The organism is Cryobacterium sp. Hz9, assembly GCF_004402825.1.
Taxonomy (GTDB): domain Bacteria; phylum Actinomycetota; class Actinomycetes; order Actinomycetales; family Microbacteriaceae; genus Cryobacterium; species Cryobacterium gelidum.
Genome location: NZ_SOFC01000011.1, coordinates 228,640 through 286,310, shown reverse-complemented (window position 1 = coordinate 286,310; position 57,671 = coordinate 228,640). Strand labels below are relative to the sequence as shown.

Here is a 57,671-nt window from a genome sequence, read left to right as displayed (position 1 = left end):
AGGGCCGCGGCGGGCCAGCCGGGCTGCGGGGTGCGGTCATCGCCGGCCGCGAGGTGGCCCTGCCACGAGTCGGGGTAGCTTTTGTCGCGGTAGGCGGCGACGGACGGCGCGACGCCGGTATATCGAAACCCCGACTTCCACGCTGCTCGGGCTGACGCGACGTTTCCGAGCAGGCACTCCCAGTGCAGATCGTCGATAATCCCCTGTGCGAATGCCCAATCGGCGACGAGCCGTTGCGCTTCGGGAATGAGCCCGCGGCCACGGTGCGGGGCACCCAGCCAGAATCCGATTGACCCCACCCGGTGAACGGATGCGTCCACCGCGACGGATTCGCCCGTCAGGCGCAGCCCAATCACGCCCAGAAGTCCTGGCCCGGCAGGGTCCCGCAGTGCCCAGGTGTATTCCCGATCCGACAGCCAACCGTCGGGAACATACTCGAGGATGAACCCCGCGGCGTGCGCACGTTCGTAGGGCCACGGAACGGTCAAATAGCGTTCGAAGATCGGGTCCTGGCAGTAGTCGAAGACGCGGTCGGTGTCGCTGGCCGCTAGCTCGTCCAGCAGTACCAGCGGTGAGGAGAGCGAGAACGGCTGCATTAGCGAGGGGGTAGAAAGCCGACGCGGTCGTAGACGGTGGCCAGGGTCTCACTAGCGACATCAGAGGCCCGGGCCGCGTTGGACGCGAGAACCCGGTCGAGCTCGGCCGGGTCACCCAGCAGCTCGGCCACGCGCTGGCGGATCGGATCGAACGTACCCAGAACCACCTCGACGAGCCCCTTTTTCAGGTCGCCATACCCGCGGCCAGCGTATTCGTTCTCGATCGACTCGATCGACTCGCCGGCGAGCACGGAGTAGATCGTGAGCAGGTTGGCCACACCCGGCTTGTTCTCGCGGTCGAAGATTACGCCGCCGTCGGCATCCGTCACGGCCCGCATGATCTTCTTCCTGGTGACGCCGGGCTCATCGAGCAGCCAGATGATACCGGCATGCGACTCGGCCGACTTCGACATTTTCGACGTGGGATTCTGCAGGTCGTAGATCTTCGCGGTCTCCTTCACGATCGCCACCTCGGGAATAGTGAAGGTGTCGCCGAACCGTGAGTTGAAGCGCAGGGCGAGGTCGCGGGTGAGTTCCACGTGCTGGCGCTGATCTTCCCCGACCGGCACCACCGTGGTTTGGTACAGCAGGATGTCCGCCGCCATCAGCGTCGGGTAGGCGAACAGACCAACGGATGTCGCGTCGGCGCCGTGCCGCACGGACTTGTCCTTGAACTGCGTCATGCGGCTCGCCTCACCGAACCCGGTGATGGTGTTGAGCACCCAGGCCAGCTGCGCGTGCGCGGCGACGTGCGACTGCACGTACAGCGTCGAGGCCGACGGGTCGATGCCGGCGGCGATGTACTGCGCCGCCGTGCCGCGCGTGTTCTCGCGTAGCTTGGCGGGCTCCTGGGCGACGGTGATGGCGTGCAGGTCGACGATGGAGAAGAACGCGTCGTGCGTCTGCTGCAGCGACTTCCAGTTCAGGAGCGCGCCGATGTAATTGCCGATCTGCAGGGACTCGGCGGAGGGCTGCATGCCCGAATAGAGACGGGGTTTGGTCACGAGCGTGCGTCCTTCGAGAGGTCATAGTCGACGACGACGGGGGAGTGGTCGCTCCAGCGCTGGTCGTATGCTGCGGCCCGGTCGACCGCATAGTTCAGAACGGATGCCGCCAGCTGCGGGCTGGCGAGCTGGTAGTCGAGGCGCCACCCGGTGTCGGTGTCGAAGGCCTTGCCGCGCTGAGACCACCAGGTGTATGGCCCCTCGACCTCTCCGGCCCACCTACGTCCGACGTCGACCCAGCCCAGTCCGGCACCCGCGTTGTAGTGCGGGTCACCCTCGCTTCCGAGGATACGGTCGAAATACTCCCGCTCCTCCGGCAGAAAACCCGCGTGCTTCTTGTTGCCGCGCCAGTTCTTGATGTCGAGCGTGCGGTGGCCCACGTTGAGGTCGCCGAGCACGAGCGCGAGCGGGCTGTGCTCGGTCAGCTCGGGCAGCCGGGCTAACATGGCGTCGAGAAACTTGTACTTCTCGATCTGCTTCGGGGTGTCGGTCTCGCCGGAGTGCACGTAGGTGCTCACGACGGTGATCATCTGGCCGTCGACCTCGTAGTCGGCTTCGAGCCAGCGGCCGGCGCTGTCGAACTCTTCGGCGCCGAGGACAACCCGGTGAATGGATGCGCCCGCCCGGCTGGCGAGGGCGACACCGGCCCGGCCCTTGGCGGTGGCGGCGTCGTGCAGAATGTTCCAGTCCGGCCCCAGCAGACCCTCGAGGTCTTCGGTCGAGGCGCGGACCTCTTGAATGGCAAGAATGTCCACGTCGCGCTTGTTCAGCCAGTCGCCCATTCCCTTGCGGTACGCGGCTCGTACCCCGTTCGTGTTGATGCTGGCAATGCGCAGGGGTTTGGCTGAAGACATGGGTCAAGTCTAGTTAGCGCGCGTCTGCCGCATCGGCCAGGGCGTACTCCGTCACCCGAGCGTCGGCCGCCTTCACCCGGCGGCCAGCGGCCCACCGGGCATACCACGGCGACGTATCGAGGTCGGCCCGAGCCGCCGTGAGCTCGGCCTGCGCGGTCAGCCGGAGGGCGTCGTGCATCCGTTTCTCCTGCCGGTCTGCGGTCTCATCGGCGCTGAGCATGTGCGGCGGAATGCCCGCGTCGGCCATGCCGACCGCGATCCACGAGGCGGCGATGAGCGTCACGGAACTCACGAGGTTGAACCAGACCAGCAGACCGATGATTACGGCGAAGGTCGCCAGCAGCGGGTTGCGGCTGGCGCCACCGAGGAGCACGCCACCGAGAATTTTCAGGAGTCCGAGGGCGACAGCGCCGAGCAGCGCCCCGGCGAACAGGCGTCGTAACGGAATGCGTACCCGCGACAGCACCCGGAACAGGGCGGCGAGGGTGAGGGTGTCGATGACGAGCACGACTGCGAGGCCGATGCCGCGGGCGGACGCTTCGTAGAAGAACGAGTCCTGGGCAATCTGAAAGAGGTCGAACAGGGCGCCGAGCAGCGCGGTGCTCGCGAGGGAGACGAGCGCCGACACGACCAGGGCGAGCCCGAAGATCAGCCCGAGGCCGAGTTCGCGCAGCTTGACCCAGATGAAGAATGTGGTCTGTGGGGGCATGCCGAACACGGTCCGCACGGCCTGCGCGGTGGCCGAGAGCCAGCCCAGAGCGGTCAGGAGCAGTCCGACCAGGGCGATAGCGCCGGTCCAGGTCAGGATGCCCGCAGTGGCGAGCACCTCCGGATCGATGATGCCGTCGGTGCCGATCAGACCCGGAATCGACTGGTTGATGATGGCGTACAGGGCGTTGAGCAGCCCCTGGTTCGCGGTCAGAACGAGCCCAGCGATAGAGAAGCCCACCCAGACGGCGGCGAAAATGGCGAAGATGGCCTGATACGACATTCCGGCGGCCAGGATTCCGCCACCCACGGTGTTGAAATGGGTCAGCACCCGCACGGGGCGCCAGGCCAGAACGCGCTCTACCAGCTCTTTCACTGTGTCAGCTTAACCGCAGTGCTCGGTGTGGCGGCGAGGGCAGCCGCACGCGGCATCCGCTGCCCACACAATGACAGACACCCCCGTCGAATCGACGAGGGTGTCTAGTCACACAATCAATCGGCTATGCCTTGCCGCGCATAATGGCCTGCTTGACCTCGGCGATGGCCTGGGTCACCTGGATGCCGCGTGGGCAGGCTTCCGTGCAGTTGAAGGTCGTGCGGCAACGCCACACGCCTTCCTTGTCGTTGAGAATGTCCAGGCGCACGGCCGCATTCTCATCGCGGGAGTCGAAGATGAACCGGTGCGCATTGACGATTGCGGCCGGCCCGAAGTACTGGCCGTCGGTCCAGAACACCGGGCAGCTCGACGTGCACGCTGCACACAGAATGCACTTGGTGGTGTCGTCGAAACGGGCGCGCTGGGCGACCGTCTGAATGCGTTCTTTACCCTTCACCGGGGTGACGCTGTTCATGAGGAACGGCTGCACCGCCTTGAACGAGTCGAAGAACGGCTCCATGTCGACGATGAGGTCCTTCTCCAGCGGCAGGCCCTTGATGGCCTCCACGTAGATGGGCTTCGTGACGTCGAGGTCCTTCATGAGCGTTTTGCAAGCGAGACGATTGCGGCCGTTGATGCGCATGGCGTCCGAGCCGCAGACGCCGTGCGCACAGGAACGACGGAAGGTCAGCGACCCGTCCTGTTCCCACTTGATCTTGTGCAGCGCGTCGAGCACGCGGTCGGTCGGGTAGAGCTGCACGTCGAAATCCTGCCAGTGCGGCTCGTCGTCGACCTCGGGGTTGAACCGACGAATAATGAGCGTGACCGTGAAGGAGGCGATCTCTTCGGGGACGACGGGCTTCTGGTCAATCGTGGTGGTGCTCACTAGTACTTCCTCTCCATCGGCTGGTAACGGGTGATGACGACCGGTTTCCAGTCGAGCTTGATGTGGTCGGCGGCGTCCGCGCTCATCGCGTCACCCTGGAGATACGCCATGGTGTGCTTGAGATAGTTCACGTCATCGCGCACGAGGTAATCTTCGCGTTGGTGTCCGCCGCGGCTTTCCTTGCGGTTGCGCGCGGAGTACACGACGACCTCGGCGAGGTCGAGCAGAAAGCCGAGCTCAACGGCTTCGAGCAGGTCGGTGTTGAACCGACGGCCCTTGTCCTGCACACCAATGTTCTTGTAACGCTGGCGCAGCAGGTGGATGGTCTCGGTGACCTCGGCGAGCGACTCGTCGGTGCGGAACACCTGAGCCTTCTTGTCCATTTCTTCCTGCAGAATCTTGCGGAGCACGGCAATGCGTTCGGTTCCAGTCGATGAGCGGATACCTTCCAGCAGTTCGCGCACCTCCTTGGCCGGGTCTTCCGGCAGCGGAACGAACTCGGCCGTCTTGACGTACTCGACCGCGTTGATGCCGGCGCGCTTGCCGAACACGTTGATGTCGAGCAACGAGTTGGTGCCGAGACGGTTGGAGCCGTGCACCGAGACGCAGGCGCATTCGCCGGCGGCGTACAGGCCGGGAACGACCTGCTCGTTGTTACGCCAGACTTCGGCCTTCACATTGGTGGGGATGCCGCCCATCGCGTAGTGCGCGGTCGGCATGACCGGTACCGGCTCGGTGACCGGGTCGACGCCGAGATAGGTGCGGGCGAACTCGGTGATGTCGGGCAGCTTGGTCTCGAGCAGCTCCTTGCCGAGGTGCGTGCAGTCCAGATACAGGTAGTCCTTCTCCGGCCCGGCGCCGCGACCCTCAGCGACCTCCTTGAGCATGCAGCGCGAGACGATGTCACGCGGCGCGAGGTCCTTGATCGTCGGCGCGTACCGTTCCATGAACCGCTCACCGCTCGCGTTCCGCAGAATGGCTCCCTCGCCGCGGGCTCCCTCGGTCAGGAGGATGCCCAGCCCGGCAAGGCCGGTCGGGTGAAACTGGAAGAATTCCATGTCCTCGAGCGGCAGGCCCTTGCGCCAGACGATACCGACACCGTCACCGGTGAGGGTGTGCGCATTGGAGGTGGTCTTGTAGATCTTGCCGAAACCGCCGGTGGCGAAAATGAACGCCTTGCCCTGGAACACGTGCAGCTCGCCGGTCGACAGGTCGAGGGCGACCACGGCCGACGGCTGGTCGACACCATCGACGTTGGTCATGACGAGGTCGAGCACGTAGTACTCGTTGAAGAAGTTGATGCCGCGCTTGACACAGTTCTGGTAGAGCGTCTGCAAAATCATGTGGCCGGTGCGGTCGGCGGCGTAGCAGGAGCGGCGAACCGGGCTCTTGCCGTGGTCGCGGGTGTGACCGCCGAAGCGCCGCTGGTCGATCTTGCCATCCGGGGTGCGGTTGAACGGTAAGCCCATGTTCTCGAGATCGATGACGGCGTCGATGGCTTCCTTGGCCAGGATCTCGGCGGCGTCCTGGTCGACCAGGTAGTCGCCACCCTTGATCGTGTCGAAGGTGTGCCACTCCCAGTTGTCTTCCTCGACGTTGGCGAGGGCGGCAGCCATCCCGCCTTGCGCCGCACCGGTGTGCGAACGCGTCGGGTAGAGCTTGGAGATGACCGCCGTGCTGGCGTTGGGGCCGGCTTCGATGGCGGCACGCATGCCCGCTCCCCCCGCTCCCACAATGACGATGTCGTGCTGGTGGTAGTGCACGCCGTCTACGACGGTGGCCTCCGTAGTTGGAGTAGCGCCGGGAGGCGTTGTGGAAGAAGTCATATTTATGAGTGCAGCTCCTAGAGGGACGAACAGAACGAGGCGACGAGGTCGGCGGGCGCACCGGCGGGGCAGGGATCGAAGGTGAACACCACGAGGGTGCCGAGCACGATCAGCGAGACAACGCTGACCAGAATCGCGACCTTCAAGATGCCGCGGCTGATCCGCGCGGTGGCGTAGTCATTGACCAGGGTGCGCATACCGTTGCCGCCGTGAATGAGCGCGAGCCAGAGCAGGATGACGTCCCAGACCATCCAGAACGGGTTGGTGAGCTTGCCGGCGACGAACGCGAAGTTCAGGGCGCTGACGCCCTCGCCGATCATGAGATTGACGAACAGGTGGCCGAAGATGAGCACGACCAGCACGACGCCGGAGACACGCATGTAGATCCAGCCCCACTTTTCCAAGTTGACACCGCTCTTTTTCGTGCTGCGGCTATGCGGGCTGCGGGGAGCTTCGATTGTTGAAGTCATGTCTGTCGCCCCCTAGTGGCTGAACACGTTGATGAGGTGGCGCGGCACGAATGCCAGCATGGTGACGACCCAGAGGCCGATGACGACGTAGAACAGCACCCGCTGGTACTTGGCGTTCCAGAAGTCGATCAGAATGATGCGCAGTCCATTGAACGCGTGGAACACGATGGCGCCGACGAGTGCGACCTCACCGAGACCCATGATCGGCGTCTGATACTGCGCGATGACCGCGTTGTACGCTTCGGGGCTGACCCGCACGAGCGCCGTATCGAGAATATGAACGAGCAGAAAGAAGAAGATCGCGACGCCGGTGATGCGGTGCAATACCCACGACCACATGCCTGTGTTACCCCGATACAGGGTGCCGGCGGGGCGACGTGACGTCGTCTTCTGCTGAGAATCTAGGGTTCCTGCCGTCTGTGGCATGAACAACCCTCCCTGGCTGAATAATGGCTCTTTAGTGAGACCGAGAATGCGCTATAAGCACATGCCAGTATTCTACAAGCGGTCAGCCCACTCGTGCGGGTTAGGGTGACCTAACGCTGCATCGAAGGTGGTATGTGTGTGTCGGCGCGCACGGCCAGGCGCTCGTCGACGGCCTGCTCGTAGTACTCGACCAGTTCGGCGCAGACCGTCGGCCAGGAGCGCCCCAGTACAGCGCGACGCCCGGCTTCGCCCATGCGTGCCCGCAGCATCGGGTCACGCACAAGCTGGCACACCCAGTGCCGCAGATCGCGGTCGTCGTCGGGGCGAAACAGGTAGCCGTTCTCGCCGTGCGCCACGAGGTCGATCGGACCGCCTGCGTGCGGGGCCACCACGGGCAGCCCGGCGGCGTGCGCCTCTTGGATGGTCTGACCGAAGGTCTCCTCGGTGCCCGCGTGCACGAACACGTCGAAGCTCGCGTAGGCGACGGCGAGTTCGCGGCCGGAGAGTCGTCCCAGCCAGGTGACCGGCAGATCCGCGAGGGCACGCTGTATCGACGGAACGCTGGGCCCGTCACCGACGAGGGCCAAACGGATGCCCGATATCCCGCGCAGCGCACGCAGCCGCTCCACCTGCTTCTCCGGAGCCATTCGACCGACATAACCGACGATCACGTCGCGAGCGGCGCCCTCGGCGTGCGCAGCACGCGGGAGCGGCGCAATTCGTTCCCGCAGTGCCGTGACCGCCGGATCGTTCTTCAGGTTCGGGTGGAACCCCGTAAGGTCGACGCCGCGGGTCCACAGGGCCAGCCGCGGCACGCCGAGGCGCTGCAGCGCCGCCATCGACGACGATGACGGCACCAGGGTGCGGGTGGCGCCCTCGTGCACCCACTTCACGAATCGCCAGGCCAGCGCGGCGGCGGGGCCGAGATGATTTCGGTGAGCGTAGCCGGCGACATCCGTTTGAAAAATCGCGACAGAGGGAATGTCGAGCCGGTTGGCCGCACTGATGCCCTGGGCCCCGAGCAGAAACGGCGACGCGGCATGCAACACATCGGGGCGAAAATCGGCGAGCAGCTTCTGCACCTGCGGACTCGGCATGCCGACCGGAAACTCGCGGTAGTTGAACGCGGAGACGGTATGCACCGGAAATCCGGCATATTCGGCCGGGGCGCCGGCGGGCGCGATGACCATGGCGTCGTGTCCGGTGGCCGCCAGGTGCTCCAGAACCTTGCAGACACTGGTGGTCACCCCGCTGATGGTGGGGAGAAAACTTTCGCTGATGACTGCGATCCGCATGTTTGGAGGGTAGGTAATGGGCATTGCCGCCGGGTGACCGGCGCATGAACAGTCGTGTCGGGGCCGCCCGATAGTCTGGACCAATGATTACGTCCAGTGAGCCCCTCGACCGCCTGTACAGCGTGATTCCCGCCGGCGGCATCGGCTCTCGTCTGTGGCCGCTGTCACGAGCGGACGCCCCCAAATTTCTGCACGACCTCACCGGCTCGGGCCAGACGCTGCTGCGCGACACCTGGGATCGTCTCGTTCCGCTCTCGAGCGAGCAGCGCATCATGGTCGTCACCGGGCGTGCCCATCGCTCCGCCGTCGAACAGCAGTTGCCCGAACTGGCCGATCCGAACGTCGTGCTCGAGAGCGAACCGCGCGACTCGACCGCCGCGATCGGCCTCGCGGCGGCTATCTTGCAGCTGCGCGAACCCGGAGTGATCATTGGATCGTTCCCGGCGGACCAGGTCATCAAGGGCGACGCCCTGTTCCGCTCGGCCGTGACGGAGGCGGTGGCCGCGGCGGATGCCGGCTATATCGTCACGATCGGCATCCGGCCGACCGAAGCCGCGATCGGCTTCGGCTACATCAAGAGCGCCGCCGCGCTGGCGGTCGATGGCGCCCCGACCGCACTGGCCGTCGACTCCTTCGTGGAGAAGCCGAGCCCCGAGGTCGCTGAACGGTACCTCGCTGATGGCAATTACCTGTGGAACGCGGGGATCTTCATCGCCCGCGCCGACCGCTTGCTGGCCGAGATCGCGTCGACTGAGCCCGAGTTGCACGCCGGGCTCATGAGGCTCGCCGAGGCCTGGGACACCCCGGCCCGCGGCGCCGTGGTCGATCAGGTCTGGCCGACCCTCAAGAAGATCGCCATTGACTATTCGGTCGCTGAACCGGCCGCAGCGGCCGGCAAGCTCGTGGTGATTCCCGGCCAGTTCGACTGGGACGACGTTGGCGACTTCGCGTCGATCGCCAAGCTGCATTCCGGCGGCCGCAAGTCCAACCTCGCCATCCTCGGCGACGGTGCCCGGGTGCTCGCCGACTCGTCGAGCGGCATCGTGGTCAGCCACACCGGTCGTATGATCGCGCTCATCGGTGTCGAAGATATCGTCGTAATCGACACCCCGGACGCCCTGCTGGTCACGACGAGCGCGAACGCCCAAAAGGTCAAGGCGGTTGTCGACGCGCTCAAGCTGTCCGGTTCCAGCGACGTGCTCTAGCCCGGTTCTGGCTAGAATTCCAGTTCATGATTAAGGGAGTGTCAATGCGTCGCTTGATTGCTGTTTCTGCCCTCGCGGTATCCGCTGTGCTGCTGGCCGGTTGCGCGCAGGCGCCGACACCCACCGCGACAACGGATGCGACGGCGCCGGACTATTGCGCCCGCATGGTCACGAACTCGGGTGGGCTCGATGACCGCTCATTCAACCAGTCCAGCTGGGAGGGGCTGCAGGAGGCGGCGACGAAGTACAACATCGACACCGAGGCGATCGTGTCGACGTCAGAGACCGACCTGGCGCCCAACGTGAGCCAGGCCGTCGCGACCGGATGCCAGTTCGTCCTCACCGTCGGCTTCGAACTCGCCGACGCCACCCTCGCCGAGGCGACCGCCAACCCCGACGTGCACTTCGCGATCGTCGACGAAGTCGTCGATGCGCCCAACGTGAAACCGATCGTCTTCGACACGGCCCAGGCCGCGTTTCTAGCCGGTTACCTCGCCGCCGGCGTGAGCAAGACCGGCATTGTGGCCACCTTCGGTGGCGGCAACCAGCCGCCTGTCACCCTGTTCATGGACGGCTTCGTCGACGGCGTCGCCATGTACAACGACAAGCACAAAGCTGCCGTGCAGGTGCTCGGCTGGAACAAGGACACCCAGGACGGCAGTTTCACGGGTGACTTCGAGGACGTCAACAAGGGGAAGGCTCTCGCCCAGTCGTTCATCGACCTGGGCGCCGACATCATCCTGCCGGTGGCGGGCCAGGTGGGGCAGGGCGCAGCGGCTGCTGCGATCGAGACCCCGGGCGTCTCCATTATTTGGGTCGACAACGACGGATACGTCACCCTGCCGACCCAGTTTCAGTCGGTCGTGCTCACCAGCGTGCTGAAAAATACGTCGGCGGCGGTCGTGGAAGCGATCGGAGCCGACCTGGACGGTAACTTCGACAATGCGCCGTTCGTCGGCACGCTCGAGAACGGCGGCGTCGAAATTGCTGACTTCCATGATCAGTCCGCCCTGGTCTCGGTGGAATTGGTCGGCGAAATCGAGCAGATACGGTCCGCGATCATAGCGGGGATCATCACCGTGACGGGCCCGAGTTCGCCCCAATAGCGGGAGATTCGGTTCCACAATGTCGCGGCTTGGTAACGACTCGGTCGCGCACCCACATTGCTCATCTGCGCAGCGCCAGATTGGGTAACGTGGATCGCATCACGCCCGTGCGATCTCGCTGGGCAGCACACTGGAGGCCCTCTTGACAATTTCGACCCGTAAGACCGTACTTGCCGGTCTTGCCATCTTCGGTACCGTGGCGATGCTCGCCGCCTGTGCTCAAGCGCCCGCAACCACCGACGGCACCAACGCCGCCGCCAGCGACTTCCTGCCCTGCATGGTGTCCGACGAGGGCGGATTCGACGACCAGTCCTTCAACCAGCTCGGCTTCGAGGGCCTCACCGCGGCCTCCACCGAACTCGGCGTGACGCCGAAAACTGTCGAATCCGCAGCGGAGACCGACTACCAGTCGAACGTTCAGAACCTGGTCGACCAGGGCTGCAACCTCATCGTGACGGTCGGTTTCAACCTCGCCGCCGCCACCGTGGAGTCGGCTCTGGCCAACCCCGAAGTGAATTACGCCATCATCGACAACGATGCCGACCTGGATTTCAACGGCAAGGTTGACGCGCCGAACATCAAGCCAATCCTGTTCGACACGGCACCGGCCGGATTCATGGCCGGCTATGCCGCTGCCGGATACAGCAAGACCGCCGTCGTAGGTACCTATGGCGGATTGCAGATCCCCCCGGTCACCATTTTCATGGACGGCTTCGCTGACGGCGTCGCATACTACAACGACCAGAACGGCACCTCCGTTCAGACGATCGGCTGGGACGTCGCCTCGCAGACCGGATCGTTCACCGGTGGCTTCGCGGCCGGCGTCGAATCGCTCGCCAAGGCCCAGGCCCTGATCGACCAAAATGCTGACGTGCTCCTGCCCGTTGGTGGACCGATCTTCCTGAGCGCTATCGAAGCGATCAAGAGCTCGGGTAAGGACATCGCCATGGTCGGTGTTGACGCCGACCTGTTCGAGACCAACCCCGCCGACTCCGGTGTGTTCCTCACCAGCATCCTGAAGGACATCAAGCTCGCCGTGTCCGACGTTGTGACGGCATCCGGATCCGGTACGTTCGACGCGACCGCCTACGTTGGAACCCTCGACAATGAAGGCGTGGGCATCGCACCGTTCCACGACTTCGAGTCCAAGGTTCCCGCGTCGATGATCGACGACGTCGACGCCATCAAGGCCGGCATCATCGACGGTTCGATCACGGTCGAATCGCCCGCTTCGCCCAAGCAGTAATAGGCTCATGGAAATGGGGAGGCCGAGTATTCGGCCTCCCCATTTCATGTCCCTCGTGCAGTCCCGCATGCTCGACCCAAGAATTCAGGATGAATGAAGCTCGAACTTCGCGGCATCACCAAGCGCTTTGGTGCGCTGGTCGCCAACAACAACATCTCCCTCACCGTCGCGTCGGGTGAAATTCATGCCCTTTTGGGTGAGAATGGCGCTGGCAAGTCCACCTTGATGAATGTCTTGTACGGCCTGTATATCGCCGAAGAAGGCGATATTCTGCTGGACGACGTGGTGCAGAAGTTTGCTGGCCCTGGCGACGCCATGAACGCGGGAATCGGGATGGTGCACCAGCACTTCATGCTCGTCCCGGTGTTCACCGTCGCCGAGAATGTCGTGCTCGGCCACGAGCAAACCACCTTCGGCGGCCGCCTCGACCTGAGCGCGGCCCGGGCCAAGGTGCGCGAGATCTCTGACCGTTTCGGCTTCGACATCGACCCCGACGCCCTGATCGAAGACCTGCCGGTCGGTGTTCAGCAGCGAGTGGAGATTATCAAGGCGCTGTCTCAGGATGCGAAGGTGCTGGTCTTCGACGAACCGACCGCCGTGCTCACTCCGCAAGAAACCGACGAGCTCATGATCATCATGCGACAGCTCGCCGAGTCCGGCACCTCGATCGTGTTCATCACGCACAAACTGCGGGAGGTGCGCGCCGTCGCCGACCGTATCACCGTCATCCGCTTGGGAACCGTCGTCGGTGAGGCGTCGCCGACCGCGACGAACGCGGAGCTGGCCTCGCTCATGGTCGGCCGCGCCGTCGAGCTGACGGTGCACAAGAGCGCCCCCGAACTGCGCGGAACCGCCCTGTCGGTGAAAAACCTCTCGGTGATCGACTCCCGCAACCAGATCGTCGTCAACAGTGTGAGCTTCGACGTGCAGGCCGGTGAAGTGCTCGCCATCGCCGGCGTTCAGGGCAACGGCCAAACCGAGCTGACCGAAGCCCTGCTGGGGCTGCAGCAGCACGTCACGGGGTTGATCGAACTCGACGGGAAACCGTTGCGCGGCTACAGCGTGCGGCACATTCTTGATTCAGGAGTCGGGTTCGTGCCCGAAGACCGCACGGAAGACGGCCTGATCGCCGACTTCAGCATCGCCGAGAACCTCATGCTCGACCGCAGTTCCGGGGCTCCGTTCGTGAAGGCCGGCAACCTGCAGCTGGGATTCCGGGCTAAGTTCGCCGCGGAGAAGATTGCGGAATTCGATATTCGGTCGCAGGGCAGTGAGATGGAGGCCGGCCGGCTGTCCGGCGGCAACCAACAGAAGGTCGTACTCGCGCGGGAACTGAGCCGAGAACTGCGATTGTTCGTGGCGGCGCAGCCGACTCGGGGGCTCGATGTCGGGTCGATCGAATTCGTGCACACGCGCGTCATCGAAACCCGGGACTCCGGCATTCCGGTGATCGTTGTATCCACCGAGCTCGACGAGGTCGTCGCTCTCGCAGACCGCATCGCGGTGATGTATCGAGGAGAAATCGTGGGAATCGTGCCCGGTAACACCCCCCGCGCCACGCTCGGCCTCATGATGGCCGGCGAACACGCCCCGGCGACGGAGTCCGGACTGTGAGCGCCACGACGACCACTGCGCCGGCGGGCCGTGACAGCAGAAAGGACGGTTCTGAGCGCTGGACCCAGACGCTGCGTGACATCACCGGCGGCAGCGCCATGATCTCCGTCCTCGCTGTCCTCTTCGCGCTCGTGGTCGGCGCCATACTGATCGCGTTCACCAATGAACGCGTGCAGGAGACCGCCGGATACTTCTTCTCGCGTCCGACAGACCTGCTTCGAGCCGTCTGGGACGCTGTCGCGGGGGCGTACTCCGCCCTGTTCCAGGGCTCGATTTACAACTTCCGCGCCACGAACTTTCTCACCGCGATTCGCCCATTGACCGAGACTCTCACCTTCGCTACCCCGCTGATCGCGGCCGGTCTCGGTGTCGGACTCGCTTTCCGGGTCGGCATGTTCAACATCGGTGGCCGCGGGCAGATGCTCATCGCTGCCGGGGCCGCAGGGTGGGTTGCCTTCGCGGTGGAGCTGCCCGCTGGCATCCATTTGATCGTTGCCATCCTGGCCGGACTGCTCGGCGGCGCCATCTGGGGCGGAATCGTGGGCCTGCTCAAGGCGCGTACCGGAGCCCACGAGGTGATCGTCACGATCATGCTCAACTTTGTGGCCCTCTATCTCATTCAGTTCCTGCTGCGCACCCCGGGCGCCCTGCAGGCTCCAGGGAGCAACAACCCGAAGACCCCGGCCATGGCAGCCACCGCGGTGTTTCCCGACCTGTTCGGGCCGAGGTACAACCTGCACGCCGGTTTTCTCACGGTCGTCGCGGCCACGATTTTCGTCTGGTGGCTGCTGAGTCGCTCCAACCTCGGGTTTCAGTTTCGCGCCGTCGGGCAGAACCCGAGCGCGGCTCGGGTGGCCGGCATCAACGTGAAGAACGTCTACCTGTATGCGATGGCCATTTCGGGCGCGCTCGTGGGCCTGGCCGGCATCAATCAGGTGCTCGGCACGGTGACCACCGGGTTCGGGTCCGGCATCGACGCTGGTATCGGCTTCGACGCCATCACCGTCGCCCTGCTCGGTCGTTCAAAACCCTGGGGTATCTTCGCCGCCGGCATCCTCTTCGGTGCATTCAAAGCCGGTGGGTTCGCCATGCAGGCTGCTGAGGGTGTGCCGATCGATATCGTCGTGGTCGTGCAGGCTCTTATCGTGCTGTTCATCGCGGCCCCGCCGCTGGTGCGCGCCATGTTCCACCTGCCCACACCCGGCACCTCCAGGAAACCCAAAATTCGCGCTGTCAAGACGCGCCAGACCAACGAGGTGGTGGCGAAATGAGCACTCTCACACAGAGCTCCGCTCCGGCTTCGACCCCGATCGTGAAGCCAGCGGCGCAGATTCGCAGTTGGAAGATTCCGATCACCTTCGGCAGCTTCGCCGTGCTGTCGCTGTTTCTGTTCGTCGTGCTCGGGCGCGGCCTGCGCGGTGAACTCAGCACCTTCCGCCTGTCCGAAGGACGCGACCTGATCCAACTGCCCGAGGTTGCCCTGCCGACCTTCGCTACCGGCGTGTTCGTCGCCGTCGTCCTCGTGCTCATGGCCGCGGCGTCGGCCTGGCTGGTCTACCGTCATACCAAGATTCCGATCGTGTTGACCATCCTGTTCGCGCTTCTGTTCCTGGTCGGATTTCTGGCTTGGGCGGCGTCCGGCTCCACGATTCCGGTGCCCGGACTGCTGATCGGAACGGTCACCCTGAGCGCACCGCTCATCTTCGGCGCCCTCGGCGGGGTGCTCTCAGAACGTGCCGGCGTCGTCAACGTGGCCATTGAGGGTCAGCTGCTGGCCGGAGCTTTCAGCTCGGCCGTTGTGGCCTCCGCCACGGGCAACCCCTACCTCGGCCTGCTCGCGGCCATGGTCGCCGGTGCGCTCGTGTCGATGGTGCTGGCCGCCTTCGCCCTCAAATACCTCGTCGATCAGGTCATCGTCGGTGTCGTGCTCAACGTGCTCGTGATCGGCCTGACCAGTTTTCTCTACTCGCAGGTGCTCGCGCCGAGCGCCAACCTCAACTCTCCGGATGTCTTTCCCCGACTCAACGTTCCGTTCCTCAGCGAAATCCCCATCATCGGTCCGGTGCTGTTTCGCCAGACCATCATCGTCTACGTCATGTACGTCGCGATTGCCCTGGTGTATTTCGGTCTGTTTCGCACCAAGTGGGGCCTGCGCGTGCGGGCCGTGGGGGAGCATCCGCAGGCCGCCGACACGGTCGGCATCAACGTCAACCGCACACGCTTCATCGCCGTCACCCTGGGCGGCGTCATCTCCGGTTTCGGCGGCGCGTACTTCACGCTCGGCGCGGTCGGTGCGTTCAACAAAGAAATGACCAACGGCATGGGCTTCATCGCCCTGGCCGCGGTGATCTTCGGCCAATGGCATCCGATCAAGGCCACCCTCGCGGCGCTTCTGTTCGGCTTCGCAACCAACCTGCAAAACGTGCTGGGCATCATCGGCTCTCCCGTTCCGAGCGAATTCATGCTCATGTTGCCCTACGTCGTGACGATCTTCGCCGTCGCCGGGTTCGTCGGCCGCTCGCGGGCGCCCGCCGCCGACGGAAAGCCGTACATCAAGTGAGCACGGTGACCGTCGACTGGGCCTCGCTGCGCGAGGTCGCCCTGGCCGCCATGAAGACCGCCTACGTGCCGTACTCGAAGTTTCCGGTCGGCGTTGCCGCGCTCGTCACAGACGGGCGGGTCATCAGCGGATGCAACGTGGAGAACGCCTCCTACGGCCTCACCCTCTGCGCGGAGTGCGGTCTGGTCTCGGCGCTGCATCGAAGCGGTGGCGGCCAGCTCGTCGCGTTCACCTGCGTCGACGGCAGCGGCGGCATTCTCATGCCGTGCGGTCGCTGCCGACAGCTGCTCTACGAACACTCCGCGCCGGGCATGTTGCTCGAAACCGTGTCGGGGGTCAAGACCATCGACGAAGTGCTTCCGGATGCCTTCGGACCGCGGCAACTCACCGACTACCGCGCAGCCACCGCTTCCTAAGGAGTCTCACATGACCGCCATCGAAGCGTTTGACGCCGTCGACCTCATTCACACCAAGCGCGATCGCGGCGAACTCAGCGAGCCGCAGATCAACTGGCTGATCGACGCATACACGCGCGGCTATGTCGGCGACGAGCAGATGGCCGCTATGACCATGGCAATCTTTCTGAACGGCATGACCCGTCACGAGATTCGCGCCCTCACCATGGCCATGCTCGCGAGCGGCGAGCGGATGAGCTTTGCCGGCCTCGGCAAGCCGACCACCGACAAGCACTCCACCGGCGGTGTCGGCGACAAGATCACCCTGCCACTGATGCCGCTCGTCGCGGTGTTCGGGGCGGCCGTGCCGCAGCTCTCCGGCCGCGGCCTCGGCCACACCGGAGGTACCCTCGACAAGCTCGAGTCGATCCCGGGCTGGCGTGCCAACCTCACCAACGCCGAGATGCTCAAGCAGTTGCAGGAGATCGGCGGGGTGGTCTGCGCGGCCGGCAGCGGCCTGGCCCCGGCCGACGGCAAGCTCTACGCCCTGCGTGACATCACCGGCACGGTCGAGTCGATTCCGCTGATCGCGTCGTCCATCATGTCGAAGAAGATCGCCGAGGGCACCAGCGCACTCGTGCTCGACGTCAAGTACGGCTCCGGCGCCTTTCTGAAAGACATCGAGCGGTCGCGGGAGCTGGCACGCACGATGGTGGAGCTCGGCGAAGATGCCGGGGTGGCGACATCCGCTCTGCTGACCAACATGAACGTGCCGCTGGGACGTGCGATCGGTAACGCCAACGAGGTGCGCGAGTCGGTCGAGGTACTCGCCGGCGGCGGCCCGGCCGACGTGGTGGAGCTCACCGTCGCCCTGGCGGCGGAGATGCTGTCCCTGGCCGGGATCACCGATGTCGATGTCGCGGCGGCCCTCACGGATGGCCGAGCGATGGACAAATGGCGTGCCGTGATTCGGGCGCAGGGCGGCGACCCGGATGCCGCGTTGCCGGTCGCGCGTGAGACTCACGTCGTGCTCGCCGAGCGGAGCGGCGTGCTGGTCGAACAGCAGGCCCTGCCGTTCGGCGTCGGCGCCTGGCGGCTCGGTGCGGGGCGGGCGCGCAAGCAGGATCCCGTGCAGCATGCCGCCGGAATCGACCTGCACGCCAAGCCGGGCGACACCGTAGTCAAGGGTCAGCCGCTGTTTACGCTCAGCGCCGATGAGCCCGAGCGGTTCGCACGGGCGCTTGCCGCCGTCGAGGGAGCCTGGCGCATCGGTGACCCGGGGGAGCGCGTGCAGGATGGCGGTCCGCTGATCGCGGAACGCATCGGGAGCCGCTAGCGGCGGCACGATCGCCGGCGGTCGCCCCTGCAAAGCGGCGCGTCAGGGCCGCGGCGCACCGTTGCGTCGGCGAAGCACACCCGATGCCTAAGCTGGGTATATGCAAACACGCACTCTTGGACGAACCGGCCACACTGTTTCCGTGATCGGGTTGGGAACCTGGCAGCTTGGGGGCGATTGGGGCGACGTGACCGACGCCGATGGGGCCGCTGTGCTCGCGGCATCCGTTGAAGCCGGAATCACCATCTTCGACACAGCGGATGTCTACGGTGACGGCCGCAGCGAGCGTCTGATCGGGCACTTTCTTGCGAACGACGCTCCAGGTGCTGAAATCACCGTCGCCACCAAAATGGGTCGCCGGGCCGAACAGCTGCCGGAGAATTTCGTGCTCGCCAATTTTCGCGAGTGGACCGACCGGTCGCGCACCAACCTCGGCATGGATACCCTCGACCTCGTGCAACTGCACTGCCCGCCGAGCGCGGTCTTTAAGTCCGGCGAGGTGTACGACGCGCTCGACACCCTCGTCGACGAGGGCGTCATCAAGAACTATGGTGTGAGCGTGGAGACCTGCGACCAGGCCCTCGCCGCGATCAGCCACCCGGGCGTCGCAACGGTGCAGATCATCCTGAACGCTTTTCGGCTCAAGCCGCTCGATGAGGTCCTGCCCGCCGCGCGCGCTGCCGGGGTCGGCATCATCGCCCGGGTTCCGCTGGCCAGCGGGCTGCTCACCGGCAAATATTCCCGCGAGACCGTGTTCGCCGACAGCGACCACCGCAATTACAACCGAGACGGCAGCCATTTCGACGTCGGTGAGACCTTCTCCGGCGTCGACTTCGAGGTTGGTCTGCAGGCCGCCACCGAGTTCGCGGCCCTGGTTCCGGCCGGCCTCACCCCGGCGCAGGCCGCCTTGGCCTGGGTCGCCCAGATCGACGGTGTGAGCGCCGTGATTCCGGGAGCCCGCTCGGTCGCGCAGGCACAGGCAAATGCCGCTGCGGGCGTAGCCGAGCCGCTGGGCGTCGCGTTCAACGAGGCCGTGCAGGACATCTACGATCGGCTCCTGCGAAAGCAGATCCACCCGCGCTGGTGAGGCAGGGGCGCGCACCGGGCGGCCTCGGGCCAGGTGTCACCCGCCCGGTAGCGGCCAGCCTCGCCGACGTCCTCGGCGTCGGCACGCGCTGCCGCTGCCTGAGGCACACCTGACCAACGACCCCATTAGTGCCGATTCTGAGCAAATGTCATACGCGGACGCTTCACTTACCAAGGTATCCGCACGCTGCAAACTCCGGAGGGATATTGTCGACCCGCTCGGGCCAAACCCCCATCGTGCATCCGAAAGCGCCTGATCAGTCGAGGTCTTCGTCCTCAGGCAGCGCGCTTCCCGGCTACGGCAGCCATCCGATTGTGCGCACGGGGAAGAAAATTTGTTTTGAAAGTTACAATTCCGGATTGACCGCGGGCACTTGACAGTTCCTGACTTAACCGGTTGAGTTGAATTTACTGAACCGGTTCAGCAATGGAAATCGCTGGCCCGTCGTTGTAAGGAGGCAGGCGCATGGCGGTCACGATCAGCGACGTCGCTCGTGCGGCCGGCGTGAGCAAGGGTGCCGTCTCGTACGCGCTCAACGGCCGACCGGGCGTCAGTGACGTGACCCGCCAGCGCATCGTGGAGGCGGCGAAACAACTCGGTTGGAAGCCGAGCCTTCGCGCCAAGGGGTTCTCTTCATCCAAGGCCTATGCGTTGGGGCTCGTCGTCGCTCGTGATCTGAAGCTGCTGGGTACAGACCCGTTTTTCCCGGCCTTCATTGCCGGTATCGAATCCACCCTTTCGGAGCACGAATACGCTTTGGTCCTCACCATAGCCACCGATCCCGACGCGGAAGAGCGTAGCTACCGCAAGCTCGTCGAGGGTGGACGGGTGGATGGCGTAATCCTCACCGACATGCGGAACGACGATTCCAGGATTGCTCTCCTGCGAGAACTCAAGCTTCCCGCAGTCACGCTGGAGCGTTCGGATACACCCTCCCCGTTTACTGCCCTGCGCACGGATGACACGGACGCCATCACGGCCGCCGTCGACCATCTCATTGGCCTGGGCCACACCCGCATTGCTCATGTCGGCGGAGCGCAGGCCTACGTTCACGGCCGCAGCCGCCGTCTGGCGTGGGAAAGGGCACTTTTCGCGGCCGGGTTGCCGGCTGACCTCTTCGCCGACGCCGACTTCACCGCGTCTGGGGGAGTCACCGCTACCGAAGCCTTGCTGCGCCGGCCCGATCGACCCACCGCTATCGTCTACGCCAACGACCTCATGGCCACCGCCGGGCAGTCGTTCGCCCTCACCCACGGATTCACCGTGCCAGGTGACTTATCCATTACCGGCTTCGATAATGCCGAATTTGCCCAGTATCTCAATCCACCGCTGACCACGATCTCGTCCGATCCGCTCAGGTGGGGCCGGTTGGCCGCGGCGGTTCTGCTCGACCAGCTCGCTGGCACCCACGACGGGCAGGATATCGTTCTTCCCCCGCCAAAGCTTCTGGTCCGAGGCTCCACCGGACCGGTCAGATTCAGCACAACCTAACGACCTGCACCAACACAGTCACTTTCTGAGGAGATGCAATGAAGCACATAAAAACCACTGCTCGACGACTCACCATGTCGGCCGTCGCCGTGGCGGGGAGTATGGTCTTGGCAGCCTGCAGTAGCGGGGGGAGTGATAGCAAGGACGCGAGCGGAGCACTCACCGCGACTGGCCCGATTAAGGTCTGGTACTCCAACAACGAGTTCGAAGTCCAGTGGGCCGAGAAAATGGTGGCCGACTGGAACGCCGCCAACCCGGACGAACAGGTCACCGGCCAGCAAATCCCGGCCGGTAAGAGCAGCGAAGAAGTCATCGGCGCTGCCATCACCGCTGGCAACGCCCCTTGCCTGGTCTTCAATACCGCCCCGGTGGCCGTGCCTCAGTTTCAGAAGCAGGGCGGTCTGGTGGCATTGGATTCCTTCCCGGATGGTGCCGACTACCTCGCGGAGCGCACCGGGAACCTGGCCGACCAGTATCAGTCCAGCGACGGCAAGACCTACCAGATGCCGTGGAAGTCGAACCCGGTAGTGCTGTTCTATAACAAGGACATCTTCACCGCGGCCGGCCTGGACGCCGAGAACCCGCAGCTGGCCACGCAGGCGGAATTCCTCGACACCGCACGGGCACTGGTGGAATCCGGCGCCGTACAGAACGCCATCTGGCCTTCCCCGGCCAGTGACTTCTTCCAATCGTGGTTCGACTTCTACCCGTTCTATGCGGCCAACTCCAATGGTGCCTCGCTAGTTGAGGACGGCAAGGCCACCTTCGACAGCGACGCGGGCAAGCAGGTGGCCACAATGTTCGAGACCCTCTACCAGGAGAACCTAGCTTCTAAAGAGGTGTACCAGGGCGACTCCTTTGCTGAGGGCAAGTCGGCCATGTCGCTGGCCGGTCCGTGGGCCATCAATGCTTACAAGGACGCGGTCAACTGGGGCGCCGTCGCGATCCCTGGCGCTGAGGCGCAGGATGACGGCTATACCTTCTCAGACGCCAAGAACATTGGCCTGTACTCCGCCTGCGAGAACCAGGGAACGGCCTGGGAGGTGCTGAAGTTCGCCACGAGCGAGGAGCAGGACGGAAGCCTTCTGGCCCTCACTGGACAGATGCCGATGCGCGAAGACCTGACCAGCACTTACGCCGACTACTTCGCCGCGAACCCGGCGTATGAGCAGTTCGCCGACCAGGCTGCTCGCACCGTTGAGGTTCCCAACGTTTCCAACTCGGTCGAGGTCTGGCAGACTTTCCGCACGGCCTACGCAGCATCCGTGGTCTTCGAAAACCAAAGCATTGACGAGGCCTTTCAGGATGCAGCCGAAAAAATTGATCAGCTCGTAGCGCAGAACTAACGGCGATTCCCATGTCACTCCGCACCGTCCAAGACAGCCCGGTCGGGGTAACGGCAAACCGGCAGCTGACGCGCCCCAGGAAGAAAACGTCTCCCTTGGGCCGTCAGCCGCTAGGGCTTCTGTACAGCGCGCCGTACGTGGTGTACGTTCTGGGGGTCCTGGCGTTCCCGCTCGGCTATGCCGTTTACATCTCGTTCCACGATTACTTCTTCACCGCCCCCGGGGTGCAGGTCGACCGGCCGTTCGTCGGGTTGGACAACTACGTCACGATCTTGTCCGACCCCGCCGTGCAACGCTCTTTCCTCAACATTCTGATTTTTCTGGTCATCAACGTTCCGCTCACGGTGGGCCTGTCGCTGATCCTGGCCAACGCCCTCAACCGGGTGACGAGGCTGCGGACGTTCTTTCGTGTGAGCTACTTCGTGCCCTACGTCACGGCCAGTGTCGCCGTCGTTGGCGTGTGGCTGTTCCTCTTCCAGGAGAACGGTCTGGTCAACGTCCTGCTCGGTCCGTTGGCCCCCGACCCATCTTGGTTGGTTAGCTCCTGGCTGGCGATGCCCACCGTAGCGCTGTATGTGACCTGGAAACAGCTGGGATTCTTCATCCTGCTCTATCTGGCCGCGCTGCAGAACATCCCGGAAGAACTCTACGAATCTGCCTCGGTAGACGGCGCAAACAAATGGGCGCAATTCTGGAACATCACGGTCCCCGGCGTGCGCTCGGCCAGCGTGCTGGTCACCCTCCTCGCCACCATTACCGGTGCCAATCTGTTCACGGAGCCCTACCTACTCACCGGAGGCGGCGGGCCGGACGGTGCATCTAGCTCTCCGGTATTCCTGATGTACCAAAAGGGGATCCTGCAGGGAAACCCGGATGTTGCGGCCGCGCTGGGCGTCGTGCTGGTACTCGGTGTGCTATTGGTCGCTTTGATTCAGAAACGCCTTGTCGGCGGGAAGGAGGACTGAAATGGCACGGTTTAAGCCTCACCAAGAAAAAACTGAGAAACGCCGGAACCTGACAGTTGGCAGTTTTCTGATGCTCGCCGTCGGCGCCTTCGTGTTCCTCTTCCCGTTCTACTACATGCTCATCGGCTCGCTGCAGGCCTCACCAGACACGTCGGTGGCCGGCGCCTTCCCCAATCCGACCAATCTCAGTTTGGAAAACTACACCGAGATCAACGACCGGATAAGCCTGCTAATCGGCTTGATGAACTCGGGCATTTTCACCGGCGGCGTCATCCTGTGCACCGTGGTGTTCGGCCTTCTGGTGGGCTATGCCCTGGCGCAGATGCAGTTCCGGGGCCGCGGTGTGGTGTTCGGCATGATGCTGCTAGTACAGATGATCCCGTTCCAGCTGCTACTCATCCCGCTGTATGTGATGATCGCGCGCGACTACGGTCTCGCCGACAGCTACCTCGGCATGATCCTGCCGTTCGCCATCAACTCCACCGCGGTATTCGTATTCCGGCAGTACTTCCTGCAGCTGCCCGCGAGCCTGTTCGAGGCGGCCCGGATCGATGGCGCCAGCGAGCTTCGGATTCTGTGGCAGATCGCCATCCCACTGGTGCGCCCCGCTATCGTCACGGCCATCCTGCTGACTTTCATCGGCCCCTGGAACGAGTTCCTATGGCCATTCCTGATCACGAAAGACGCGGCCCTTCAGCCGCTGGCCGTCTCACTGGCCAACTACATCTCCAACATCGCGGCGACAGCCTCCAACCCGTTCGGGGCCATCCTGGCCGGTGCCTGTGTGCTCGCAGCACCCGCCATCGCGTTGTTCATTTTCTTCCAGCGTCAATTCATTTCCACCAATCTCGGATCCAGCGTAAAGGGCTAACTGACACATGAACTCCGCACCAACATCTGCATTGCCAACCGTTCCGTTCACACTCACCCGCGCCGGCGTCATCATGACGCCGGAAGAGGGCAACGACCTCGAGGCCGAGGGCGTGCTAAACCCCGCCAGCGGCCGTGGCCCCGACGGCGTGCTCTACCTCCTGCCGCGGCTGGTGGCCAAGGGAAACGTCTCCCGGGTAGGGATCGCCAGGATCATCATCGGTGACGACGGCGTGCCCTCCGGCGTCGAGCGCGAAGGTACCGTACTCGCCCCCGACGAGGGCTGGGAACGCGGCCGGAATAATGCCGGTACCGAAGACCCGCGCGTCACCTGGGTGCCGTCCCTCGGCAGACACCTTATGACGTACGTGGCGTACGGGCCGATGGGGCCGCGCCTGGCCTTCGCCCACTCCGAGAACCTGCGCACTTGGGAACGCCTCGGCCCGTGTCTGTTCGAGTACAAAGCCGAGCTATCCCTAGACCTGAACCTGTTCCCGAACAAGGACGCGGTTTTCTTCCCCGAGCCGGTGAACGACCCAGACGGCGTCCCCTCCTACGCGATGCTGCACCGGCCCATGTGGGACCTGGGCTGGATCCGTGAGGGCGAGGGTGAGCATTTGCCCGCCGGCCTGACCGACAACCGCCCTGGCATCTGGATCTCCTACGTCGCCGTAACCGACGTGCAGGCGGACATCCGCAACCTGGTGCACATGGGCAAGCACAAGCTCGTCGCCCTGAGCGAGTATCCGTTCGAGGCGCTCAAGATCGGCGGTGGACCGGCGCCAATCCGGGTCGACGAGGGCTGGCTGCTCATCCACCACGGTGTCGCCGGGGCGCTGGAGAAGTCGGCGTTCGATCATCAGCAGAAGGTCAACTACGCCGCAGGCGCCATGATTCTCGACGCCGATGATCCTTCTATAGTGATCGCCCGCACTGACAAGCCGCTGCTGACGCCCGAAACCGAGGACGAAATTTCCGGCATCGTGCCGAACGTGGTGTTTCCGACGGCGATCGAAAAGATCGATGGCCAGTTGTTCGTGTTCTACGGCATGGCCGATTCCAAGATCGGTGTCGCCAAACTCGACCGGGTCTAGGTCTCATTGATCTGACCCCACCATTGACCCGACCAGGAGAGACACATGACCTTCGACGATGTGCGCAGAAGACTGATATCCAAGCCTGTGGCCCTCGCCGCCGCGCTATCGATGCTCCTGGCGGGTGCGGGTGCGGGTGCGGGTGCGGGTGCGGGTGCGGGTGCCGCGGCCGCGGCACCCGCGTCAGCGCTCGTCCACGGCACGCCAGCGTCGATGGCGTCCTTGACTAATCTGGCCCACCTAAACTTTCTGCTCGACACCGTGCCGCTCACGGCGGTCGAGGGGCACACCACCTATCGGCTGGAAGAGAATCCGAAGGTCCTGGCTCCATGGACCTATGCGGACAACAGCAACGGCGATGGCAGGTACACGCGCGTCGGCGGCGGGTCCCTGGATGCGGTGACCGGCTACTGGAGCCAAGGCGCCTTTAACGCTGACGATATCGCCCGCACCGCCGTTGTCTACCTGCGGCACTGGCAACAGACCGGTGATGAGACCAGCCGGGAGCACGCATTCCAGACTCTTCGCTCGCTCACCTTCCTACAGACCACGACCGGCCCCAACGCCGGCAACGTGGTGCTCTGGCAGCAGACGGATGGCAGCCTGACGCCCAGTGCGTCACCCGTCGAGCTGCCGGACCCGAGCGACTCGTCCGAATCTTACTGGCTGGCGCGCACCGTGTGGGCACTGGGAGAGGGATACGCAGCGTTCAAGTCGGCCGACCCGGAGTTCGCCGCGTTCCTGCAAGACCGCCTGCACCTGGCGCTCGGCTCCCTGAACGAGCAATCGCTGGCCGAATACGGCAGCTATGACGTGGCCGACGGCGTGGAGGTCCCGGCCTGGTTGATCGCGGGTGGGGCGGATGCCTCGGCCGAGGCCGTGCTCGGACTTGTCGCATATGCCAGCGCAGAACCGACCGACGCCATCGCCACCACTGCACTGACTCAGCTGACCGAGGGCATCGCCGCGATGTCGTCCGGATCGGTGAATCAGTGGCCGTTCGGTGCCATCCTCCCGTGGAACAAGTCACAGACGCTCTGGCACGCCTGGGGCGGAATGGCTCCGGCCGCCGTCGCCACGGCCGCCGACGTGCTGGACCGGCCTGACCTGCTGACGGCGGCTATCAAGGATGCCGCGCAGTTCACCCCACAGCTTCTGGCAGCCGGTGGAGCGGACAATGCCTGGACACCGACGCCCGGTGAATCGCAGATTGCCTACGGGGTCGACTCACGAGTGCAAAGCCTGGTCGCCACCGCTCATGCCGCCAACGCTCCTGGACTGCTGGACATCGCCGCCATCGCGGCAAGCTGGTACTTCGGAGCCAACCGCAGCGGCGCCCCGGCCTACAACCCCGCCACCGGAACGGCCATCGACGGGATCGCACGGGACGGCCGGGTCAACCCGAATTCCGGCGCTGAGTCCACAATCCATGCGCTGCTCTCCATGCTGGTCCTCGACGCGAATCCGGCTCTCAAGGCCAAGTCGCTGGGGATCAACGAGACCGTCTCCACCAACGGCCTGAGCGTCATCGAGGCCGAATCCGGCACCATCACCAACAGCGGATCCGTCGTCACGCCCGCTTCGGCGTGGACCGGGGAGTCCAACTGGTCAGGCGGTGCCTACGTGCGGCTGGATGCCGGGGACGCACTATCGATTCCGGTGCCGGCCGCCGACCAGGCACGGACCATCTACCCGATCGTGAACCAGTCGGTTGAACCGGCCGGGAGCACGGCATGGACTGCCGGGAAGAGCATCGATCTGGGCAGCACGCCCAACGGCGGTGCCGGTGCCCAAGGCATCACGGACGCACCGGGGAGGATCTTCCCGTTCTCGCTGGAACGCACCCTGCCCGCCGGTGCCACCTCCGTCGTCGGCCACAGCGATGGAACGGCCTCCGTCGACGCACTACTCATCCAGCCGTTGATCTCGTCCGTCGCCGTCACCGGATCTGGTGGGGACTCCACCCTGTACGTGAGTGCGGCCAACGAAACCACCGTCTGGAAGAGCGGAGTGCCGCGAGGCTACATGCTGCAACAGCAGGCGTTCGACGCTAACGGTCAGCTCCTGGTCGCAGGTCAGAACAGCAACGGGGCGGACCACTCGGGCCGGGTATCCGTTGCCGCAGGCGGATTCACACTTGTGACGCTGGTCCAGAATTAGCTTCTGCCCCGCCGGGGCGGCCTCCCTCGTTACCCTGCCCCGATCGGAGCCTCATGAACGACAGTATGCCGGACGTTTTGGGCGCCGGAGAAACTGATTCCGACGACACTCCTGACGACAGCGCGTGGTGGCAATCGTCCGTCGTGTACCAGATCTACCCCCGAAGCTTCGCGGATTCGAACGGAGACGGGATCGGGGATCTACGCGGCATCATCGCGCGTCTCGATCACTTGGAGATCCTCGGTGTCGACATCATCTGGCTCTCCCCGATCTATGCATCGCCGCACGACGACAACGGCTACGACATCAGCGATTATCGTGCCATCGATCCGGTCTTCGGTACGCTCGAAGACTTCGATCTGCTTGTGGCCGAGGTTCATCGGCGCGGCATGACGCTGCTCATGGATCTTGTCGTCAATCACACGTCGGACGAGCATCCGTGGTTCGTGGAATCTGCCTCGAGCCGCGATAACCCCAAACGCGACTGGTACTGGTGGCGGCCGGCGCGCACGGGGGGCATTGGGGGAGAACCGGGTGCGGAGCCGACCAACTGGGGTTCATTCTTCTCGGGTTCGACCTGGGAATTCGACGAGGCTTCCGGCGAATACTACCTGCACCTGTTCTCCCGTAAGCAGCCGGACCTCAACTGGGAGAATGCCGACGTGCGCGAGGCCGTGTACGAGATGATGCGGTGGTGGCTCGATCGGGGGGTCGACGGTTTCCGCATGGACGTAATCAATCTCATCTCAAAGGATCCGGCGCTTCCCGACGGGGTCATCGCGCCCGATAAGCACTACGGAGACGGTTTCCCGCACTACGGCTACGGCCCGCGCATTCACGAATTTCTGCATGAGATGCACGAGCGGGTCTTCGCCGGCCGGGTTGGTCGGTTTCTCACCGTTGGTGAGATGCCGGGTGTGACCGTCGAACAGGCGCGCCGGTTCACCGACCCCGCTCGGCGCGAACTCGACATGGTATTTCAGTTCGAGCATGTCGGCCTCGATTACGGCCCCTCCGGGAAATGGGATCCCCGCCCCCTCGACGTGCGTGAACTCAAAGCGTCTTTCGCCAGATGGCAGGAGGGTCTAGCTAAGGTCGGGTGGAACAGTCTCTATTGGAACAACCACGATCAGCCCCGTGCGGTGAGCAGATTCGGCGATGATCGTCTGTACTGGGCCAAGTCGGCAACCATGCTCGCGACGGTCTTGCACTTTCAGCGCGGCACGCCGTACGTCTACCAGGGCGAAGAGCTCGGGATGACCAACGTTCCGTTCGGCGGAATATCAGACTTTCGTGACATCGAGTCGCTCAACTATTTCGCCGAGGCAATCGAAGAGTTGGGCGGGGAACCGGAGAGCGTACTCCATAGCATCCGGCACATCAGCCGGGACAATGCGAGAACTCCAATCCAGTGGAGCGACGAGCCGCAGGCTGGCTTCACGGCAGGCTCGCCCTGGATCGCCGTGAACCCGAATTACCCGACCATCAATGCCCAGTCGCAGCACGGCCGGGCCGGATCAATCTTTGAGTTCTACCGTACCCTCATCGCTTTGCGCCATACCGATCCGGTGATCTCACGTGGGACGTTCGAACTGCTGTACCCAGAGCATCGGACGCTCGTGGCTTATACCCGCACGCTGAAGAATCGCCAGCTGCTCGTGTTGGCCAACTTTGGCAATGGACACCTGGAGGTTGGTGAGCTATCCGACATCGAGTTGCCAGAGGCTGACGCTTGGCGCACGGCGCCGACACTGATCGATAACTACCCAGCAAACGAGGGGATCGACAACCTGGTGCTCGCGCCGTGGCAGGCCCGGGTACTGACCCGTTGCCTCCGCTGATCTCTCTCCCGGCCGCCCCGGCAGCGATCTGTGATTTTGGACGAATTTGCCGCCGCCCAAAACAGACTCCAAATTCACACTACGGCGCAATGCAGAAGAGAGGAACCTGAAGGGAGCAGGCGGGGAGACCTAGACTTGGATGGGTTCGGTGTCGGGGAGAGGCTAGGAAACCTGCACTTGGATGGGTTCGGTGTCGGGGATGGGGCTGACGTCCCGGCCACGGAGGTCGGGGTGCCAGCGGCGTCCGAGCGCGGGAATGATGCAGCCGAGGGCGGCGAAGCCCGCGGCGACATAGATCGCCGAAACCGGCCCGGATTGGTCGATCGAGAACCCGGCAATGGCAGAGCCCATGGCGGCGCCGATCAACTGGCCGGTACCGACCCACCCGTACGCCTCGGCAGTGTCGCTGAACTTCACGCTCGCCGAGACGATGCCGAACAAGACCGCGAAGGCGGGGGCGATGCCGACCCCGGCCACGAGCAAGGCCAGGGACAACCACCAGAATGTGAGCCACAGGCTCGCCAGGGCCAGCCCGATGGTGACGATGAGCATGCGCGCGGCGAGGGCCCACGGGCCGATCGGTGCGTGGCCGAGCGCGAGGCCGCCGATGAGGGAGCCGATCGCGAAGATGCCGAGCACCCAACCGGCGTCAGCGCTGCCGTGGCCGAACACCGCGACCACGCCGGCTTCGACGGCGGCGCAGGCCGCGACGAGCGTGAACCCGACGATGGTACTGAGCAGCACCTCGGGTTTTTTGAGCACGACGCCGATCTTGCGGCGACTGCGCGGGATGCGCACCCGCCCCACCTCCGGCAGGGAGACGAACCAGATGCCGCCTGCGACCAGAAAGAATGCGGCGAGCAGGATGCCAGCAGTCGTCGATACCTGCAGCGCCACGAAGGTCGCGATCACGGGACCGAGCACCCAGATGATCTCCTGCGCCGAAGCGTCGAGCGAGAACAGCGGGGTGAGCTGGCGGGAGTTGACGATCTTGGGATAGATGGTGCGCACGGCCGGCTGAATCGGCGGCGTTGACAGGCCGGCTACGAATCCGATGAGCATGAGGCTCAGCACCGACAGCGGAACCAGCGCCATAACGACGATCGAGACCGCGCAGATGAACATCGTCGCGATGATCACGGGGCGCATGCCCAGCCGGCCCATCAGACGACTGGTGAGCGGCCCGGCGATGGCCTGGCCGATGCTCATGGCGCCAAGGACCAGCCCGGCCGCGCCATAGGAATCGAAGATCCGCTCAATGTGGATGAGAAAAGCGAGCGAGAGCATTCCGAATGGAAAACGGGCCGTCAGCTGCGCGCCGATCAGGCGCGATACGCCGGGCGTGCGCAGGAGGGTCCAGTAACTTTTCACAATGATTTCAGTCTAGGGTCGGGCAGGCAGAAAACTGGGGGAGAAGACGCGACCTGCAGGACCCCTGACTGGGTCAGGCGGGACATCCTTTCCCAGGAAGGGCTGCCATACTTAGGTAATGCTTACCTTACCGATCGGGACGGGAGGAGGCGGCGGCCGGGCGGTCGCTGACCGCCCGGCCTACCGTCCATACCGGGCGACGGTCGTGGGCATCCGTTCGTTGAGCGACCACTTCACCCGGGTGACATTCTTCGGTGCACAGTTCAACAGTTTCGGAACCACGGGCCTCGATCAGCGCATCAAGATCGTGTTGCCCCTGCCCGGCCGTGGCCTGAGCGACATCGGAGCCGACGATGAGCGCACCGTGGCCGACGGCACGTGGTACACCCGCTGGCGTGAGCTGCCAGACGCCGACCGCAATCCGTTCCGTACCTACACGATTCGAGCGGTGCGCCCCGAACTGCGCCAAGTCGACGTGGATTTCGTCACCCACCCCGATCACGCCCCTCTCGGCCCGGCAGCGCGCTGGCTGCTCGCCGCGACGATCGGCTCCGACGTCGTCATCATCGGCCCCGACGAGCGCAGCCCCGGCCGCGGGATCGGCCTCGACTGGCGTCCGGCCCACGCGACCGACCTGCTGCTGGCCGGCGACGAGACCGCGGCCCCTGCCATCTGCAGCATCCTGGAGAGCCTCCCGGCAGGTCGCCGCGCACGCGCGTTCATTGAAGTGCCCAGCGAAGCGGATGCTCTCCCCCTGGTTCTGCCCGCCGGCTGCGAGATCACCTGGCTGGCCCGCGACGCCGCCGCGCACGGGGAACGCCTGTACGCCGCCGTGCGCGGCTGGGCCGAGAGCAACACCGCCCTGGTGCGCACGGCGGTCGCGGCGGCTCCGCAGCCCCTCGCCGAGATCGACGTGGACTGCGACCCGCTCTGGGAATCGCCGGGCAACGCGGCCGGAACCGGCTTCTACGCCTGGCTCGCAGGCGAATCGTGCATGATCAAACTGCTGCGACGCTTTCTGGTGAGCGAGACCGGCATCGAGCGGTCGCGCGTGGCCTTCATGGGCTACTGGCGGCTCGGCCGGTCCGAAGGCCAATGATCCAGATTCACCCGGAGTCCGCCATTCTGGAACCGGCCGCACCGGCCCGCATGCGTCCGCGCCGCGTCGTCATCGGCTTCGCCCTCGCGCTCGTGCTGCTCGGGCTCAGCATTGCGGCGTCACTCGTGGTCGGCACCCGGGAGATCACCCTCGGCACCGTTTTCGAGGCGCTGGCCAACCCCGATCGCAGGCTGACCGACCACACCGTCATTCTCGACCTGCGGGTGCCGCGCACGGTCGTCGGCCTCCTGGCCGGCCTCGCCCTCGGTCTGGCCGGCGCCCTCATGCAGGGTGTCACCCGCAATCCGCTCGCTGACCCCGGCCTGCTCGGTGTGAACGCGGGCGCCTCGCTGTTCGTCGTCGCCGGTGTCGCCTGGTTTGGCGTCACTTCCTCGCTCGACTACGTCTGGTTCGCCTTCGCGGGTGCCGCCGTGGCGGCCACGATCGTCTATCTGATCGGCTCGCTTGGCCGCGAGGGCGCGACCCCGGTCAAGCTCGCCCTCGCCGGCACCGCACTCACCGCCGCGTTCACCTCGCTGATCACGATCGTGCTGCTCGCCGACACCGAGGCCTTCGACCGCTACCGGTTCTGGGCGGCCGGGTCGCTCGTGGCGCGCGGCCTCGACGCGGCCCTGCCGCTCGCCCCCTTCATTCTGGTCGGTGCGATTCTCAGCATCGTCGCCGCGCGCATGCTCAACGCTCTCGCCCTCGGCGACGACCTCGCCCGCGGACTCGGCCAAAACCTCGTGACCGCCCGCATCGTCTGCGCCGTCGCGATCGTACTGCTGTGCGGCTCGGCTACCGCGATGGCCGGCCCGATCGTGTTCGTCGGACTCGCCGTGCCACACATCGCGCGCTGGATCACCGGCCCCGACTACCGCCTCATCATCGGCTTCTCGGCCCTGTTCGGTCCGACCCTGCTCGTGGCGGCGGACGTGCTCGGCCGCGTCATCGCCCAGCCCGGCGAAATCGAGGCCGGTCTCGTCGTCGCGTTCCTCGGGGCGCCAGTACTCATCGCCCTCGTGCGCCGCGTGAAACTGGCCGGCCTGTGATGTGGGGCGCCGTGCGCGCCGGGGCGGCGGCATCCGTTCGCCCAGCGGATGCCGCACCGCTGGCCCGAGCGCGCGCTCAGCGGAGCAGACGCAACCGAAGCGTCGTACTCGTGCTGCTCGGTGCCCTCGTCATGGTCGCGGCGCTCAGCCTCGCGGTTGGCGCTTACTCGCTCAGTGTGCCCGACCTGCTGCGCACGCTCACCGGCCAGGGCAGTCAGAGCGAGAACTTCATCGTGCTCTCGCTGCGGTTACCCCGACTGACCCTCGCCGTGCTCGTCGGGGTGGCCTTTGCACTCTCCGGCGCGCTGTTCCAGACCGTGCTGCGCAATCCGCTTGCGAGCCCCGACATCATCGGCGTCACCGGGGGAGCGAGCGCCGCCGCGGTCTTCGGCATGCTCATCCTCGGCTTCGGAGCCGTCGCGACCTCTGTCGCCGCATTCGCCGGGGCCATCATCGTCGCCGGTGTCATCTACCTGCTGGCCTGGCGCGGCGGCGTGGTCGGCTACCGCTTCGTGTTGATCGGGGTAGGGGTCGCGTTCATGGTGCAGGGCCTGCTGGGATATCTGCTCTCCCGCGCCACGCGAAATGACGCTCAGGGAGCCCTGCTCTGGCTGGTCGGCAGTGTGAGTGGTGCTCGCTGGCAGGACATCTCCGCCATGGCCGTCGTGCTGCTCGTGCTGATTCCCGTTATTGGCGTGTTGAGCGCACGCCTGCGCGCCCTGCAACTCGGCGACGACCTCGCGCGCAGCCTTGGCGTCGGCACCGAACGTACCCGGCTCGTGCTGCTCGTGATTGCCGTCGCCCTCGCTGCAACGGCCACCGCTGCGGTCGGCCCGCTCGCCTTCGTGGCCTTTGTCTCGGCTCCGATCGCGCGGCGCGTGCTCGGCACCGGCGGCCTGGCGTTGATCCCGGCGGCTCTCGTGGGCGCCCTCATTGCTGCTGTCGCCGACTTCACCGCCCAGCATCTACTCCCCGGGCAGCTCGAACTGCCCGCCGGAATCATCACGGGCGCCATTGGCGCTCCCTACCTGCTCTGGTTGCTCGCAACCAGCAACACAACCGGAAAGGGCGCCTGATGACCCCGCGACTGCGCGCCGAGGGGCTCAGCCTCGGTTACGACCACATCCCCATCATTGACGACCTCGACCTCGACCTGGTGCCCGGCGCGATCACCGTCATCGTCGGTGCCAACGCCTCGGGCAAGTCCACAGTGCTGAAAGGACTCTCGCGGCTGCTGAAACCGGAGGCCGGCCAGGTCACCCTGGGTGGCCGCAACATCGCCGCGCTTCCCGGCAAAAAGGTCGCGACCGTGGTGGGCCTGCTGCCGCAGCAGCCGATCGCACCCGAGGGCATCACCGTGGCCGACCTCGTCAGCCGCGGCCGCTATCCGCACCAGGGCTGGTTTCGGCAGTGGTCAAGCACGGATGACGCGATCGTTGCCCAGGCCATGGCCGCCACCAACACCCAGCAGCTGGCCGCGCGCCGCCTCGAAGACCTTTCCGGCGGCCAGCGCCAGCGCGTCTGGATCGCCATGGCGCTCGCCCAGGATCCCGAGATTCTGCTGCTCGACGAACCGACCACGTTTCTCGACGTGACCCACCAGATCGAGGTGCTCGACCTGCTGCTCGAGCGCAACCGCGAGCACGGAACGACCGTCGTGATGGTGCTGCACGACCTCAACCTGGCTGCCCGCTACGCGGACCACCTCGTCGTCATGCGTGCCGGGCGAATCGTCGCGAACGGCACGCCGACCGAGACGCTCACCGCCGAGATCGTGCGGCATGCCTTCGATCTCGAGGCACGGATCGTGTCCGACCCGGTCTGCGGCGCGCCCATGGTCGTGCCGATCGGCCGGTTCCACGGGCGTGCACCCGCCGCGTAACCCCGCCCTGGACCGCAGCACCCAGACCGCACCCTGCACGACCGCAGCAATGGGGGCAGCCGGGTCGACGCCCGTGCGGTGCAACACCCGCAAGATCTGACTTAGGTTAGGCTAACCTTATAACCGATGTGATCCGGGTGTGCTTGCGCCTCGATCCCGCCCGATGAACTGGAGATTTTTCGTGTCCCGACGCTTCACTGTCACACTCGCTGCCGCAGCGAGCATTCTCGCCCTGGGCCTCTCCGGTTGCACTGCTGGCGCGGCCGACCCCGCACCCGACACCGCGGCATCCGAAAGCTTCCCCGTCACCATCGAGCACGCGTTCGGCCAAACCACGATTGACGCTCAGCCGACGCGCGTCGTCACATGGGGCTGGGGCAGCGCCGACGACGCGATCGCACTCGGCGTGACTCCAGTGGCCATGCCGTTCCAGAGCTATGGCGGCGACGCCGACGGCGTGCTCCCGTGGATAACCGAGGCGCTCGAGGGCGAAGAGATGCCCGTCATACTGCCTGATTCCGATGAGCCGCCCTACGAAGACATCGCGGCAGCAACGCCCGACGTGATTCTTGCCGCCTACTCCGGCATCACCGAGCAGGAGTACGACCTGCTCAGTCAGATCGCTCCGGTTGTCGCCTACCCCGGAGATGCCTGGGCCACACCGTGGCGTGACCTCATCGAGATCACCGGGACCGCGCTCGGCAAGAACGCTGAAGCCGACAGTCTGCTCGCGTCGATCGACGGCCAGATCGCCGACCAGGCCGCCGCCCACCCCGAATTCGCCGGGAAGAGCATCGCCCTCGCGAGCGACAGCGCCGGCACCTTCTACGTCTATAAGAAAGAAGACCCCCGGGTCGACTTCACCCTCGACCTCGGCTTTGTCAGCGCCCCCGCCGTCGACGACCTCGCCACCGACGAGGCAAGCTTCTACTACACGCTCAGCTACGAGCAGCTCGACCAGCTCTCGAGCGACCTGCTGGTGAACTTCGGTTCCACCCGGGAAGAGTCCGACGCGTTCCTGACTGCGAGTTACGCCCAGGCCATGCCGCAGGTGCAGGCCGGTACAGTCGCGTCCCCGGTCGGAGCGGCGTTCATCAGCTCGGTCTCCCCGCCCACCGGACTCTCGCTATCCTGGGGCCTCGCCGACTACGTTGCCCTGCTCGCCGCCGCCGTCAAGTAGTAACGCATTCCGCACACGCATTCCGCACACGGATGCCGCAGCGTCAGCCCGCTGCGGCATCCGTGTGCCTCAGCACGACTACCGACTACCGACTACCGACCCGGCGGCGTGCACGGTTGACCGGTTTCGCCGACCGGTCTACTGCTCGTCAGAATCTCGGTCGTCGACGACAGCATCGAGCCGCTTGCGAAACTCCAGATAGCCGATCGATTCCCAGTTCGCGGCCGGATCAAACTGTGGCTCGTAGCCGAGCGCGAGGTACAACGCCACCGCCTCCGGCTGGCGCGCTCCCGTCGTCAGCACGATCGAACGGATGCCGCGCCGCTTCGCTTCGGCCTCCAGTTCGGCCATCACTTGGCGGGCGAGCCCGCGCCGGCGGTGGGCCGAGTGGGTCCACACCCGTTTGATCTCGACCGAGCTGTCATCAGCAGCGCGAGGGTCATCGGACCGCATGAACGCGCCGCCGGCGACCGCGCGGCCGTTCTCCACCAGCAGCAGAAATGTACCGCCGTCAATCGGCTGGAAACGCCTGGCCGGGTATCGACTGAGCACGACCGACGGCAGGATTTTGTCGGTCGAGCCGTAGCGCTCGTCATACTCCCGGGACAGCTCGGCCACGAGGGGCGCGGCAAGGGGATCGGTTGGCGAGGTGTACAAAATGTTCGGGGTTTCGGTAGACACCCCTCGACGATAGATCCGCGGCATCCCCTCGTCAAAATATCATTCGCCCAAAATATCCCTCGCCCAAAATATCCCGCTGGGGGTCAACGCTCGAATTTGCCGCGCCGCGCTTGCACTAGGCTCGTTAGGTCTTACCCGCGTGTGGGTTCATCGTCGAACCCGCGCATTTTCGACCACCTAGAGAAGGAAGTGCCATGCGCGCACGCTACGTTATCCCGGCATTCGCTGCCGCCGCCGTACTGCTGCTGACCGGCTGTGTCGACAACTCCACTCCTGCAGCCACGACGACGCCCGATGCCGCGAGCACCATTGAACCGGATGCTGCCGCGGTCGCGCTGCTCCCCAAGGACATTGCGAGCGCAGGCGTGCTCGTCGTCGGAACCGACGCGGCCTACCCGCCGAACGAGTTCAAGGACGAGTCGGGTGCACCGATCGGCTGGGGTATCGAGCTCGCCGACGGTATCGCCGCCAAGCTCGGCCTCACCACCAAGTACCAGATCGCGTCGTTCGACACCATCATTCCGAGCATCACCGGTGGCACCGTCGACATTGGCGAATCCTCCTTCACCGATAACCTCGAGCGCGAGAAGCAGGTTGACTTCGTCAACTATTACAACGCCGGAATTCTCTGGGCCGCGCCCGTTGGCAGCACCGTCGACCCCGACAATGCCTGCGGCCTGACCGTCGCCGTGCAGTCCAACACGGTTGAAGACACCGATGAGTTGCCCGCCAAGAACGCGGCCTGCGCCGCCGCCGGCAAGGAGCCCATCGACGTGCTGCCCTACGGTTCGCAGGACGAAGCGACCAACGCGGTCGTGCTCGGCAAGGCCGATGCCCTCAGCGCCGACTCGCCCGTCACCCTCTACGCCATCTCCAAGGCCAACGGCAAGCTGCAGCCCGCCGGCGAGAGCTTCGACACGGCGCCGTACGGCATCACCGTCGACAAGGGATCCGAGCTGACGGCGGCCGTGCAGGCCGCCCTGCAGTCCATGGTCGATGACGGTTCCTACGGCAAGATCCTCGACGCCTGGGGTGTCACCGACGGTGGCATCGACACCATCACCATCAACGCCGCCGCCAACGGCTAGAAAGAGTCAGCGACCCACATCATGACTAACACGACCGCGACCGGCGTCAAGACGGAACCCGGTATCAAGGCCATTCGCCTGCGTCACCCGTGGCGCAACACCTTCGCGGTCGTGTTACTGCTCATCGTGGCGCTGTTCATCGCCGATGCGGCGATGCGCCCGGCCTACAACTGGCCGGCGGTCGGCAAGTACCTGTTCGACCAGCGCATCTCGCAGGCGGCGTTCATCACCCTGCAGCTCACGGTCTACTCCATGGTCATCGCGATCATTCTCGGGGTGACCCTCGCCATCATGCGGCTCTCACCCAACACGGTCGTCAGCAGTATCGCCTGGGTCTACCTGTGGATCTTCCGTGGTACCCCGGTGTACGTTCAGCTCGCATTCTGGGGCCTGATCGGCACGATCTACCAGTCCATCGACATCGGGTTGCCCTTCACCGAACCGTGGGTGTCTTTTCCGACCCGGGTCGCGCTGAGCGCGTTCATTCTCGCGATCGTGGGACTGGCCCTCAACGAGGCCGCTTATATGGCTGAAATCGTGCGCGCCGGCCTGCTCTCGGTTGACAGCGGGCAGGAAGAAGCGGCGACCGCGCTCGGTATGAGCTGGTTCCAGACCATGGTGCGCGTGATCGTTCCGCAGTCGATGCGGGTGATCATTCCGCCGGCCGGCAACGAGGTCATCTCGATGCTCAAGACGACCTCGCTCGTGACGGCCATTCCCTTCACCCTCGAGCTCTACACGCGCTCCCGCGACATTGCCGCCGTGACCTTCGAAACAGTGCCGATGCTCATCGTCGCGTCGATCTGGTACCTGTTCTTCACCTCCATCCTCATGGTCGGTCAGTACTTTCTCGAGAAACGGTTCGCCCGCGGCATCGGCGACCGCCGTCCAGACAAGAAAACGGATGACGCGAGCGCGGCGCTCACGGGGGTCACCCCGGTCGTCGGCAGCGGCCAACCCACCGTTGTGTCGCCCGCCACCGACCCGCACCAGGGAGACCGCTGATGGTTGCTGTAATCGACACCCCCATGGTGGTCGCCGACCGTGTCTCCAAGAGTTTCGGCTCCAACGAGGTGCTCAAGAGCATCTCGCTCGAGGTCAAGCGCGGCGAGGTCATGTGTCTGGTCGGGCCCAGCGGCTCGGGCAAGTCCACCTTTCTGCGTTGCATCAACCATCTCGAGGTCGTTTCGGCTGGACGCCTGAGCGTGGATGGTGAAGTCATCGGCTACCGCGAGGCCAACAACAAGCTCTACGAGATGCGCCCCAAGGAGGCCGCGCGGCAGCGCCGCGATATCGGCATGGTGTTTCAGCGCTTCAACCTGTTTCCACACATGACCGCGCTGCAGAACGTGATGGAGGCACCCATCCAGGTCAAGGGCCTGTCGAAGGCCGGGGTCGAGGCCAACGCCCGCGCCCTGCTGGCCAGGGTCGGTCTCGCCGAACGCGCTGACTACTACCCGGCGCACCTCTCCGGCGGCCAGCAGCAGCGGGTCGCGATCGCCCGCGCCCTCGCCATGGAACCCAAGCTCATGCTGTTCGACGAGCCCACCAGCGCGCTCGACCCCGAGCTGGTTGGCGAGGTGCTCGACGTCATGCAGGGCCTGGCCCGCGACGGCATGACCATGATCGTGGTCACCCATGAGATGGGTTTCGCCCGTGAGGTCGCCGATTCGCTGGTCTTCATGGACGGCGGCGTCGTCGTCGAGAGTGGCGTCCCCACCGAGGTGCTCGCCAACCCGCAGCACGAGCGCACCCGCGCCTTCCTCTCCAAGGTGCTATAGCCCCGGTGCCCGCCGTTCCGCCCCGCCGCGTACAAGTGCGTTCGGGGCCTGGGCCCGGGTTCATCAGGTGGGCCTGGGGTGCGAACTAGCCGGCGAGCACCTTCTGGATGCGCTGCAGCGAGACGGACTCTGCCGCCCTGAGCTCCTGCGCGAACAGGCTGATGCGCAGCTCCTCGATCATCCAGCGGGCGCGCAGAACCGGCGCCGTGGCATCCGCTTTTACCGGCATCGTGCCACCGGCGTTCTCGAATCGGGTGGTGGCGGCCTGGGTCTCGTTCATCCAGACCCGGTCGCGGCTCGGGTTGTCGATGAGTTTCGGCACCCGGGCGCTGATCCCGCCGAGGTAGCGCGGCAGGTGCCGCAGCTGGGTGAGGCCGGTTTCGCTGACGAACCCGGGGTAGACCAGGGCCGTGAGCTGCTGGCGGGCATCGCTGATCCCCGGCAGCAGCGCCATGCTGGTCGCGGCCTTGAGCGCCTTGTCCGCGGCGCGGCTCGCGGTGAGGATACGGGCGACTAAACCCACGGTTTCGAACATGGAGTCCATCACGACCCCCGACACCCGATCGCGAATGGTGTCGAACTCCGCCTTCATGAACACCTGGCCGCCCGGGCGCACGCGAAAGAGCACGTCGTCGATCGCGGCGGCGAGGCAATCCTCGAACAAAGCCTGCGTGGTTTTGTACGGGCTGGTGGCGAGGCTGAGCTTTTCGGCCGCGGTCAGGTGCTGCTGCACATACGCGGCCGGCGACGGCGTCGCGAGCAGCAGCAGCCGGCGCACGCCGCGAGGCAGCGCGCGGGCTTGTTCCAGCTCGGTGCTCATCATGCGAATAGAGACGGATGCCCCGTCATCGACGAGCGTCGGATACCCGCGAATCGTGTTGTCGCCCTGCTTGGTGTCGAGAAAGCGGGGCAGCTCACCGAGGTCCCAGGTGGTGACGCCACCGCGCTCGATCGCGTTGCTCGGAGCCGCGGAGCTCGTCGCCTTCGCGACGCTCTCCCGCACCCGGGTGCCGAGCCGGCGCTGCAGGTCGGCGAGGTCCTTATCGGCGGCGACGGTGCGTCCGCGTTCGTCGGTGACGACAAACGTCATGCGCAGGTGCGAGGGAACCCGGCCGAGCTCGAAGTCGCGCAGGCTCACCGGCACATAGGTGAGCTTTTGAATCAGCGCCGCGAGGGTTTCGGCGAACGAGACGTGCGGCACCGGCGTGGGCAGCGTCTCGACCAGGCCGGGCTCGGCCGGCAGCTCGCCGAGCAACCGAGCGGCCCAGTCGGCGGCAGGGACGACATTGCGGCGGATGCTTTTCGGCAGCGACTTGATCATGGCGGTCACCAGCTCGGCGCGGAGGCCCGGCACCTGCCAGTCGAAACCATGGGGGGAGAGGCGGGCGAGCAGCGCGAGCGGGATGCGCACGGTCACGCCGTCGTCCTCCTCGCCGGGTTCGAACCGGTAACCGAGGGTCAAACGCTGGTCGCCCTGCTGCCAGCTCGGCGGAAAGAGCCCCTCATCGATCTCGGGGGAGTCCTCGGCGACAAGCGCGTCAGCGGTCATGGTGAGCAGGTCGGGGGTGTCGAACCTGGCCGTGCGCCACCAGCCCTCGAAGCTCTTGGTCGACGACACCTCGGCTGGAATGCGGCGCTGGTAGAAGTCGAAGACGGCCTCGTCATCGAAGAGGATGTCCCGGCGCCGGGTGCGCTCCTCCAGCTCGGCGAGTTCCTCCCGCAGCCTGGTGTTGGCTCGTTCGAACGCCCACATGCCCGGGTCGCCGGTTTGGCCGGGCCGGCCGCCACGGCTCGCGCTGCTGCCGACCGCGGGTGCGCCGCGGCCGGAACCGCGCCCGCCCGTAGCCGTGCCGCCGTCGACCGAGATGCCGACGCGTTCGTTGCGCGACGGCCCGCGACCGCCACGGTCCGCTTCCGGCTCGGTTGCCGACGTTTGCGGTCCCGAGGCCCGGTCCCATTCGCCCTCGACCAGCGCGTGGCGAATGAACAGCTCGCGGGCATACGCCGGGTCGATCCGCGAGAACTGCACCCGACGCCGGGCCACGATCGGCACGCCGTACAGCGTGACACGTTCGTAGACCACGGCGGCGCCCTGCTTCATCTCCCAGTGCGGTTCGGAGTAACTGCGCTTGCACAGGTTGCCGGCGAGCGGTTCTGCCCAGGCTGGGTCGACGACGGCGTTCATGCGGGCGAACAGCCGGCTGGTTTCGACCAGTTCGGCGCTCATGACCGCGTTGGGCTGCTTCTTGGCCAGCGTCGAACCGGGAAACAGCACGAAGCGTTGCTGGCGCGCACCGACGTAGTCTTTCTTGGCGACGTCCTTGAGACCGATATGGGAGAGCAGCCCGGCCAGCAGCGATCGGTGCACGCCGTCGGGGTTCGTGCTGGGTTCGCCTTGCGTCAGCCCGAGCGGCTTGGCGAGCTGGCGCAATTGCCGCAGCACGTCCTGCCACTCGCGCACCCGCAGGTAGTTGAGGTATTCGTTCTTGCACAACCGCCGAAAGGCGCTCGAGCCCAGCTCGGACTGCTGTTTTTCGAGGTAGTTCCACAAGTTGAGCAGGCTGAGGAAGTCGCTCGTCGGGTCGGCGAACCGGGCATGGAACTGGTCGGCCTGGGCGCGACGCTCGAGCGGGCGCTCCCGCGGGTCCTGAATGGTCAGCCCGGCCACGATCGCCATGACTTCCCGGCTGGTGCCCTGCGTTTTCGATTCGATCACCATGCGGCCAAAGCGCGGGTCGATCGGCAGCTGCGCGAGCTGCTGGCCGATGCGGGTGAGGCGCGGGGTGGCCGGGGCAGCGGCGGCGGCTGGCGCAGCAGTGGTGACCGGCGCAGTGGTGGTAGCCGGCGCAGCGGTGCTGGTCGGGACGGCGGCATCGGCTCCGCTGCTGGTGGCACGGGTGGTGCCGCGTGCGCTCTTGGTGCGCCCGCCCCCCTCCGCCTCGATGGCGCCGAGTTCGGCGAGCAGGTCGAGGCCGTCCTTGATGTTACGGCTGTCCGGCGGGGTCAAAAACGGGAACGAGGCGATGTCGCCGAGGCCGAGCGAGATCATCTGCAGAATGACGGCGGCGAGGTTGGTGCGCAGAATCTCCGGCTCGGTGTAGTCCGGGCGGCGCAGATAATCTTCTTCGGAATAGAGCCGAATCGCGATGCCGTCGCTGGTGCGCCCACTGCGGCCGCTGCGTTGGTTGCCGGAGGCCTGCGAGATCGCTTCGATCGGCAGTCGCTGCACCTTGGAGCGCACGCTGTACCGGCTGATGCGCGCGGTTCCAGCGTCGATGACGTAGCGGATGCCCGGCACGGTCAGGCTGGTCTCGGCCACGTTGGTCGCGAGCACGATGCGCCGTTTCACCCCGGCCACGGTCGACGGCTGGAACACCCGGTGCTGGTCGGCCGACGACAGCCGGCCGTAGAGCGGCAGCACCTCGGTGGGATTGCGGCTGGCCGAGGAGGCGTACTTGCCCTGCAGGGCGTCGGCGGCGTCGCGAATCTCGGTCTCGCCGGAGAGAAAGACGAGCACGTCACCGTTGGACTCCCGTTCGAGCTCATCGAGAGCCGAGGTGATGCCCTCGATGTAGTCGCGGTCGACCGGGGGAGCGGCATCCGCCCCGTCGTCATCGTCGTCGAGGCCGGGCTCCGCCACGAGTGGCCGGTAGCGAATCTCGACCGGAAAGGTGCGGCCAGACACCTCGACGACCGGCGCCGGGGTACCGTCCGGCGCCGCGAAATGCTTCGCGAAGCTGGCCGGGTCGATGGTGGCTGAGGTGATGATGAGCTTGAGATCGGGGCGCTGGGGCAGCAGCTGCCGCAGGTAGCCGAGCAGGAAGTCAATATTGAGGCTGCGCTCGTGCGCCTCGTCGATGATGATCGTGTCGTACTTGCGCAACATGCGATCGCGGTGGATCTCATTCAGGAGGATACCGTCGGTCATCAACTTGATGCGGGTCTCCGCGCCGACCTTGTCGGTGAACCGCACCTGGTAACCGACCAGCTGGCCGACCTCCTGGCCGAGCTCTTCGGCGATGCGTTCGGCGATGGTGCGCGCGGCGAGTCGGCGCGGCTGGGTGTGGCCGATGTTCTTTCGGCCGAGTTCGAGGCAGATCTTGGGCAGCTGGGTAGTCTTGCCCGACCCGGTCGATCCGGCGACGATCACGACCTGGTTGTCGCGAATAGCGCGGGCGATGTCCTCCCGGCGCTGGCTGACCGGCAGTTCGGCGGGGAATGTGATATTCAGCGTTTCCATGAAGCTTCAATGTTACTTCGCCCTCACCCGTGCTGAGCGAGCACAGAAGATGCCCGTTCGAGGAGGCCACAGGGGGCTCTGTGCGCGCTTTCGCGGTCAGTGAACATCCGGCGCGTGAAGGGTAGACGGGTGGCGGCGGCCCATAGTGTTGATGCATGACGAAATCTGTACCCACCATCACCCTCAACGACGGCCACACGATTCCGCAGCTCGGTTTCGGCGTGTTCAAGGTTGAACCCGACGAAACCACCCGCATCGTGACCGATGCGCTCTCGGTGGGTTACCGCCACATCGACACCGCTGCCATTTACGGCAACGAAGAGGGCGTGGGTAAGGCGCTGGCCACCTCGGGCATCGACCGCTCCGAGCTGTTCATCACCACCAAGCTCTGGAACGACCGCCAGGGCACCCAGTCCGCCTTCGATGCGTTCGAGGAGAGCTTGGAGAAGCTCGGTCTCGACCAGGTCGACCTCTATCTGATCCACTGGCCGGCGCCGGCCAATGACAAGTTCGTCGAGAGCTGGAGAGCCCTGGAGAAGATTCAGGAATCCGGCCGTGCCCGCTCCATCGGTGTCTCCAACTTCTTGGTGCCGCACCTGGACCGCCTGCTGCACGAGACCACCATTGTGCCCGCCGTCGACCAGATCGAGCTGCACCCGGCGCACCAGCAGCCGGAGGTCACCGCCTTCGCCCGCGAAAACGGCATCCACATCGAAGCCTGGGGCCCCCTCGGCCAGGGGAAGTACCCGCTGTTCAATGAGGACGTCGTGAAGAATGCCGCTGAAACGCACGACAAGTCGCCGGCGCAGATCGTCATTCGCTGGCACCTGCAGAACGGCAACATCCTGTTTCCCAAGTCGAACCGCCGCGAGCGCATGGCGGAGAATTTCGACGTGTTCGACTTCGAACTCTCTCGCACCGAATTCACCATGATCTCCGCGCTGGAACGAGCCGGCCGCGTCGCGGCGCACCCCAATGAGGTGAACTAGCCGGCAGCATTCGTTGTTCCCAGTGGCCCGCCGACCGATGCTGCCGGGCCACTGGGTGTCACGGGGATGCGCCGGCCGGCCGTCTGGCAGGCTCGGCGTCGTCTAGCGTCAAGGGCCGCTCGCCCGACACGGCATCTCGGGAGCACAATGGAGTATGCCCAACCGCCTCGCCGACGCCATCAGCCCCTACCTGCGAAGCCACGCCGACAATCCGGTCGACTGGTTCGGCTGGGGAGAGGAAGCGTTCGCAAAAGCCCGCGAGCGGGATGTGCCCGTGCTCGTGTCGATCGGCTACTCCACCTGCCATTGGTGCCATGTCATGGCCAGGGAAAGTTTCAGTGACCCGGCGATCGCGGAGTACCTCAACGCGCACTTCGTCTCCATCAAGGTCGACCGGGAGGAGCACCCCGACGTTGATGCGAGCTACCTCGCCGCTGCGAGTGCCTTCATCGAGGGACTCGGCTGGCCGCTCAATGTGTTCGTCACGCCCGACGGGCAGGCGTTTCACGCGGGAACGTACTTTCCGCCGGTGGCGCTGGCCGGACATCCGTCATTTCGCGACGTTCTGACCGCGGTGACGACGGCCTGGCTCACCCGCCGCCCCGAGGTGTTGGCCGGCGCCGCCCGCGTGGCCGAGTTGCTCGCCGGCTCAGCGCGCGAGCTCGCTTCGGACGCCGCGGACGCCGCCGCCTCCGAGTCTGGCGCGCAGCCCACTGCCGACAAGCTCCACAAGGCCGTCGCACAGTTGGTTGGCTACGAAGACGCCCGTTTCGGTGGCTTCGGTGGCGCGCCGAAATTTCCGGTGGCCCCGGCGCTCTCCTTCCTCCTCGGCCACGGGGACGAGAACACGACCGGTGCGGGGTACCCGCGCGGCGAGGGGGCGGCGGGGGCGGCGGGTGACGACGGACCGATGCTCGCCCTGCGCACGCTCAAGCTCATGGGCGCGTCCCCGCTGCGAGACCCGGTCGAGGGCGGCTTCTTTCGCTATGCGGTGAACCGCGACTGGAGTGACCCGCACTACGAACGCATGCTCTACGACAACGCCCAGTTGCTCACCCTGTACACCCGCGCCTGGATGCTCACCGGAGCGGCCTGGGCACGCCTCGTCGCCGACGGAATCGCCCGTTTTCTCTGCGACGTGATGCAGCTACCCGGCGGCGGGTTCGCGAGCGCCCAGGACTCCGAGAGCACCGTCGACGGCCACCGGGTCGAGGGCGGGTATTACGCACTCGAGCAGCACGACCGCCTGCGGCAGACGCCGCCCGCCCTCGACGAGAAAGTGTTGACCGGCTGGAACGGCCTCGCCATCCAGGCTCTGGCCCGGGCCGGCTTCGCCTTCGACCAGCCGCACCTCATCGACGCTGCGCGCCGCGCAGCAGACTACCTGCGCGAGCACCACGAGCGCGCCGACGGTACCCTCGTGCGCGCCTCTGTCAGCGGACGCATCTCAACGGCGAGGGCCACGCTGGAGGACTACGGCATGTACTCACGGGGTCTCCTCGAACTTGCACTCGTCACCGGTGACGTGACCTACGCCACCCAGGCTCGTCACCTGCTCGACAGCACGCTATCGGTCACCGCCGACACACCCGTTGCGTCCTCCGCAGCGCCCCGGTCCGATGCGGGAATCACATCACTGTCCGCCACCACGACTCTGGCGCCCGCCTTCCGCCCACCACACGGCGCGGACCCGGTGCTCACCACACAGGGCCGAGTCAGCGGCGTCGATCCCTCCGAGGGAGCGTACCCATCCGGCCTGTCCGCCACCGCCGACGCGGCCCTGCTGCTGCACCGCCTCACCGGCGACGACCGCTATCTTCGGGCGGCGCAGGCCGGTCTGGGACTCGTCGCGACCCTCGCACCCGACCGTCCGCTCGCGTTCGGCGCCGCCCTGCGCCTGTTCGACGAGCTGCGAGTTCCAATCGAGCAGCTCGTCATCGTCTCGCCCGACACCCCCGCAGCGTCGCCCCCGACGATCGGCGTCGCCCCGCCCGCCGCCGCGCCCGCCATCACCCTGCACGACCTCGCTCGACGTTACGCGGCGGGAGTTGTCGCCTCCGTTTCAGAATCGAATGCCCGGTCGTTCGCCGATGCCGGATTCGGCCTGTTCGCGGAGCGCACCGCACCAAGTGGCCAGCCCACCGCCTACCTCTGTCGCGACTTCGTCTGCCAGCTGCCGGTCACCGACCCGGCGCAATTGCCTCCGGTCGATACCACCGCAGCGCTCCTGGCCGAAATTGCCGCTGAAGCGCAACCCGTGAAGCGGGCACACGAGCACTAACATCGCAGGATCCAGCCACGCCGCAACCTGGCCCCGCACCCGACCGGCCCGCCGAGAGGATCCCGCAGGGTTCCCTGGAATACCATCTGGACCGCGCTCCTGGCCACCGCGTCGAGCGTGGTCGTCGCCTATGAACTAATCACGATTCTGCTCATGGCCCCCATCACCGGTTTGTTCGCCAGCTCTGCCCCCTGACCTGCATCACACGAGCGAAACGGATGCCGCAGCCTCCGTTTCGCCGCCGCCGACCGATCGATCGGTCCGCGCAGCAAACTTCCGACAGCGCGACGTACACTAGGACGAATGCCACCGCGTTCACCGAACGCCAGTCGCTCATCGAGAACCTCGTCGCTTCTCAAGACGTTTACCGCTCAGAAACACCCTGAAGCATCCACGCCGACATAATCGGCCGCACTCCTCGGTTTCAGTCTCGGCTGGCCCGCGATCGAGTGCTCCATTTTTTCAAGGAGGACCATGGCGAAACTCGATATTCCGGACGCACAACCGGATACTGCCACCCACGGCCGTCCCGAATCGTTCGTCGGCGACATCTTCGACACCGATGCCTTACGCCCCGACTCGGTCGGCTCCGACTCGAGCGCGCCGGAACCATCCACCAACACCGGGCTGATCTCGACGCTCTCACTCAGCAGTGAGACCGAACTGGTATTGATCACTCCGGATGCCCGCACCCGCCGGTTCGACCGTGACGACCTTGTTGTGCGCAAGGGCGAGATCGCCCTCATCAACGGCCACTACACGCCGCACGAGTCCATGGTGAAAGACCTCGTAGCTGTGCACGACGCCCTTACCAACGCCGGCATCGACTTTCTGCTCGTGCGCGGTGACCAGAACCGTCCGGTCATCGCCGTCGACCGCAAACGACGGAAGGAAATCACGAAGGTTCTGGCCACGGCGTTCGCCAACGAGCCCTTTTATGCCAAGCCGCTCGACGGCCATGTCAGCCAGCAGTTTCTGCTCGCCGACGGCGCGTTCACCACGCTGCGCAAGTCCTCAGTCTTTCGCGTCTATCGGCCGCGCATCGAACCAATCGGCCGCCTGCGCTACGGTGCTCAGACCGCGTTCCAATTTGAACTGTGGCGTTTCAGCGAGGACGAAATCGTCGCCCCGGTCGAAAACGCCCTCATGCGCACCCGGCTGCCGCGCTCCGAGGCCCGCGAAACCACGATCGACCTGCACGGGCGCACCTGGCTGACCCTGCAGAATATGTTCGAGGATCTGGCCAGCGACGTCTCCTTCGACATCGACCTCGTCTTTAGCTGGGTCGACGGCTCAAGCGACGAGTTTCAGCGCGAACGCGCCAAGCGCATGCAGGCCTACGTAGTGGGTGAGGGTGACGATTCGGATGCCCGCTTTCGCCAGATCGACGAGCTGAAGTACGCCCTGCGAAGTGTCTACATGTTCGCCCCGTGGATTCGGCGCATCTTCATCGCGACCGATTCTCCCGCCCCTGAGTGGCTCGCGGAACACCCGCGTGTGACGATTATGCGCAGCGAAGACTTCTTTGTTGACACCAGCGTGTTGCCCATTCACAATTCGCACGCCGTGGAAAGCCAACTGCACCACATCCCCGGCCTCGCCGAGCACTTCCTGTACTCCAACGACGACATGTTCTTTGGTCGCCCGGTTGGCCCCGAGCTGTTCTTCTCGCCCGGCGGAGTGACCAAGTTCGTGGAGGCTTCCACCCGCATTGGCCTGGGCGAGAACGATCCGACCCGAAGCGGGTTCGAGAACGCTGCCCGAGTGAACCGCGCCCTGCTGCGCGGCCGCTTCGGCAAGGTCACCACCCGGCACCTCGAGCACACGCCGGCGCCGATGCGTAAGAGCGTGCTGCTGGAGCTGGAAAAGGAATTTCCCGAAGACTTCAGTCGTACCGCGGCCAGCCGCTTTCGGTCGGCGACCGACATCTCCGTCACCAACTCGCTCTACCACTACTACGCGTTGATGACCGGCCGCGCGGTCGCTCAGACCCAGGCGCACTCGATCTACATCGAGACAACGTTGCGCATCGCGCTGCGGCAGATGAACCGACTGCGCAAACACCGCAACCAGGACATGTTCTGCCTGAACGACGGGAGCTTCCCGGAGATTTCCGACGACGCGCGCCATACGGCCGTCATTGAATTTCTGGACCTCTACTTCCCGTTCGCCGCGCCGTGGGAGCGCGCGAGCCAGGTGGTTACTGCAGAACCGGGATCGGCATGGTCATCGGCGGCTCATGTGATGCCGGCACGGCACCCGCGAGCATAATCTGTACACCCAGGTCGCGGAGTCGCCCAGCCGTCTCTTCAGCGTCGATATATTCGAGCGCCGGGTAATTGCCGATCGGCACGACCGAATGCAGGATGGTGTCCGGATAAACGTGTACGAGGTTGAATGCACGGGCGCCATCCCAGCCGCGCGTACCACCGACGGGCACGGTGAGGTCCTGTGTGTAGCAGGTGGCCGAGGCCACCGATACCGGGATCCCCGCGAAGGTCGCGGTCGACGAGTAATGCAAGTGGCCGGCCAGGATGCTGCGCACATCGGTGCCGCGAAGCACCCGTGCCAGCCCGGCTTGGTCATGCAATTCGACTGCGACGGCAAGATCGAGCATGCTCGGCACCGGCGGGTGGTGCATGGCGAGGATCGTTCCCTCGGGTGCGGGTACCCGGAGCTGATCGGCCAGCCAGTCGAGCTGATCCTGGGATACCGCTCCGTAATGGTGGCCCGGCACCGTGGTATCGAGCGTGATGATACGAAGCCCGTCCAGATCGTAGACCCGGTCGATCGGGGTCGCTGACGCAGGTTCATCGAGCAGATTCGTGCGGAACACTTCACGGCTATCGTGGTTTCCCATCACCCAGATGACCCGCGCACCGAGCCTGGCAGCGGCCGGTTCGACGATGTCTCGCAGGTGGTCGTAGGCCCCCGGCTCGCCTTTATCGGCCAGATCACCGGTGAAGATGATGGCATCGGGGCGGCGCCCGGATGCCTCAACCTCGGCAAAGAGCTTGATGAGGTGTGCCGTGGCATCCACGCTGCCGTACAGACGATTGCCGCCGGCGAGCAGGTGAGTGTCACTGAGATGGAGGAGAAATTGGTTCGGCCTGGGATATTCAGCCGTTCGAATGCTCACAGGACTTCCGTTCGTTCGGAAGGAGCGCACTCTGCACGCGCGCGCCAACGGTACTGACGGTAGTCCATCAGGAGTTCTTGAACGTTAGGTGTACGACACGCGTTAATCGTGCGAAATTGTGGGCCAATGGACGGGACCGACGTTGGATGAGTCTGTGCCGACGTCGTCGACGCGCGGCCCTAGGCTGACCGCATGGCTCGATACGTACGCGTTGATGAATTTGGTGGTCCCGAGGTGCTCAGCATCGTGCGCGATGAGCGGCCGCAGGCTGGGCGCGGTGAAGTTCGGGTGCGCGTGCACATCGCCGGCCTCAACCCGGTCGACTATAAAATTTTTCACGGAGGCGCGGCTGCCCTGCGCTACGAGGCGGTCCCGCCCTGCGGAAACGGCAACGACTTCTCCGGCATCATCGACGAGGTGGGTGACGGCGTCGCCGGGCTCGAGGTCGGCGATGCGGTATTCGGTGGCAAGCGGATGCACGCCCAAGCCGACTATGTCGTTGTCGACGCGACCCGCATCATCAAGAAACCGACCGCTCTGACCTTCGAAGAAGCCGGTGGCCTGGACATCGCCGGTCGCGCCGCCTGGGCCAGTGTGGCCTCCCTCGGGCTGACCGAGGCGGACACCGTGCTGATCGGAGCCGCCGCCGGGGGAGTCGGTATACTCGCCTGCCAGCTGGCCCTCCGGGCCGGGGCGACCGTGATTGGCACCGCCAGCCCGGCGAATCATGACTTTCTGCGTGGCCTCGGAGTCATTCCGCTCACCTACGGTGATGGTCTGGTCGACCGGGTACGTGCTGTCGCGCCGTGCGTGACGGCGGCCCTCGACTACAACGGGGCTGCCACGATCGACGCGGCCCTCGATCTCGGTGTGTCCGGTTCTCGCATCAACACGATCGCCGCGCGCGGCCATCGTGCCGGCGCCGGAATCACCGGGGTCGGCGGCCAGGCCGCGACTATCGACGATCTCAGCGCCCTCGCCACGTTGATTGCCGATGGCGAGATCGTGCTGCCGATCGACCGCGTGTTCCCGCTCGAGCAGGTGCAAGACGCTTACCGCTACCTCATGGCCGGGCATCTGCGCGGAAAAGTCGTGCTCGCCACTTGCCAGGCCGGCGCCTTCGGGTGAGGTGACCCGGGCTCCGCCAGAGACGCTGTCTCCCAGAGACGCTATCTCCCAGAAACACTGTGGCATGCTGAGTCGTGCGCAACCCGTCCATTCTCAGCTCCCTCAGGCAGGGATCATTTGGATACCTCGCGGGAGTCGCGCTCACCACGGTTGCCTTCATCGGCCTCTATCTGTTTTTCGTGCGCAGCCACGCTGGCCAGGAAGCCGACCAGCTCGCCTACGACGGCGCCGAATTCGGCCGAAGCAGCATCACCCCGTTCACCGGCCGGGTGCTCGACTCGGTGCCCGATGTCGCCGTAGCGTTCGGTGTGGTGCTGACCGCGGTCATCGCGCTGGTGCGCCGAAACTGGCGTACCTTGATCGTCGCGCTCGCCGCCGCCGCGGCCGCCACGGCCACGGCCCAACTGCTCAAGTACGGCATTCTTTCTCGTCCCGACCTGGCCGTCGAGGGGTACGCGGGGAACTCCTTCCCGTCGGGGCATACGACGGTGGCAGCGGCATCCGCTCTCGTCGTGTTTCTGGTGGCGAGCCCACGCACCCGGCCGATGGTCGCCGGGTGGGGCACCGCCTTCGCTGTGCTGGCGGGCGTGGCGACGCTCGCCAACCAGTGGCACCGGCCGAGTGACGTGATCGCGGCGCTGCTGTGGGTCGCCCTCTGGGGGTGTCTCGCGGGAGTGGTGCTGGCCTGGCGGCGGGTGGGCGCCGACCCACGAGCGGATGCTGCGGCTTCCGCCACGGCAGCCACACGCCGGTTGTCGTTCACCGGCCTGCGCCGGTCGACCGTGCGTGTTGTTCGCTGGCTGTCGATCGGCTGCGGCGCTCTCTCCGCCCTGGCCTTCATCGCCACCCTCGTACTGAACAGCAGTCTGTTCGACGCTGTCGGAGTATTCGGCACCGTGGTCGCCTACCTGGGCGGGGTCGCGGCCATCGTCACGGCTGGCCTGCTGCTCGCGCTCGGAGGAACCCGGCTGTTCGCTCGGCTGCCCTAGCTTCGCAAAGTTGGGGTGTACTCCGTCGGGGGCGCGTGCGAGACTAACTCATGGCCGTCACGCTGAGAGCGCTCCAGACCGTAGTTCCCCCGACGATTCTGATCCAAGAGCAGGTGCGCGACATCTTCGCCGCCCAACCCGGACTCAGCCGACTAGCTCAACGGCTGGTCAGCACGAGTTTCAACGTGTCGGGCATCGAGACCCGGCACACCGTCATCGACGAGCTCACCCTCGACAACGATGCGGCGGAACCCCAGTTCTTCGATGCGCGGCAGCAGCTCCTGCTCGTGCCGAGCACCCGGGTGCGCAACGAGCTCTACATCACGGAGGCCACCAAACTCTTCGTCGAAGCCGGGCGCCGGGCGCTCGCCGCCTGCCCCGACATTCGTCCCGAAGACGTAACCCACGTCGTCACCGTCTCCTGCACGGGGTTCTATGCCCCCGGTCCCGACTTCATGCTCGTGCGCGAACTCGGCCTGCAGGCCAGCACCCAGCGTTACCACCTCGGATTCATGGGCTGCTACGCCGCGATGCCGGCCCTGCGCACCGCGAAGCAGTTCGTCGAGGCCGACCCGACCGCCGTCGTGCTCGTGGTCAGCGCCGAACTCTGCTCGCTGCACCTGCGCACCTCGAGCGACCCGGATACCATCGTCGCCTCCTCTCTGTTCTCCGACGGAGCGGCAGCCGGCATCGTCAGCGCCCGGGCCCCGCTGCCCGGCGAGAAGGCCCTCGGCCTCGACCTGTTCGAAACGGTGATCACCCCGATCGGCGAGGGCGACATGGCCTGGAAAATTGGCGACGAGGGCTTCGAGATGATTCTGAGCACCTACGTGCCGCACATCATCGATGAGCACATCGAAGGCGCCCTCGCCCCGCTGTTCGCCCGCGATGCGTCGATCACCGCGCAGCTTGCCGCCGCTCTCCCCGCTGGGGTACCCGATTCGGCTGCCGGCGCCGTCGCGACGCTCCTCGCCCCGGTTCTCACCCTGGCACCCACCGCGTCGCTCAGCTCGGTGATCGAGCACTGGGCGATTCACCCCGGCGGCCGCAGCATCCTCGACAAGACCGAGGCCAAGCTCGAGCTGCGCGCCGACCAGTTGATTCCCTCGCGCGAAACGCTGCGCACCAACGGCAATATGAGCAGCGCGACCATTCTGTTCGTGATGAAGGCCATCCTCGACGGTCCCGCCACCGCCGACGGGGAACGCGTGTGCGCCATGGCGTTCGGCCCTGGACTCACCGTGGAATCCGGCTTGATGACCGTGATCGAGGGCTGAATGGCCCGGCCTTCACTGCGGGTACGGGCCGACGAAGCAGCGGAGATCATGGATTCCCCACTGTGCGACCCGGCCGTGCTCACCCGCACGTATCAGGATTTTCGGGTGGTCAACGCGGTCGTCTCGGGCTGGCGGGGGATCTACCGCCGCAGCATCCGCCCCGCCCTGTCAACCACAACCGAGACGACACTGCTCGATGTCGGCTCGGGTGGCGGCGATATCTCGCGGGCGCTGGCCCGCTGGGCGGTGCGCGACGGCCTCCGGCTGCGGGTGACCGGCATCGATCCGGATGCCCGCGCGCACGGCTTCGCCACCAGCCAACCGCACATTGCAGGGCTGTCGTTTCGGCGTGCACTGAGCTCAGACCTCGTGGTCGAGGGCGCGCGCTTCGACTTCGTGGTCTCCAACCACGTGTTGCACCACCTCGGCGTCGACGAGTTGAAGGGGCTGCTCGTGGATTCGGAACAACTCGCTCGCCGCCACGTGCTACACGCCGATCTCGAGCGGTCGAACGTCGCGTACCTCGGGTTCGCGGCGGCGACCCGGCCGTTCTTTCGGCGCTCTTACATTCGCCCGGACGGGCTCACCTCGATTCGGCGCAGCTACACCGCGCCGGAGCTGCGCGCGGCGGTGCCGGCCGGGTGGACGGTGTCACGCGGCCTGCCGTCACGGCTGGTGCTGGGCTGGGACAGGCCCGATGCGTGACGTCGTCATCGTCGGCGGGGGGCCGGTCGGTACGATGCTCGCCTGCGTGCTCGCGGTCGGCGGACTCGACGTCGAGGTGCTCGAGCAGCGCCAGCAGCCGTCCCTGCGTTCGCGGGCGATCGGCATCCACCCGCCGTCCCTCGCCGCCCTCGCCGGGATCGGTGTCGCCGACGCCCTGCTCGAGCGGGCCGTGCGCATTCGCGCGGGAGAGGTGCACTGCGATGGCCGAACACTCGGGCAGATGTCGTTCGAACGGGCCACTCCGGGTTATCCGTTCGTCGTGGCACTGCCGCAATACGAGACGGAGGCCCTGTTGCGCGACCGGTTCGCGCAGTTGCGGCCCGGCCGGTATCGCAGCGGCGTGACGGTGACCGGGGTGCGTGAGCGCGGCGACGCGGCCCTGCTATCCACCGACGCGGGCACCGTGGAGGCCCGCTATGTGATCGGCGCGGACGGCGCGCGCAGTCGCGTGCGGGCGGCGGCCGGTATCACCTGGCGGCAGCTCGGACGGCGTGAAACATATCTGATGGGAGACTTCGCCGATTCAGGCCCCCGCGACACCGACACCGGCGCGGTGCTCTACTTCGAGCGCGGCGGCGTGGTGGAGTCCTTCCCGCTGCCCGGCGGCCGGCGCCGCTGGGTGGCGATGACCGATTTTCTGGCCACGGATGCCGATAGCGCCGACCTGGCCGAGCTCATCCGTTTTCGAACGCGGGTGACCGTGGCCGAGCCGCTCGGGGCGGCGAGTGCGTTCGCGGTACAGCAGAGGCTCGCAGGGCGCCTGCACTCGGATCCGTTGTACGCGGGGTCTCGGCGGTCCAACGCACGGTCCGAACCAGTGTCCGGGCCCCGGCCCGCCGGGCGCATCGCGCTGGTCGGCGACGCGGCGCACCAGATCAGTCCGATCGGTGGGCAGGGAATGAACCTCGGTTGGCTCGACGCCGTTGCACTGGCACCGGCGCTGCAGCGGGCGCTGCTTGATCCCGGGGCGGCGGCATCCGTTCTGGCCGACTACGACCGCACCCGCCGCGCCGCCGCTCGCCGCGCGGCCCTGCAGGCCGGATTCAACATGGCAATGGGCCGGCCAGCCCATGGCCTGCGGCTCGGCGCCCGCAACGCGCTCGTGCGCGGTCTCACGCTGCCGCCGGCCAACGAGCTCGTCGCACGCGCCTTCACGATGCGCTGGTTGTGACCGATAGGTGCCGCCGGTCGCATTGCGAGGGTCACCGCAGGACGCGCCGCGCGCAGATAGACGGCACGGGGTACAGCCCCGGGTGCGCATCGAGTTGAATGGACGAGTGACTTCTGCCATAACGACCACCGACCTCATCGCTCGACTGCGCACCGACCTCGCGGCCGCCCACTTCTCGGTTCCCGGCCTGACCGGCCTGTGGGGCATCGAAGCGGATGCTGCGCTCTATCGCAACCAGCGGGTTCCAGCCCAGCGGGCGCTCGCCGCGCTCGCCACCACGCTGGGCCGGAACGAGCCCGCCGCAACCCTCGCCCGGCTGTTCCTGCTGGGGGACCCGGTGCCGCGCGCGGACCTCGACGCCGCGTTGTCGTCGCTCGGGACGGCCGGCGCCGAAGAACTCCGGCTCGTGGCGGCGGTCGACACGCTCGTGCGCCCACTCGTCGACCTGCGCCCATACAGCTTCATCGACGCCCACGGCGCTGGCAGCTGGTGGATCGTGAGCGACCTGGGGGAACTGGCGCTCGGGCATCCGCTCGGTGAAAGTCACGTGCTCGGCATCGGCGGAGCCTCGCGCACCCTGAGCGGACTCATGATGCCGACCCCGGTGGCGCGGGCACTCGATATCGGCACCGGCTGCGGGATTCAGGCCATGCACGCCTCCCGGCACGCCGAGCACGTCGTCGCGACCGACATCTCGACGCGGGCGCTCGAGCTCGCGGCGCTGAACGCCGAGCTCAATGAGATCGACAATATCGAGTTTCGGTTCGGCAGCTTGTTCGAGCCAGTGGCCGGGGAGCGGTTCGATCACATCATCTCGAATCCGCCGTTTGTGATCACGCCACGCACCGAGGGCGTACCGAGCTACGAGTATCGCGACGGCAAAATGGTCGGCGACGCGCTGGTCGAGGCCGTGGTGCGCGGGGCGGCCGAGCATCTCACCCCCGGAGGCATCGCACAGCTGCTCGGAAACTGGGAATACCGGGGCGACACGGACGCCTTCGAACGGCTCGAGCACTGGCTCACGCCGGCTCAGCCTTCGCCAGCGCTCGACGCGTGGATTATCGAACGCGAGGTACAGTCACCGGGAGAGTATGCCGAGACCTGGATCCGCGACGGCGGTACTCGACCCGGCCTCGACTTCGACCGGTTGTACAACGCGTGGCTGAACGACTTCGCGGCCCGCGACGTGCGAAAAGTCGGCTTCGGCTACCTGCTGCTGCGGCTGCCGGAAGCGGGGGCGCACGAATCCACCCTGCGCCGCCTCGACCGGATGCCCGACGCCCTCGGCCACAACCCGGCCGGCCTCGGCGCGCACCTGGCCGAGTGCCTCGCCGCGCACGACTGGCAGGCGCGAACGGATGACGCACGCCTGTTGCGCACCAACCTCACCGCGGCCTCCGACGTCACCGAAGAACGCCACTACTGGCCCGGTGAGGCGGACCCGACGCTGATGACCCTGCACCAGGGCAGTGGATTCGGCCGCTCGGTGGCTCTCGACACGGCGCTCGCCGGGCTGGTCGGTGCCTCTGACGGCGACCTCGCGGTCGGCGCCATCATCGGTGCTCTCGCCCAGCTGCTGGGCGCCGACGAGGCCGCGCTGACCGCCGAACTGCTGCCGCGGGTGCGTGAACTGCTGGTCGACGGCTTCCTGATCGTGCCGGAGCCCATCTAACGGCTCGCCCGGACTCCGGTGCCCGGCCGAACCTCCTGAAGTTGCCCCGGTCACCCCCGGCACCCCCGTCAGAACTCCAGCAATCTGCGGGCGCGGAGGAAGAGTCGACCAAAATTCTGCGCATCCGCGTCGCACCGGTCACACAGTGCAGGAGTTACGCGGGACGCGGGGCGCTAACCTGACGCCATGACTCCTGCACCCGCGCTACCGGCCGCCTTCGACCTCGGCGGGCGTACCGCGCTCGTGACCGGTGCGGGCAGCGCCACCGGCATCGGCTTCGCAGCCGCACGGATGCTCGGTGAACTCGGTGCCCCGGTGATCCTCACCGGCACGACGGCGCGAGTGCACGACCGCGCACGCGAGTTGACCGCGCGCGGCCTCGACGCCATCGGAATCGTCTGCACCCTCGACTCGGCCGCGGGTGCCGCGGACCTGCAGGCGGCGCTCGCGGCAAGCGGGCGAGAACCCACGATCCTCGTGAACAACGCCGGCATGGTCGCCGTCGGCGACGCCGAGATGGGCCGCGGCGACATTCTCACCAGCCCCACCGAGTGGGATCGGGGCCTGGCCATCAACCTGTCCACGGCATTCCACGCCACGCGCGTCGTGATCGGCTTCATGCGCGCGGCCGGCTGGGGCCGTATCGTGACGGTGTCGAGCCTGAGCGGAACGATCATGGCAAGCCGCGGCGATGTCGCCTACGCCGCGGCCAAGGCGGGCTTGGTCGGGCTGACCCGGGCCCTCGCCGTCGACGAGGCCGGAGCCGGCATCACCTCCAACGCCGTCGCGCCGGGCTGGATCGCGACCGGCTCCCAGCTCACGAGCGAGGCCCTGGAAGCTGCGCTCGTTCCGGCTGGTCGCAGCGGTACACCGGGAGAGGTCGCATCCGTCATCGCCTTTCTCGCCTCGCCCGGGGCCGCCTATGTCACCGGGCAGGTGATCATCGTCGACGGAGGAAACTCCGTGGCCGAGGAGCGCCGCCCGTTCTAAGCCGTTGTTTTCCACGGTGCGCGGCCCGCCCGCGTGCTGCAGATGTCGACAACGTCGTCGACAGTGACGGTCTGCGGTAGTTTGGTGTCATGACTGGCGCCGGACTGAAGTACCGCAGGCCCGCGCCCGAAAGTCGCCGTTCTGAAAAGGACCGATCGTGAAGCGGCGCACTTTTCTG

48 protein-coding genes (2 of these 48 only partly in view) are annotated in these 57,671 nt (G+C 65.8%); 35 read left to right on the top strand and 13 right to left on the bottom strand.

What is annotated here, in order from left to right:
* From E3N85_RS05640 to E3N85_RS05600, 9 genes are all read right to left on the bottom strand, one after another.
* Positions 1–596, bottom strand: partial view of a GNAT family N-acetyltransferase gene (locus E3N85_RS05640; protein ID WP_134460482.1) — the 5' portion only. Its footprint begins 10 nt before the window's first position; the window shows 596 of its 606 coding nt (coding positions 1–596); the start codon lies at positions 594–596; the stop codon falls past the left edge of the window.
* Positions 596–1,600 carry a tryptophan--tRNA ligase gene (trpS, locus tag E3N85_RS05635; RefSeq protein ID WP_134460479.1) on the bottom strand — a complete coding sequence of 335 codons (1,005 nt, stop codon included), beginning with the start codon at positions 1,598–1,600 and terminating at the stop codon, positions 596–598. Before trpS ends, E3N85_RS05640 begins: the two co-directional genes overlap by 1 nt.
* Positions 1,597–2,454 carry an exodeoxyribonuclease III gene (locus E3N85_RS05630; protein WP_134460476.1) on the bottom strand — a complete coding sequence of 286 codons (858 nt, stop codon included), beginning with the start codon at positions 2,452–2,454 and terminating at the stop codon, positions 1,597–1,599. The genes trpS and E3N85_RS05630 overlap by 4 nt, the downstream gene beginning before the upstream one ends.
* A gap of 13 nt (positions 2,455–2,467) precedes the next feature.
* Positions 2,468–3,538 (bottom strand): YihY/virulence factor BrkB family protein, encoded by a 1,071-nt coding sequence (locus tag E3N85_RS05625; protein ID WP_134460473.1) that lies wholly within the window; start codon positions 3,536–3,538, stop codon positions 2,468–2,470.
* A gap of 124 nt (positions 3,539–3,662) precedes the next feature.
* The gene (locus E3N85_RS05620) at positions 3,663–4,424 is read right to left on the bottom strand and encodes a succinate dehydrogenase iron-sulfur subunit (protein WP_134460470.1); all 762 of its coding nucleotides are present in this window, start codon (positions 4,422–4,424) and stop codon (positions 3,663–3,665) included.
* Positions 4,424–6,250, bottom strand: coding sequence for a succinate dehydrogenase flavoprotein subunit (gene sdhA / locus E3N85_RS05615; RefSeq protein ID WP_134460467.1), 1,827 nt, complete (start codon positions 6,248–6,250; stop codon positions 4,424–4,426). The genes E3N85_RS05620 and sdhA overlap by 1 nt, the downstream gene beginning before the upstream one ends.
* Before the next feature lie 17 nt (positions 6,251–6,267).
* Positions 6,268–6,720 carry a succinate dehydrogenase hydrophobic membrane anchor subunit gene (locus E3N85_RS05610; RefSeq protein WP_134460464.1) on the bottom strand — a complete coding sequence of 151 codons (453 nt, stop codon included), beginning with the start codon at positions 6,718–6,720 and terminating at the stop codon, positions 6,268–6,270.
* 12 nt (positions 6,721–6,732) lie between these two features.
* Positions 6,733–7,146 carry a succinate dehydrogenase, cytochrome b556 subunit gene (sdhC, locus tag E3N85_RS05605; protein ID WP_134460461.1) on the bottom strand — a complete coding sequence of 138 codons (414 nt, stop codon included), beginning with the start codon at positions 7,144–7,146 and terminating at the stop codon, positions 6,733–6,735.
* Positions 7,147–7,256: 110 nt separating this feature from the next.
* A complete protein-coding gene (locus E3N85_RS05600; RefSeq protein WP_134460458.1) occupies positions 7,257–8,441 on the bottom strand; it encodes a glycosyltransferase family 1 protein in 1,185 nt (394 codons plus the stop codon).
* An 83-nt stretch (positions 8,442–8,524) separates the two neighbouring features.
* Here E3N85_RS05600 and E3N85_RS05595 point away from each other — a divergent pair, with 83 nt between their 5' ends.
* The 16 genes from E3N85_RS05595 to E3N85_RS05515 all read left to right on the top strand — a co-directional run bounded on the left by E3N85_RS05595 (position 8,525) and on the right by E3N85_RS05515 (position 28,757).
* Entirely contained in the window at positions 8,525–9,646 is a 1,122-nt protein-coding gene (locus tag E3N85_RS05595) for a mannose-1-phosphate guanylyltransferase (protein WP_134460456.1), read from the top strand.
* A 44-nt stretch (positions 9,647–9,690) separates the two neighbouring features.
* A complete protein-coding gene (locus tag E3N85_RS05590; RefSeq protein WP_134460453.1) occupies positions 9,691–10,752 on the top strand; it encodes a BMP family protein in 1,062 nt (353 codons plus the stop codon).
* 142 nt (positions 10,753–10,894) lie between these two features.
* Complete coding sequence (locus E3N85_RS05585; protein ID WP_134460450.1) at positions 10,895–11,998, top strand: BMP family protein; 1,104 nt, start codon at positions 10,895–10,897, stop codon at positions 11,996–11,998.
* Between the two features lie 93 nt (positions 11,999–12,091).
* Entirely contained in the window at positions 12,092–13,612 is a 1,521-nt protein-coding gene (locus E3N85_RS05580; RefSeq protein ID WP_134460447.1) for an ABC transporter ATP-binding protein, read from the top strand.
* The gene (locus tag E3N85_RS05575) at positions 13,609–14,883 is read left to right on the top strand and encodes an ABC transporter permease (RefSeq protein WP_241978317.1); all 1,275 of its coding nucleotides are present in this window, start codon (positions 13,609–13,611) and stop codon (positions 14,881–14,883) included. Before E3N85_RS05580 ends, E3N85_RS05575 begins: the two co-directional genes overlap by 4 nt.
* Complete coding sequence (locus tag E3N85_RS05570; RefSeq protein ID WP_134460444.1) at positions 14,880–16,172, top strand: ABC transporter permease; 1,293 nt, start codon at positions 14,880–14,882, stop codon at positions 16,170–16,172. Before E3N85_RS05575 ends, E3N85_RS05570 begins: the two co-directional genes overlap by 4 nt.
* Positions 16,169–16,588 (top strand): cytidine deaminase, encoded by a 420-nt coding sequence (locus tag E3N85_RS05565; protein ID WP_370289085.1) that lies wholly within the window; start codon positions 16,169–16,171, stop codon positions 16,586–16,588. The genes E3N85_RS05570 and E3N85_RS05565 overlap by 4 nt, the downstream gene beginning before the upstream one ends.
* 10 nt (positions 16,589–16,598) lie before the next feature.
* Positions 16,599–17,903 carry a thymidine phosphorylase gene (locus tag E3N85_RS05560; RefSeq protein WP_134460441.1) on the top strand — a complete coding sequence of 435 codons (1,305 nt, stop codon included), beginning with the start codon at positions 16,599–16,601 and terminating at the stop codon, positions 17,901–17,903.
* Between the two features lie 100 nt (positions 17,904–18,003).
* Positions 18,004–18,990 carry an aldo/keto reductase gene (locus E3N85_RS05555; protein WP_134460438.1) on the top strand — a complete coding sequence of 329 codons (987 nt, stop codon included), beginning with the start codon at positions 18,004–18,006 and terminating at the stop codon, positions 18,988–18,990.
* Between the two features lie 465 nt (positions 18,991–19,455).
* The gene (locus tag E3N85_RS05550) at positions 19,456–20,481 is read left to right on the top strand and encodes a LacI family DNA-binding transcriptional regulator (RefSeq protein WP_134460435.1); all 1,026 of its coding nucleotides are present in this window, start codon (positions 19,456–19,458) and stop codon (positions 20,479–20,481) included.
* Positions 20,482–20,519: 38 nt separating this feature from the next.
* On the top strand, positions 20,520–21,827 hold the full coding sequence (locus tag E3N85_RS05545) for an extracellular solute-binding protein (protein WP_134460432.1): 1,308 nt from the start codon (positions 20,520–20,522) through the stop codon (positions 21,825–21,827).
* A 137-nt stretch (positions 21,828–21,964) separates the two neighbouring features.
* The gene (locus E3N85_RS05540; RefSeq protein WP_370289084.1) at positions 21,965–22,792 is read left to right on the top strand and encodes a carbohydrate ABC transporter permease; all 828 of its coding nucleotides are present in this window, start codon (positions 21,965–21,967) and stop codon (positions 22,790–22,792) included.
* 70 nt (positions 22,793–22,862) lie between these two features.
* Positions 22,863–23,663 (top strand): carbohydrate ABC transporter permease, encoded by an 801-nt coding sequence (locus E3N85_RS05535; RefSeq protein ID WP_241978329.1) that lies wholly within the window; start codon positions 22,863–22,865, stop codon positions 23,661–23,663.
* A 7-nt stretch (positions 23,664–23,670) separates the two neighbouring features.
* Positions 23,671–24,756: a glycosidase gene (locus E3N85_RS05530; RefSeq protein WP_134460422.1), complete on the top strand. Its 1,086-nt coding sequence runs from the start codon at positions 23,671–23,673 to the stop codon at positions 24,754–24,756.
* Between the two features lie 45 nt (positions 24,757–24,801).
* Positions 24,802–26,916, top strand: a complete 2,115-nt coding sequence (locus E3N85_RS05520; protein ID WP_174722464.1) for a hypothetical protein — start codon at positions 24,802–24,804, stop codon at positions 26,914–26,916.
* A gap of 53 nt (positions 26,917–26,969) precedes the next feature.
* Positions 26,970–28,757: an alpha-glucosidase gene (locus tag E3N85_RS05515; RefSeq protein WP_370289082.1), complete on the top strand. Its 1,788-nt coding sequence runs from the start codon at positions 26,970–26,972 to the stop codon at positions 28,755–28,757.
* A 162-nt stretch (positions 28,758–28,919) separates the two neighbouring features.
* Here the strand turns inward: E3N85_RS05515 and E3N85_RS05510 are convergent, their stop codons facing one another.
* A complete protein-coding gene (locus E3N85_RS05510) occupies positions 28,920–30,128 on the bottom strand; it encodes an MFS transporter (protein WP_134460416.1) in 1,209 nt (402 codons plus the stop codon).
* Between the two features lie 118 nt (positions 30,129–30,246).
* Between E3N85_RS05510 and E3N85_RS05505 the strand changes: the two genes are divergently transcribed.
* The 5 genes from E3N85_RS05505 (at position 30,247) to E3N85_RS05485 (ending at position 35,341) form a co-directional block, all read left to right on the top strand.
* Entirely contained in the window at positions 30,247–31,227 is a 981-nt protein-coding gene (locus tag E3N85_RS05505) for a siderophore-interacting protein (RefSeq protein WP_134460413.1), read from the top strand.
* Positions 31,224–32,279: an iron ABC transporter permease gene (locus tag E3N85_RS05500; RefSeq protein WP_198412057.1), complete on the top strand. Its 1,056-nt coding sequence runs from the start codon at positions 31,224–31,226 to the stop codon at positions 32,277–32,279. The genes E3N85_RS05505 and E3N85_RS05500 overlap by 4 nt, the downstream gene beginning before the upstream one ends.
* Positions 32,279–33,355 carry an iron chelate uptake ABC transporter family permease subunit gene (locus E3N85_RS05495; protein WP_134460778.1) on the top strand — a complete coding sequence of 359 codons (1,077 nt, stop codon included), beginning with the start codon at positions 32,279–32,281 and terminating at the stop codon, positions 33,353–33,355. Before E3N85_RS05500 ends, E3N85_RS05495 begins: the two co-directional genes overlap by 1 nt.
* Positions 33,355–34,161 (top strand): ABC transporter ATP-binding protein, encoded by an 807-nt coding sequence (locus E3N85_RS05490; protein WP_134460410.1) that lies wholly within the window; start codon positions 33,355–33,357, stop codon positions 34,159–34,161. Before E3N85_RS05495 ends, E3N85_RS05490 begins: the two co-directional genes overlap by 1 nt.
* A 181-nt stretch (positions 34,162–34,342) precedes the next feature.
* On the top strand, positions 34,343–35,341 hold the full coding sequence (locus E3N85_RS05485; RefSeq protein ID WP_241978316.1) for an iron-siderophore ABC transporter substrate-binding protein: 999 nt from the start codon (positions 34,343–34,345) through the stop codon (positions 35,339–35,341).
* 138 nt (positions 35,342–35,479) lie between these two features.
* Here E3N85_RS05485 and E3N85_RS05480 read toward each other — a convergent pair whose 3' ends face one another.
* The gene (locus E3N85_RS05480; RefSeq protein ID WP_241978315.1) at positions 35,480–36,022 is read right to left on the bottom strand and encodes a GNAT family N-acetyltransferase; all 543 of its coding nucleotides are present in this window, start codon (positions 36,020–36,022) and stop codon (positions 35,480–35,482) included.
* 194 nt (positions 36,023–36,216) lie between these two features.
* Between E3N85_RS05480 and E3N85_RS05475 the strand changes: the two genes are divergently transcribed.
* Genes E3N85_RS05475 through E3N85_RS05465 form a run of 3 tightly spaced genes read left to right on the top strand, consistent with a single transcriptional unit; the run spans position 36,217 to position 38,891 of the window.
* Positions 36,217–37,110: an ABC transporter substrate-binding protein gene (locus E3N85_RS05475; RefSeq protein ID WP_134460401.1), complete on the top strand. Its 894-nt coding sequence runs from the start codon at positions 36,217–36,219 to the stop codon at positions 37,108–37,110.
* 21 nt (positions 37,111–37,131) lie between these two features.
* Positions 37,132–38,115 (top strand): amino acid ABC transporter permease, encoded by a 984-nt coding sequence (locus E3N85_RS05470; RefSeq protein ID WP_134460398.1) that lies wholly within the window; start codon positions 37,132–37,134, stop codon positions 38,113–38,115.
* A 23-nt stretch (positions 38,116–38,138) separates the two neighbouring features.
* Positions 38,139–38,891: an amino acid ABC transporter ATP-binding protein gene (locus E3N85_RS05465; RefSeq protein ID WP_166783878.1), complete on the top strand. Its 753-nt coding sequence runs from the start codon at positions 38,139–38,141 to the stop codon at positions 38,889–38,891.
* 85 nt (positions 38,892–38,976) lie between these two features.
* On the opposite strand, the gene E3N85_RS16720 is transcribed toward E3N85_RS05465, so the two are convergent.
* A complete protein-coding gene (locus tag E3N85_RS16720; protein WP_134460392.1) occupies positions 38,977–43,131 on the bottom strand; it encodes a DUF3418 domain-containing protein in 4,155 nt (1,384 codons plus the stop codon).
* 155 nt (positions 43,132–43,286) lie between these two features.
* On the opposite strand from E3N85_RS16720, the gene E3N85_RS05455 reads away from it, so the two are divergent.
* From E3N85_RS05455 to E3N85_RS05445, 3 genes are all read left to right on the top strand, one after another.
* Positions 43,287–44,120 (top strand): aldo/keto reductase, encoded by an 834-nt coding sequence (locus tag E3N85_RS05455; protein ID WP_134460389.1) that lies wholly within the window; start codon positions 43,287–43,289, stop codon positions 44,118–44,120.
* A 154-nt stretch (positions 44,121–44,274) separates the two neighbouring features.
* Positions 44,275–46,401, top strand: a complete 2,127-nt coding sequence (locus E3N85_RS05450) for a thioredoxin domain-containing protein (protein ID WP_134460386.1) — start codon at positions 44,275–44,277, stop codon at positions 46,399–46,401.
* 474 nt (positions 46,402–46,875) lie between these two features.
* Positions 46,876–48,672, top strand: a complete 1,797-nt coding sequence (locus E3N85_RS05445) for a stealth family protein (RefSeq protein WP_134460383.1) — start codon at positions 46,876–46,878, stop codon at positions 48,670–48,672.
* On the opposite strand, the gene E3N85_RS05440 is transcribed toward E3N85_RS05445, so the two are convergent.
* Complete coding sequence (locus E3N85_RS05440) at positions 48,602–49,540, bottom strand: phosphodiesterase (protein WP_134460379.1); 939 nt, start codon at positions 49,538–49,540, stop codon at positions 48,602–48,604. The genes E3N85_RS05445 and E3N85_RS05440 overlap by 71 nt on opposite strands.
* 192 nt (positions 49,541–49,732) lie before the next feature.
* Here E3N85_RS05440 and E3N85_RS05435 point away from each other — a divergent pair, with 192 nt between their 5' ends.
* From E3N85_RS05435 to E3N85_RS05400, 8 genes are all read left to right on the top strand, one after another.
* The gene (locus tag E3N85_RS05435) at positions 49,733–50,668 is read left to right on the top strand and encodes an NADP-dependent oxidoreductase (RefSeq protein WP_134460376.1); all 936 of its coding nucleotides are present in this window, start codon (positions 49,733–49,735) and stop codon (positions 50,666–50,668) included.
* Positions 50,669–50,742: 74 nt separating this feature from the next.
* A complete protein-coding gene (locus tag E3N85_RS05430; protein ID WP_134460373.1) occupies positions 50,743–51,657 on the top strand; it encodes a phosphatase PAP2 family protein in 915 nt (304 codons plus the stop codon).
* A gap of 50 nt (positions 51,658–51,707) precedes the next feature.
* On the top strand, positions 51,708–52,934 hold the full coding sequence (locus E3N85_RS05425; protein WP_134460370.1) for a type III polyketide synthase: 1,227 nt from the start codon (positions 51,708–51,710) through the stop codon (positions 52,932–52,934).
* Entirely contained in the window at positions 52,935–53,639 is a 705-nt protein-coding gene (locus E3N85_RS05420) for a class I SAM-dependent methyltransferase (protein ID WP_134460367.1), read from the top strand.
* On the top strand, positions 53,632–54,831 hold the full coding sequence (locus E3N85_RS05415; RefSeq protein ID WP_134460364.1) for an NAD(P)/FAD-dependent oxidoreductase: 1,200 nt from the start codon (positions 53,632–53,634) through the stop codon (positions 54,829–54,831). Before E3N85_RS05420 ends, E3N85_RS05415 begins: the two co-directional genes overlap by 8 nt.
* A gap of 106 nt (positions 54,832–54,937) precedes the next feature.
* Positions 54,938–56,503 carry a methyltransferase gene (locus tag E3N85_RS05410; protein ID WP_241978314.1) on the top strand — a complete coding sequence of 522 codons (1,566 nt, stop codon included), beginning with the start codon at positions 54,938–54,940 and terminating at the stop codon, positions 56,501–56,503.
* A 186-nt stretch (positions 56,504–56,689) separates the two neighbouring features.
* Entirely contained in the window at positions 56,690–57,493 is an 804-nt protein-coding gene (locus E3N85_RS05405) for an SDR family NAD(P)-dependent oxidoreductase (RefSeq protein WP_134460361.1), read from the top strand.
* A gap of 157 nt (positions 57,494–57,650) precedes the next feature.
* Positions 57,651–57,671 carry the start of a flavin monoamine oxidase family protein gene (locus tag E3N85_RS05400; protein ID WP_134460358.1) on the top strand. The gene runs 1,389 nt beyond the window's last position, so the window shows 21 of its 1,410 coding nt (coding positions 1–21); its start codon is at positions 57,651–57,653; the stop codon falls past the right edge of the window.

Coding starts and splice junctions, on each gene's coding strand:
- E3N85_RS05630 (WP_134460476.1), bottom strand. CDS start 2,454: ATGTCTTCAGCCAAACCCCTGCGCATTGCCAGCATCAACACGAACGGG.
- sdhA (WP_134460467.1), bottom strand. CDS start 6,250: ATGACTTCTTCCACAACGCCTCCCGGCGCTACTCCAACTACGGAGGCC.
- E3N85_RS05610 (WP_134460464.1), bottom strand. CDS start 6,720: ATGACTTCAACAATCGAAGCTCCCCGCAGCCCGCATAGCCGCAGCACG.
- sdhC (WP_134460461.1), bottom strand. CDS start 7,146: ATGCCACAGACGGCAGGAACCCTAGATTCTCAGCAGAAGACGACGTCA.
- E3N85_RS05600 (WP_134460458.1), bottom strand. CDS start 8,441: ATGCGGATCGCAGTCATCAGCGAAAGTTTTCTCCCCACCATCAGCGGG.
- E3N85_RS05595 (WP_134460456.1), top strand. CDS start 8,525: ATGATTACGTCCAGTGAGCCCCTCGACCGCCTGTACAGCGTGATTCCC.
- E3N85_RS05590 (WP_134460453.1), top strand. CDS start 9,691: ATGCGTCGCTTGATTGCTGTTTCTGCCCTCGCGGTATCCGCTGTGCTG.
- E3N85_RS05580 (WP_134460447.1), top strand. CDS start 12,092: ATGAAGCTCGAACTTCGCGGCATCACCAAGCGCTTTGGTGCGCTGGTC.
- E3N85_RS05570 (WP_134460444.1), top strand. CDS start 14,880: ATGAGCACTCTCACACAGAGCTCCGCTCCGGCTTCGACCCCGATCGTG.
- E3N85_RS05560 (WP_134460441.1), top strand. CDS start 16,599: ATGACCGCCATCGAAGCGTTTGACGCCGTCGACCTCATTCACACCAAG.
- E3N85_RS05555 (WP_134460438.1), top strand. CDS start 18,004: ATGCAAACACGCACTCTTGGACGAACCGGCCACACTGTTTCCGTGATC.
- E3N85_RS05550 (WP_134460435.1), top strand. CDS start 19,456: ATGGCGGTCACGATCAGCGACGTCGCTCGTGCGGCCGGCGTGAGCAAG.
- E3N85_RS05545 (WP_134460432.1), top strand. CDS start 20,520: ATGAAGCACATAAAAACCACTGCTCGACGACTCACCATGTCGGCCGTC.
- E3N85_RS05535 (WP_241978329.1), top strand. CDS start 22,863: ATGCTCGCCGTCGGCGCCTTCGTGTTCCTCTTCCCGTTCTACTACATG.
- E3N85_RS05530 (WP_134460422.1), top strand. CDS start 23,671: ATGAACTCCGCACCAACATCTGCATTGCCAACCGTTCCGTTCACACTC.
- E3N85_RS05520 (WP_174722464.1), top strand. CDS start 24,802: ATGACCTTCGACGATGTGCGCAGAAGACTGATATCCAAGCCTGTGGCC.
- E3N85_RS05515 (WP_370289082.1), top strand. CDS start 26,970: ATGAACGACAGTATGCCGGACGTTTTGGGCGCCGGAGAAACTGATTCC.
- E3N85_RS05505 (WP_134460413.1), top strand. CDS start 30,247: ATGCTTACCTTACCGATCGGGACGGGAGGAGGCGGCGGCCGGGCGGTC.
- E3N85_RS05500 (WP_198412057.1), top strand. CDS start 31,224: ATGATCCAGATTCACCCGGAGTCCGCCATTCTGGAACCGGCCGCACCG.
- E3N85_RS05495 (WP_134460778.1), top strand. CDS start 32,279: ATGTGGGGCGCCGTGCGCGCCGGGGCGGCGGCATCCGTTCGCCCAGCG.
- E3N85_RS05490 (WP_134460410.1), top strand. CDS start 33,355: ATGACCCCGCGACTGCGCGCCGAGGGGCTCAGCCTCGGTTACGACCAC.
- E3N85_RS05475 (WP_134460401.1), top strand. CDS start 36,217: ATGCGCGCACGCTACGTTATCCCGGCATTCGCTGCCGCCGCCGTACTG.
- E3N85_RS05470 (WP_134460398.1), top strand. CDS start 37,132: ATGACTAACACGACCGCGACCGGCGTCAAGACGGAACCCGGTATCAAG.
- E3N85_RS05465 (WP_166783878.1), top strand. CDS start 38,139: ATGGTGGTCGCCGACCGTGTCTCCAAGAGTTTCGGCTCCAACGAGGTG.
- E3N85_RS16720 (WP_134460392.1), bottom strand. CDS start 43,131: ATGGAAACGCTGAATATCACATTCCCCGCCGAACTGCCGGTCAGCCAG.
- E3N85_RS05455 (WP_134460389.1), top strand. CDS start 43,287: ATGACGAAATCTGTACCCACCATCACCCTCAACGACGGCCACACGATT.
- E3N85_RS05450 (WP_134460386.1), top strand. CDS start 44,275: ATGCCCAACCGCCTCGCCGACGCCATCAGCCCCTACCTGCGAAGCCAC.
- E3N85_RS05445 (WP_134460383.1), top strand. CDS start 46,876: ATGGCGAAACTCGATATTCCGGACGCACAACCGGATACTGCCACCCAC.
- E3N85_RS05435 (WP_134460376.1), top strand. CDS start 49,733: ATGGCTCGATACGTACGCGTTGATGAATTTGGTGGTCCCGAGGTGCTC.
- E3N85_RS05425 (WP_134460370.1), top strand. CDS start 51,708: ATGGCCGTCACGCTGAGAGCGCTCCAGACCGTAGTTCCCCCGACGATT.
- E3N85_RS05420 (WP_134460367.1), top strand. CDS start 52,935: ATGGCCCGGCCTTCACTGCGGGTACGGGCCGACGAAGCAGCGGAGATC.
- E3N85_RS05415 (WP_134460364.1), top strand. CDS start 53,632: ATGCGTGACGTCGTCATCGTCGGCGGGGGGCCGGTCGGTACGATGCTC.
- E3N85_RS05405 (WP_134460361.1), top strand. CDS start 56,690: ATGACTCCTGCACCCGCGCTACCGGCCGCCTTCGACCTCGGCGGGCGT.